The organism is Inquilinus sp. Marseille-Q2685 (assembly GCF_916619195.1).
GTDB lineage: Bacteria > Pseudomonadota > Alphaproteobacteria > DSM-16000 > Inquilinaceae > Inquilinus.
Map to the genome: position 1 here is coordinate 113,703 of NZ_CAKAKL010000013.1, position 42,826 is coordinate 156,528.

Below are 42,826 nucleotides of genomic sequence, written 5' to 3' on the forward strand. Positions count from 1 at the left end.
TGGTCGAGACCTGGACGCCGACTGTCTTGCCTTCGAGGCCCGCGGGCGAGATCTCGATCGCCTCGTCCTTGCGGCCGATGAAGATCGCCGGCGAGTCGTAGTATTTGTCGCTGAAATCGACGACCTGCTTGCGCTCGTCGGTGATCGACATCGAGGCGATGATGGCGTCGAACTTCTTCTCCTGCAGCGCCGGGATGATGCCATCCCAGCTCTGCAGCACCCATTCGCACTTCACCTGCATCTGGGCGCAGAGCGCCTCGCCGATCTCGATCTCGAAACCGTTCAGCTTGCCCTGGGCGTCGACCCAGGTGAAGGGCGGGTAGGATTCCGGCGTGGTGCCGATGCGCACCACCTCCTGCGCCGCGGCGGAGCCTGCAAAAAAGGTCACTGCGATCGCCAGACAGGCGGAAAGGATCGGACGGTCCATTGCTCTGCGCTCCCTGTTTCTTGCTTCGACGGTGACGCCCCTCAGGGTTCGAGGGGCCCGGGCCTGGCCGTCGCGCTGGGCGACCGGCAGACCAGCTTCATCAGATCGTCGCCCGGGCGGGTGCGGCGATGTGCGCGGCGGGTCATGACCACGCCCGCCTGCGGCGCCCGCACCGGCACCCCGCCCCCCTCCTCGCCCGGCCGGACCAGGATGGTCGCCAGCAGGTCCCCGGCCTCGACCCGGTCCCCCGGCTTGCGGGCGAAGGAGATCGCCCCGCCCGCCGGCGCCTTGATCATCTCGACCCAGTCGAGCGGCACGGCCGGGCCCGACCAGTCGGGCGGCGGCCCCGCATCGCCGGCGATCACGCCGCGGCCTGCCAGGAAGCGGAACAGCCCGGCCGCATCGGTCTCGGCCAGGCCGGCATCGACATCGGCCATCCCGCGCAGTTCGACCGTCGACACGGCGCGCCCGGCCAGATCGCCGGCGCGCAGCCAGGGTTCGAGGCAGGCGCTGTCGAAGGCGCCGCCGCCATCCCCGTCCCAGAGCAGCACGGTGTCCGCGCCCATCGCGGCGGCGAGATCGGACATGTCCGGCCACAGCGCCGTGGGGATGTAGAGGTAGAGCGGCGATTCATCGTCGCAATGCAGGTCGAGGACGATCTCGCAAGGCAGCGCCAGGCGCAGCAGCCGGCCCTTCAGCCGTTCGGTCGCGGTCTGCACGGTGTCGTCGCCCGGCAGCAGCGACGGGTCCGGCCGGTCCAGCAGCGGGAAGCCGCGGTTGAAATTGATCCGGCTGTCGAATTCGTAGCGCCCCTGGCCGGAGCCGTGCAGCCATTGCTGCTGCCCGATCGGGTTGGCCCAGGGCACGATGGTGATGTCGCCCCGGATGTCCCCGGCGGCCTCGGCCCGGCGCAGCCTGGCGCAGAGCGCGTCGATGGCGATGACGCCCGGCAGTTCTTCGGCATGCAGCGCCGCCTGCAGATAGGCGGAGGGACCACCGCCCCGCCCCTTGAAGCGCAGCACCGGAATGCGCCATTCGAGACCCGGCATATCGCCGGGAATCACGTCCCAGGAGCGGTCCATGCCTGTCCTGCTCTGTCTCCGGATGGGAGCATGATCATGCCGCGCGCCTCAGGCGGCGTCGCTTGAAATCGGCCAGGATCTCGCGCGCCGCGTTGTGGCCGGGCGCCCCGGTGACGCCGCCGCCCGGATGGGTCCCCGACCCGCACATGTACAGGCCGGGCACCGGCGCCCGGTAGTCGCCATGGCCCAGCACCGGCCGGGCCGAGAAGATCTGGTCCAGCGACAGCGCGCCGTGGAAGATGTCGCCGCCGATCAGGCCGAAAGTCCTTTCCAGATCCAGCGGGCTGTTGATCTGGCGACCCAGCACCGACGCCTTGAAATTCGGCGCCCAGGCATCGACCGTGTCGATGATCAGGTCGGCCACCGCCTCGCGATGGTCGTCCCAGCTGGCGCCGTCCGGCAGCTTCGGGTCGAAATGCTGGCAGAACAGGCTGGCGACGTGCCGGCCCGGCGGGGCGAGCGAGTCGTCGAGCGTCGATGGGATCAGCATCTCGACGATCGGCGCCTTCGACCAGCCGCCGGCCTTGGCGTCGAGATAGGCCTTGTCCATGTAGTCGAGGCTGGGGCCGATGATGATGCCGCTGGTATGATGGTCGGCCAGCGCCTTGCCCGGCAGGCAGGTGAAGTCCGGCAGCTCCGACAGCGCCACGTTCATGCGGAAGGTGGCGGAGCCGCATTTGAACCGCTCCATCCGCTCGCGGAAGTCCTGCGGCAGCGCCGCGGGGTCGACCAGCTTGCCGTAGAGTAGCTTGGGGTTGAGGTTGGAGACGATGCAGCCGGCGCGGACGATGTCCCCCGCCTCGGTCACCACGCCGACGGCACGGCCGCCCTCGACGATCACTTCGCGCACCGCGGCGTCGGTGCGGATCACGGCGCCGCGCGACGCCGCCGACTTGGCCATCGCCTGGGTGATCGCGCCCATGCCGCCGATGGCGTGGCCCCAGATGCCCTTCTTGCCGTTCACCTCGCCGAAGACATGGTGCAGCAGCACGTAGCCGGTGCCGGCATGGTGCGGACTGGCGTAGTTGCCGACGATGCTGTCGAAGCCGAACAGCGCCTGCACCACCGGCGTCTCGAACCAGCCCTCCAGGATGTCGGCGGCGGATTTGGTGAACAGGTCGAGCAGGTCGCGCCGCATCACCATGTCGAGCTTGCGCAGCCGGTTGCCGAGCGACCCGGCCCGGATCAGCTCTGGCAGCGCCGCCGACCAGCCGCCGGCGGCGATGTTGGGCGGGGTGCGCAGCACGATGTCGCGCAACACGTCGGCGATGGCGTCGAGCCGGTCGCCATAGGCGTCGTAGCGCTCGGCGTCGCGGGCCGAGAAGCGGGCGATCTCCGCCTTGGTCCGGCCGGGCCCGGCCAGGAGATAGCGATGGTCGTCGACCGGCAGGAAGTTGGACAGCCGCCGCTCCACCACCTTCAGCCCGTGGCCCGGCAGGTCGAGATCACGGATCACCTTCGGGTTCAGCAGGCTGACCGTGTAGGAGGCGACGGAATTGCGGAAGCCGGGATGGAACTCCTCGGTCACCGCGGCGCCGCCGACGACCTTCCGGCGCTCCAGCACCGTCACCTTCAGCCCGGCCGCCGCCAGATAGGCGGCGCAGACCAGGCCGTTGTGGCCCCCGCCGATGATCGCGACGTCGAAGACCTGTGTGTTCGCCATGAAGATCCGCCCGGCCTGTCCTGCTGAACCCTACTCCGCCGCGAAGGCGGGCGCCTGCGACGCCTCGCGCCGCAGGCTCCAGCCCGCCGGCGGCGGCCGGTGCAGCCGGCTTTCCGGGATCAGCCGGCGCATCGCCCGGGCGAAGCTGCGCAGGCAGACCTCGGTCTCGCCGAGCGGCCCCACGGCGTAGCTGGAGGAGCCCATGCCGGCCTGCACCCGGTCGATCAGCGCCTTGTCCTCGAGGCTGACCCGGCGGTTGATCCGCCAGTTCAGATAGCGCGCGGCCTTCATCTCGGGCCGGTGGTCCGGATGCACATAGGCGATCTCGCGGATCATCGTCTCGGTCGGCGAGACCGGGATGAACTGCATGAAGTCGATCTGGTCCGGATAGATGTCGAAGGCGACGTTGGGCCAGAGCTTGAAATAGGTCCACAGCCGCTGCCGCTCCGGCGGCAGATGCGGCACCTCCGGCAGGAAGTGCTGGTAGGCCCGCTCCGACAGCACGGCCGACGGCCGCTCCTGCAGATGGCCCCACATCTTGTCGACCCAGGGCCGGGCTTCGACGCCGTAGCCGCGGCCGAACAGCCGGGTCAGCCCGGGATGGGCGACGGTGATGTGCAGCCCGTCGGAATAGTTGTCGGCGACGTTCTTCCAGTTGACCGAGCGCGGCCGCATCGTCACCCGGCCCAGCGGCACCATCTCCTCGATGCGGTAGGCCGCCATCTCATGAGCATAGGGCGCCATCATCTCGGCCACGCTGGGCGTGCCGGGGGCGAGGCGGATGAAGATGAAGCCGCAGAACACCTCGTGCTCGACCGGGACGAGCCCGTGCTGGCTGAGATCGATGTCGCCGTAGCTGGCGCGCTGCGGCATGCCGACCAGGCGGCCGTCATGCTCGTAGGTCCAGGCATGGTAGGGGCAGACGATGCGGCTGCCGCACTGGCCTTTCGGCCCGTCGAGCAACCGCGCGGCGCGGTGCCGGCAGACATTGTGGAAGGCGCGCACCTGCCCGTCGCGGCCGCGCAGCACCACCACGTTCTCGCCCAGGAACTCGAAGGTGTGGAAGTCGCCCGCCTCCGGGATGTCGTTCAGGTGGCAGACCACCTGCCAGGAGGTGCGGAACAGCGCCTCCTGCTCGACCGCGAAGAATTCGGGATCGCGATAGATCCAGGCCGGCAGGCTGACATCGTCATCCGGCAGGCTCGCCTCGGCGCGGCGATGCATCGGTTCGATCATTGGCTGGCCTCCCGCGGCCTTGCCGGCCGCCTTGTTATACGACCGTATAACAGCCGGAAGGACAGGGTCAACAGCTTCCCGTCACACCTTCTTGAACCCGGTCCGCGCCATCCGCCCCCAGCCTTCGGCCTTGCGCAGCCAGCGCCACCAGCCGACCACCCGCCACCAGTTGTTGAGTTGGCGGTAGCCGAAGTTCTCCGCCACCGCGGCGAGAGTGAGTACGGCGATGTCGCGCAGCCGCGGATAGCGGCGCAGTTGGATCTCCTCCAGCACCAGCGATCCGACGCTGACGAAGACGCCGTAGATGAAGGTCAGCGCCGTGAAGGCGATCAGGTAGTCGACGCTGAGCAGACCGAGCGCGGCGAAGAGCGGGATCAGGACGTAACCCAGCACCTCGATCGGCGGGCCGATCACGTCGACCAGCAGCATCTGGCCAAAACCGATCGTGCCGACGGCGCCGTAGCGCGGCCGGAACAGCATGTCCCGGTGCTTGAAAAAGGCCTCCAACGCGCCGCGCTGCCACCGGCTGCGCTGGCGGCCCAGCGTGCCGAAGTCGCTCGGCGCCTCCGTCCAGCACACCGGCTCCGGCACGAAGACGACACGGTAGTCGCGCTTCGCGTCCCGCAGGTGTCGATGGATCTTGACGATGATCTCCAGGTCCTCGCCGACGGTGCCCAGGCTGTAGCCGCCGACCGCCACCGCCACGTTGCGCCGAAACAGGCCGAAGGCGCCGGAGACGATGGTCAGCGCCTGCATCCGGCTGAGCGCCAGCCGCGCCATCAGGAAGGCCCGTAGATACTCCACCGTCTGGAACAGCGGCAGCAGCTGGCGCGGCAGCCCCACGCGAACCACCCGGCCGGAGCGGACCTCGCAGCCATTGGCGATGCGGATCGAGCCGCCCGACACCACGGTCCGGACCGGGTCTTCGACGAAGGGCTGGACCACGCCCAGCAGGCTGTCGGCCTCGAGCAGGCTGTCCGCGTCCACGGCGCAGAACAGCGGGTTGCGCGAGACGACGATGCCCGCATTCAGCGCATCCGCCTTGCCGCCATTCTCCTTGTCCACGACCACCAGGTTGGGCTGCCGTGGCGTGCCGTAAAGGCCGCGGATCGGCTGGTGCGGGATCGTGTCCTCAAAAGCGCGGGTGACCGGCGCCAGCCCGAAAGCCTCGATCAGCCGCGCCACGGTGCCGTCCTTCGAGCCGTCGTTGATCACCACGATCTCGAAGCGCGGATACTGCAGCCCCAGCAGCGACCGCACATTCTCGACCACCGTCGCCTCTTCGTTGTAGGCGGGAACCAGCAGCGAGATCGGCGGCGCGACATCGGCATAGGCGGCCCAGAGCGACGGGCCGCTCTCGACTGGTGGAACGCGGCGCAGGGACCAGAAGGCGACGACCAGCTCGACCAGATAGATCGCCGACTGCGCCAGGCCGGTGGCGATCACCAGCCAGCCGACGACCGGGGCGACCACCAGCAGGACGGCTTCGGCACCGGCGAAGAATTCCGTCATCCCGCCCCCTGCATCAGGATCGCCTGGGCGATCCGGCCGGCCGTGCCCGGCTCCTCGGCCCGGCGGCGGAGGATGGCCAGCCCCTCCTCGCCCAGCCTCGTCAGGGCTTCGGCGGTCCTCATCCGGACCCACCACACCTCGTCGTCCAGCCGGGCCTCGAGGTCGCCGGTCAACTCGGTCAGCCCGATCGCGGCGGCGCAGCGCGCAGCCTGCGTCCGCACCTCCCACGCGGCGTCGGCCAGCCCTCGCCGCACTGCCGCAGCCGCGGCCGGATGCGCCAGCCTGGCGAGAGTGCGAAAGGCCTGCGCCCGGACGTCGACGATCGGATCGCCGGCGGCCGCCAGCACGACCGGCAGGGCGGCCAGCATGCCGGCCTCGCCCAGCGCATCGAGCGCCAGGACGCGCCGGCGCGTGTCCGGCGCCGAACCCGCAAGCCGAAGGAACAATTCCGGATGCTGCGACACCAGCCGGCGGAACACCCGCGCGGAGGTGCGGGACTCCAGCCCGCCCGCCTCGGCCAGCGACGAGACGAGACGATCGGCGTCCAGCGGAGCATCGAGGTCGACCAGCACCTCCGCCGCGGCCAGGCGCATCGCGGCGCCGGGCCCGCTCTCCACAACCTGCCGCAGCGTTCGCTCGGTCTCCGCCCCCGGGAACAGCCGCAGGCTGTGGATCGCCGCGACCGAATCCGCCCCCGCCGGCCGGGCCAGCCGGCGCCGGAGCACCGTGTCCAGGTCCAGCGATCGGGCGAGGTCGATCAGGCGGCGCAGCCCGTCGCCCCGGATCACCCGGTCGATCCGGACCAGCAGGTCGACGACGGAGCGCCGATCGGCCTCGGCCAGCGCCCGCCGCATGGCGCACTCGTCGATCTCATTGCCGAGGAAGGCGAAGATCTTGCCCTGCAGCTCCCCGACGGCGGCCCAGCTGCGCCGGGCCCGGGCCTGCAGCAACGCACGGCGCAGGATCAGTACCGCCATCACCAGCAGCGCGGCCAGGGCCAAGGCGAGGGAGAAGTACCAGATCGCGAGCAGCATGGCGTCAGAAGCGGGTGGTCAGACCGAGCGTCACGCCGTAACGCGTCGGTCCGTCGATCTGCTCCTCGCCCTCGCCGGTCAGCGTCAGCCCGACCTGGTCGTCCAGGTCGACGCCGAGCCCGCCGAAGACGGTGCGGGTCTCGATGGTGGTGCTGATCTCGGTGTCGAGTGCCCGGCTGTAGCCGGCAAAGCCCCGCAGCCGGTCCGTCGCCTGCCAGTCGCCGCGCACCAGCCAGCCGACCTGCCAGTCGCCATGCCGGTCGCGGCTGAACGGCAGCTGGAAGGTCAGCCACAGCCGCTCGGCGAAGAGGTGCTGCTGGAAGCCCGGCGTCAGGGTCAGCACGTCGAAGCCGTCATAGGCCTGGTAGCGGACATCGCCGGTCAGGGCGGTGCGACCGAGGAAGCCCTGCCGGTCGCCTGCGCGGATGCTGGCGGTGACGCCGCCGGCCAGCGACCAGCGCGGCAGGAACTCCGAACCCGGAGCCAGCGTGGCTGTCAGCGTGCCTTCGATGTCGTCGGCGAGGCGCTGGAAGATCCCGGCCTCGAACTGCTCGCTGAACTCGCCGAAGCGGCTGTGGAACGAGACTCCGCCGAAGACCGCCGTGGCCGGCGAGAAGCGGTAGCCGATGCTGACGCCGCCTTCGCGCCAGGGCGCCCGCGCGACGCCGTCATAGACGCTGTAGCCGCCGCTCAGGTCGAGCCGCCAGGGATGGTCGATCGTGCTGCCCGCGGCCAGGCGCCGGCGCCGTTCGGCGATGTCGGCATTGCCGGGCTCGCGGGCCTCGGCCAGATCGTATTCGGCGGCCGCAGAGTCGAGCTGGCCGCGTGCCGCGGCGACGTCGCCAAGCCCGACATGGGGGTCGGCCAGGTTCGGGGCCGCGTCCCGGGCGGCGCGATAGGCGCTCTCCGCCTCGTCCAGCCGGTTCTGGTAGAGGGCGAGGCGGCCCTTGAGGGCCAGCGCCTCGGCGTTGCCCGGGTCCCGGGCCAGGACGGCATCGGCCTCCGCCGCCGCCTCGGCATAGCGGCCCTGATAGCTGCGGATGCGCGCGATGGCGAGCCGGACATCGGCATAGTCCGGCGCCAGCGCCTGTGCCTGGCCCAGCGTGTCCAGCGCCAGGTCGTAGCGCTGCTGGAAGCCCTGGATCTGGCCGAGCAGCAGCAGGATGTCGGCATCCTTCGGGGCCAGAGCCCGGGCCCGGGCCAGCAGTTGGGCGGCGCGGTCGAAATCATTGACCCGGCGCGCCTCCAGTGCCGATTTGTACAGATCCTCGGCCGTGGCCGCGCGGGCGGCTGGGACCGTGCCGGCGACCAGCATAAGCGCGAGCAGCGCGGCGGCGCAGGCGCCGCGGCCCGGCTTCACGACGACCTCTTGCGGTGGTTCAGAATCCGCTGGATGCGCAGCACCAGCTCGTCGGGCAGAAACGGCTTGACCAGATAGTCATGGGCGCCAAGGGACAGGCCGGCGACCACGTCCTGTTCCTGCCGGCGCGCGGTCAGCATGATGACCGGGACCTCGCGGGTCGCGCCACTGTCGGCGAGGCGTTGCAGCACCTGGAAGCCGTCGAGGCCCGGCATCATGCCGTCGAGCACGATCAGGTCGGGCGGCGACGCCGAGGCCATGGCAAGGGCCGCCTCGCCATCCTCCGCGAGTTCGACCTCGTAGCCGCGGCTGCGCAGCTTGAATTCGAGCAGGTCGCGCAGCAGCTCGTCGTCGTCCACGACCAGGATCTTGGGCTTGGAAGGCGACGTCACGGTTCAGGGCTCCTTCCCGGCTGAAGGCCGTCGAGCAGCCCGTGGACGGCGATGCCGGCGAAAGCCGGCCAGGCGGAGAGAACCGGCCGGATGCGGCCGATCGCGGCCGTCAGTGCTGCGGCGTCGCCGAGGAAGCTGAGCCGGCCGGCGGGCAGCCGGTGGTCACCCTGGCGACGATAGGCCTGCCCCGCCGGGTTGGCGCGCGGCCGGTCGAGCAGGACGAGAATGCGGTGTCCGTCAAGCGAAATTCGCCACAGCTCGCCCTCCGCCGCCGGGCGGAAGGACTGGACGCGGTCGTCCGGCAACGGCCCCGCTTCCAGCGCGACCGTCGCCGCCCGGCCATGCGCGCCGGCCCAGGCCAGGGCGCTTTCGGCCGCGGCGACGATATCGTCCGGCTTCGTGCGATAGGTCATGACCACGAAGCGGTCCGCCGCCGCTGCGAGCCGGTCGAGGGCGCCGGCCATCTCCGGCATGTCGAGCCACCAGAAGGGCAGGACTGCCTCGATGGGGCAGTCGGCCTCCCGCTTCAGCCGCTCCATCGTATCCAGATAGGCGGCGATGCCGGCGGCCCGGTCGAGCGGCCAGCCCGTCAGCAGATACGGCTCGATATCGTACTGGATGCCGTCCAGGGCCGGCGACCCGCCGCGGTTGAAGGCGGCGATCGCTCGCGTGCGCTCCAGGAACGGCGACCGGCCCGTTTTCGTGATGGCGGCCGGATCCCCTTCAACGGCCCAGACCGCCAGGTTCCCGGCGCGGGCGGCCTGAAGGAAGGACCGCAACCGGCCGGCATCCGCCACCGCGCCGTCGCGGATGTCAAGGCCGATGAAGATCCGGTCCAGTCCATGGGCCTGTGCCGCAGCGATCAGGCCGTCGCCGTCATCCCGCCACTGCGACGGCCGCCAGATCCAGGTCGACAGCGGAACCGGCCGGTCCTCGCCTTCCCGCAAGCGGAGCGAGTGCAGCGAGATCCGTGCCGGCCCGGACGGGCAGCGGAAGGTTGCCGCGACAGCAGAGCCATGCGCCCGATCGCTTGGAAGCGGCATGATTTCCTGCCGGCCGATGCCCGGAGGCAGGCGACCGAGCAGGCTATCGTCGCCGCGACCCAGAGCCACATCGAAGGGCGCATCGGCGTCGTACTCCGTAGCAAAGGCGAGCCGGGCGCCGCGGGGAAGACGGCCGGGCAGCTCGGCGACGGCCTCGCCCGCCGCCGTCCCGGCCGGACAATCCGCCGCGAAGGCCCCGGGGCCGATCTTGTCCAGCGTCGCCCGGCCGACGGTTCGCAGCGTCGCCTGGTCCAGCAGATCCGGCCCGACCGGCAGCACGGGAACGGCGTCCTGGGTGCGCCCGTCATCGAGTTCGATTTCCGAGATCGCCATCGGTTCATCCGGGTGACCGGGCACCGGCCCGATCAGCCGGAGCACCGGGGCCTGCGGGGCCTCTGAGGCCTGCGAGGCCGGCTCGAATCCGAGCCACAGGACACGGGCATCGCCGACCGGCAGGGCCACCGCGGGGCATCGGTCCGGACGGTCCTGCGAGATCGCGAGCACAAGGCGGGCGCCCGCCACGTCTTCGGACGTCCGACTGATACCGGCCCCGGCCGGCGGCGATGCGCATACGCTCAGCCAGACGATCGAAGCAGCAGCAGCAAGCGCCATCTGGTCACCGAAATCGACGTGTCACGGGCTGATGCACGAACCCGGGCAATGTTCGGCATCGAGTATAGTTAGGAACGGCCGCCGCAGAACCCCGATCAGTGCGAAAAATATTCCATTGGATGTGACGAAAACCGGGACGCTGCAGCGTTCCTGCGATGTTTCGCATTGCCAGCTTCGCCACGGCGGGCCATAGCGGCGGCGCGACGCAACTTCCGGGGATGGGGCCGGCGATGCGCTTCATCGAGACGTTCGACCTCTATCCCTTCCTCGACACGGTGGTCAGCCTGACCGCGGCCTTTGTCCTGGGCACGCTGATCGGCGCCGAGCGGCAGTACCGCCAGCGCACCGCGGGCCTGCGGACCTGCGTCCTGGTCGCGGTCGGCGCCGCCGCCTTCGTCGACCTGGCCGCCCGCATCGCCGGCAGTGCCGAGGCGGTGCGCGTGATCTCCTACGTCGTCTCCGGCATCGGCTTTCTCGGCGCCGGCGTGATCATGAAGGAGGGGATGAATGTCCGCGGCCTGAACACGGCGGCGACGCTGTGGTGTTCCGCCGCCGTCGGCGCCTGCACCGGCGCCGACATGGTGGCCGAGGCCGCGCTGCTGACCATCTTCGTCATCGCCGGCAACACGCTGCTGCGGCCGCTGGTCAACGCCATCAACCGCATCCCCTTCGACGAGCGGGCGTCGGAGGCGACCTACGAGGTGCGCGTGACCACCACCCCGACGGCGATGCCGGCGATCCGCGAGCTGCTGCTGGACCAGTTGCAGGCGGCGCGGTATCCGGCCAGCGACGACGAGGTGATCGAGCGTGGCGAGGACGCAGTCGAGATCGTCGCCACGCTGGTCAGCACCGCGGTGAACCCGAAGGAGCTGGAGGCCGTGGTCGCCCGGCTCGGGAAGCAGCCGGGCGTCAGCCATGCCAGCTGGGAAGCCAGCACCAAGGACTGACGCCCGCCCTCACCGCTCCCGGGCCGGCCCTTCCGGCGGGCGGTCGATCAGCTTTTCGATCTCCGCCATTGCCTCGGGCCGCAGCGGCCCCTTCTCCAGCGCGCCGGCATTCTCCCGCACCTGCGCCACCGAGCGGAAGCCGGGGATCGGCAGGGTGCGCGGCGACCTGGCCCAGAGCCAGGCGAGCGCACCCTGGGCCGGGGTGCGACCGTCGGCGGTCAGCAGGTGCCGGATCCGCTCCAGCCGGTCGGCGAAACCGGGCGCAACGCGGCCGTCCTTGAAATAGTCCATCCAGGTGAAGGTGTTGGACCGGACGTCGTCCGCCGGCAGCACCTGCCCGGCCGCGAATTTGCCGGTCAGCAGACCCATGGCGAGCGGCGAGCGGTTGATCGAGATCAGTCCGTTGGCTTCGATCACGCCGAGCATGGTCGGCGCATCGAAGAACAGGTTCATGCCGTGCTGCACGGCGACGAAGCCGTCCCGCCCGGCATGGGCCGCCGCCCGCTCCGGGAAATCGGTGCTCCAGCCATAGGCGCCGATGGTGCCGGCGGCGCGCAGATCGTCCAGCACGTCGAACACCTCGCCGGCCCGCTCGATCGGCAGGTTGTTGAGGTGGAGTTGCACCAGGTCGATGCGGTCGCGGCGCAGCCGGCGCAGCGATCCCTCCACAGCGCTGCGGGCCTCGCGCTTGAGGTCGCCCTCCGCGATGCTGCCGGTAAGCTGCTTCGTCGCCGGGTCGAAGCGGTTGCCCAGCTTGGTCGCGATCACCACGTCGTCCCGGCCTTCCAGGGCCCGGCCCAGCACCTCCTCGGAATGGCCGGCGCCGTAGACGTCGGCGGTGTCGAAGAACCGGATGCCGAGATCGACGGCGCAATGGATCGCCGCGATCGATTCCGCGTCGTCGACCGCGCCGTAGCCGAGCGGCGTGTCGCCGGCGAAGAACGGGCCGCCGATCGCCCAGCAGCCGAGGCCGAGGCGCGGCACCTCGCGCCCGTCCCATAGGCGGATCAGGATCGTGGGAAGAGATCCGGCTTGATCGTTCATGGCATCCTCCTTTTCAGGATCGAAAAGAAACTGGATCAATCGAAGGGAGGCTATCGGCTATGATCCGGCCCCGAAACACGCAGCACCGAAATGAGCGTTGCAGGAATGAAAAGCCCGGTCGACTGGGAGGATATCCGCCTGTTCCTGGCCGTGGCCCGCGGCGAGGGGCTGAGCGCGGCGGCCCGCCAGTCGGGGTCGAGCCCGGCCACGCTGGGGCGTCGTATGACGGCGCTGGAGCGCAGCCTGGGCCAGCGCCTGTTCGTCCGGGAACGTCTGGGCTACCGGCTGACCGAGCCGGGGCGCCAGTTCCTGGCCCAGGCGGAGGAAATGGAGGCCGCGGCCACCGGCATCGAGCGCTGGCGCGACGGCCTGTCGCCGCGCCGCACCGTGCGGATCGCGGCGGGGACCTGGACCTCCTGGTTCCTGGCCCGGCACATCGATGCGCTGTGGTCGCCCGGCGAGCCCTGGACGATCGACTTCGTCGCCGCCAACGCCCGGGTCGACATCGCCCGTGGCCAGGCCGATATCGGCGTGCGCAACCGCCGGCCGGAGGAGCCCTGGCTGGCCGGACGGCGGACCGGCGACGTCGCCTTCGCCGTCTATGGCCGGCGTGGCGAGGCGCCGGAGGAGCGCTGGATCGGCGTCACCGGCGACGGCGCGATTACCCCCTCGGCCCGCTGGGTGGCGGAGCGGCATGCCGCCGCCACCGTGGTGCGCGGCAACGACCCCCGGCTGATCCTGGACCTGCTGCGGCGCGGCGTCGGCCGGGCGGTGCTGCCCTGTTTCGTCGGCGATGCCGATCCGGAGCTCGACCGGCTGCAGGAGGTCGAGGAGCTGCGCCACCAGCAATGGCTGGTGCTGCACCAGGACGAGCGCCGCCACCCCGCGGTACGCGCCGTGATCGAGCGCATCGTCCGGCTGATGCGCGACAACCGGGCGCTGTTCCGGGGCGACGGCTAAGTGCCCGCCGCCAGCCCCATGGCGTTGCCGGACAGGAGACCGTCGACCCAGCCATTGGCGATGCGCACGGCGTCGTCAGGCGTGAACACGGAGGGGTCGAGGCAGAGCTCGAGCCACAGCCCGTCGAGCATGGCGGTGAAGGCCAGCGCGGCGAGCGCCGTGTCGACCCGGCGCGACCGGGCGGCGGCGGCCTCGGCGATCAGCCCCTCGAGCCGCTGGCGATAGGCGGCATAGACGTCGCGGTGGATCCGGCGGATCGCCTCGTCCCGGCGCACCAGGGCCCAGAAGGACAGCCAGATCGACAGCAGGTCGGGGTCCAGCACCGGCGGCCGGAAGCTGGCGTCGATAAAGGCGCGCAGCCGCGCCTCGGGCGTCGCATCCGCCGCGTCCAGCGCGACGGCCAGGGTCTCGGCCACATGGCTGCCGATGGAACGGTAGGTCTCGGCGATCAGGGTGTCGATGCCGCCGAAGTAATGGCGCACCAGCCCGGGCGACACGCCGGCGCGGGCGCAGACCTCGCGCACAGATGTGGCCGCGTGGCCACGTTCGGCCAGGCATCGGGCCGTGGCTTCGATCAGCGCCCGGCGTCTGACCGCCGGCAATTCGCGCGTGAACTTCGCGCGCGGCCCAGGTTTATCGTCGGGCACGCTATCGGGGGCGGAGCGTGGCTCAGCCAAGAAAAGCTACGGCCCGGGGTTTCCCCCGGGCCGTGTCCGCTGTCACAGGAGCTGGACGGCTTCCGCCATCGGGCCCTTCTGGCCCATGCGGACCGTCAGGCGCACCCGCTGCTCGCTGTTCAGGCTCGGCAAACCGGCCTTCTGCAGAGCGCGCGACGCGACATAGACGTCCTTGCCGCCATCATCCGGCGTGACGAAGCCGAAGCCCTTCTCGGCGTTGAAGAACTTCACCGTGCCCTCGACCTCGGTGGCCGGGCCGCTGAAGCCGCCGCGATCGCCGCCGAAGCCGCCACCGCCGCCAAAGCCGCCACGGCCGCCGCCGTCACCGAAGCGGTTCGGGCGGAAACCGCCGCCGGCCGGCGGGGCACCGAGCTCCTCGATGCGATGGATCACCGCGACCTGCGGGCCCTTCTGACCTTCCGCGATGTCGCAGACGATCTTCGTGCCCTCATACATCTCGCGATGGCCGGACTGTTCCACGACCGAGGCGTGCAGGAACGCATCCGGCGAACCGTCCGTCACCTGGACGAAGCCGAAGCCCTTCGTCGGGTTGAACCACTTGACCACTGCCGTCACGTCACGGCGATATTCGCCGCCTCCGACGCGCGGCGGATGACGTCGGTTCATCATTGAACTGAAACTCCAAGAGAAAGTGCTGCACCAGGACCAAGGGTGCGGCTTCCGCGAGCGGAAACCAGGATCTGTCCGCTCGCAACCGGCGATGCACCGGTGCTGGACGGTCTGAACGTTTTTGTCGAGACGACCATTCGTTACCTGAGACAACCAGCCCGCGCGTGAATATCACCCGCGGGCGACGATCGTCTCTATACCCCTCAGCCGAGCCTACAGAAGACACCCGGACGAACTATAACCTCAGGCTGCGCGCCTTGACCATAGGCGTTCCGCCGGTGTGAGAGAGAATCTTTCGCAGGACGATTCGGGGCTGACTCAGCGCGAGAGCCGCACCGGAACGCCGGTCTTGACCGATTCCCAGGCCGCGTCGGCCAGCAGCAGGGCGAGCTTGCCGTCCTCGCCGCCGGCCCGGGGTGCCCGCCCCTCCAGCACCGCGTCGATGAAATCGTCGAGCTCGCGCCGATAGGCCTCGGCATAGCGCTCCAGGAAGAAATGCAGCGGCTTGTCCCGCACCACCCCGTCGGCGCCGGCATATTCCACCGTGGTCGCGGCCCGGTTCTCGGCCCGCAGCATGCCGAGCGAGCCGAAGGCCTCGACCCGCTGGTCGTAGCCGTAGACGGCGCGGCGGCTGTTGGAGATCTGGGCGATGGCGCCGCCCGCGGTCTTCAGCGTCACCACCGCGGTGTCGACGTCGCCCTCGGCGCCGATCGCCGGATCGACGAGGTTGCTGGCGGTGGCGTAGATCTCCACCGGCTCCTCGCCCAGCAGCCAGCGGGCGATGTCGAAATCGTGGATCATCATGTCCCGGAACAGCCCGCCGGAGACGCGGATATAGCTGGCCGGCGGCGGACCCGGGTCGCGGCTGGTGATCGCCACCAGCTCGACCTTGCCGATGCGGCCTTCGGCGATGCCGGCATGGACCGCCTCGAAGCTGGGGTCGAAGCGCCGGTTGAAGCCGAGCGCCAGCGGCACCCCGGCCTGGGCGACGATGTCGAGGCAGCCCTCGACCCGGGCGCTGTCGAGATCGATCGGCTTCTCGCAGAAGATCGCCTTGCCGGCCTTGGCCGCGGCCTCGATCAGGTCGGCATGGGTGTCGGTCGAGCTGGCGATCACCACGGCGTCGGCGCCGTCCAGCGCCGCCAAGCCGTCGCCGACCGCGGCGCCGTGCTGCTTGGCCAGCGCCTCGGCCGCCTCGTGATGGACGTCGACCACGGCGACGAGTTGGGTCCGCGGATTCCGGGCGATGTTGTCGGCATGGATCTTCCCGATCCGTCCGGCGCCGAACTGGCAGATCTTGAGCATCATTCCTCTCCCTCGCGACGCGCCGGATCATCGGCCCGGCGGCGGCCGGCAGCGACAGAAAAATCAGAATTCCGAGGTTGCAGTCAAATGGAATATTTGTTCTATTTGATCGAAATCGCCTTGGGGAGGACAGCCATGACCCGCCATCTGACCGGCCACCGCGGCGGCTTCGGCCCGGGGCTGACGCAGATCACCCGCTTCGACGAGCCCGAGGACGACACCGGCATCGCGGTCGCCGTGCTGAAGCTGGCGCCGGGCGAGAGCCGCGAGGTCGAGACCGCGAACGAGACCGCCTGGCTCCTGATGTCCGGCACGGCCGAGGTGACCGTCGACAACCGGTCCGTGCGCTTCTCCCGCGCCTCGCTGTTCAATGAATCGGCCAGCGCCGTGCATGTCGCGGCGGGCGCCCGGGTGCGGCTTGCGGCCGAGAGCGAGGCCGAGTTTACCGTCTACGAGACCAAGAACACCAAGCCCTTTCCCTCGCGCGTGTTCCTGCCCGAGGACGTGCCGAACGAGCATCGCGGCAAAGGCCAGGTCGACGAGGCCTGCTATCGCTACGTCCGCACCATCTTCGACCTGCGCAACAGCGACCCGAACGCCGAGCTGGTGCTGGGCGAGGTGGTGACCTTCCCCGGCCGCTGGTCGAGCTATCCGCCACATCATCATCCGCAGCCGGAGATCTACCATTACCGCTTCACCGATCCGCGCGGCTACGGCCATGCCGAGCTGGGCGAGACGGTGCTGAAGGTGCGCGCGAACGACACGATCAAGATCTTCGACGGCTTCGACCATGCGCAATGTGCGGCGCCCGGCTACGGCATGTACTACGCCTGGGTGATCCGGCACCTGCCGGGCAACCCCTACACCGTGCCGGAGTTCACCGAGGAGCACCGCTGGACCATGGACGAGAAGGCCGAGTTCTGGCGCCCCGAAGGGGTCTCGCGTCATGGCTGAGCCCACACTCGACGTGATCTGCATCGGCCGGTCCTCGGTCGACCTCTATGGCGAGCAGGTCGGCGGCCGGCTGGAGGACATGGCGTCCTTCGCCAAATATGTCGGCGGCTGCCCGACCAACATCTCGGTCGGCGCCGCCCGTCTCGGCCTGCGCTCCGCCCTGCTGACCCGGGTCGGGGACGAGCATATGGGCCGCTTCATCCGCGAGCAGCTGGCGGCGGAGGGGGTGGACACGAGCCATGTCATCACCGATCCGCAGCGGCTGACCGCGCTGGTCATTCTCGGCATCCGCGACCGCCACACCTTCCCGCTGATCTTCTACCGCGAGAACTGCGCCGACATGGCGCTGACCGAGGACGACATCGACGAGGCCTTCATCGCCTCGGCCCGCGCCGTCGTCGTCACCGGCACCCATTTCTCCACCTCCTCGGTCGCGGCGATGAGCCGGAAGGCGATGCGGCTGGCCCATGCCCATGGCCGCAAGGTGGCCCTGGACATCGACTACCGCCCGGTGCTGTGGGCCCTGACCGGCCACGGGCTGGGCGAGGAGCGCTTCGTCGAGAGCTCCGCCGTCAGCGCCCATCTGCAGGCGATCCTGCCGGAGTGCGACCTGATCGTCGGCACCGAGGAGGAGATCCACATCGCCGGCGGCGCCACCGACACGCTGGCGGCGCTGCGCCGGGTGCGCGAGCTGAGCCCCGCCACCATCGTGGTCAAGCGGGGGCCGATGGGCTGCGTCGTGTTCCCGGGCGCGATCCCGGACGATATCGAGCAGGGGGTGAAGGGCCCCGGCTTCCCGGTCGAGGTCTACAACGTCCTGGGCGCCGGCGACGGCTTCATGGCCGGCTTCCTGCGCGGCTGGCTGCGCGACGAGCCGGTCGAGGCCGCCTGCCGTTATGCCAATGCCTGCGGCGCCTTCGCCGTGTCGCGGCACGGCTGCGCGCCGTCCTATCCCAGCTGGACCGAGCTGTCGCAGTTCCTGGTCGAGGGCAGCGCCCATCACCGGCTGCGCGAGGATCCCGCCCTGAACCAGGTGCATTGGGCGACGACCCGGATCCGCGACTGGCCCGAGGTCCACGCCATGGCCTTCGACCACCGGTCGCAGCTGGAGGAGATGGCGGCGCGCCACGGCGTCGATCCGGAGCGGATCGGCGACTTCAAGCTCCTGGCCTGGCAAGCGGCCAGGCAGGCGCATGGCGACCGGCCCGGCTTCGGCGTGCTGATCGACGGGCGGCTGGGCAGCGAGGCGCTGTTCGCCGCCGCCGGCAGCGGCGCCTGGATCGGCCGGCCGATCGAGCTGCCGGGGTCGCGCCCGCTGCGCTTCGAGGGAGGACCCGATGTCGGCGTCACCCTGCGGGAATGGCCGCTGGAGCATGTGGTGAAGTGCCTGGTGCAGTATCACCCGGACGACCCGCCGGAGATCCGGGCCGAGCAGGAGCGCCAGCTGCTGGCCCTGTTCGACGCCAGCCGCGCCACCCGGCACGAGCTGCTGCTCGAAGTCATCCCGCCGAAATCCATGCCGGCCGACGACCGCACCGTGGCCCGGGCGCTGGACCAGCTCTACGCCCTCGGCATCCATCCGGACTGGTGGAAGCTGCCCCCGCCGCCCTCCGAGGCCGCTTGGGCGGCGATCCAGGAGGTGATCGCCCGGCGCGACCCGCATTGCCGCGGCGTGGTGCTGCTGGGGCTTGAGGCGCCGGAGGAGGAGCTGACGGCCGCCTTCACCCTGGCCGCGCGCCAGCCCTGGTGCCGCGGCTTCGCGGTCGGCCGCACCATCTTCGGCCGCGCCGCCGAGGACTGGATCGCCGGGCGCATCGATGATGACGAAGCGGTGAGACGGATGGCCGCCAGCTATGGCAGCCTGATCGCCGCCTGGGAGAATGCCCGCGCCGCAGCACAAGCCGCGGCCTGAAGGGAGCATAGGGATGGGAACCGTGCGTTTGACCATGGCGCAGGCCCTGGTGCGCCACCTCGCCGCGCAATGGATCGAGGAAGAGGACGGCAGCCGCGAGCACCTGTTCGCCGGCTGCTGGGCGATCTTCGGCCACGGCAACGTCGCCGGCATGGGCGAGGCGCTGTACGCCCATCGCGAGCAGCTGCCGACGCTGCGGGCGCATAACGAGCAGGCGATGGCCCTGGCCGCGGTCGCCTATGCCAAGGCCAAGTTCCGCCGCCGGATGATGGCGGTCACCACCTCGATCGGGCCCGGCGCCACCAACCTGGTGACCGCTGCCGCGCTGGCCCATGTCGACCGGCTGCCGGTGCTGCTGCTGCCCGGTGACGTCTACGCCAGCCGCCGGCCCGACCCGGTGCTGCAGCAGGTCGAGGATTTCGGCGACGGCACGGTCAGCGCCAATGACTGCTTCCGCCCGGTGTCGCGCTATTTCGACCGGATCACCCGGCCGGAGCAGATCCTGACCGCCCTGCCCCGCGCCCTGGCGGTGCTGACCGACCCGGCGGAGTGCGGGCCGGTGACTCTGGCGCTGTGCCAGGACGTGCAGGCCGAAGCCTATGACTACCCCGCCTGGTTCTTCGAGGAGCAGGTCCACCGCATCCGCCGCCCCGGCCCGGACGAGGCCGAACTGGCCCGGGCTGTCGCGGCGCTGAAGAGTGCCGAGCGGCCGCTGGTGATCGCCGGCGGCGGCGTGCTGTATTCCGGCGCCGCCAAGGCCCTGGCCGGCTTCGCCGAGCGCCACGTCCTGCCGGTGGCCGAGACCCAGGCCGGCAAGGGCAGCCTGGCCTGGAACCATCCGAACAACGTCGGCTCGATCGGCGTCACCGGATCGAGCGCCGCCAACGCCCTGGCCGTCGATGCCGATGTGGTGCTGGCGGTCGGCACCCGACTGCAGGATTTCACCACCGGCTCCCGCGCCCTTTTCCGGGCGCCGGGGCGAACGCTGATCCAGCTGAACGCCGCCGCCTTCGACGCCGGCAAGCACGGCGCCCTGCCGCTGGTCGCCGATGCGCGGCGCGGCCTGGACGAGCTGTCCGAGGCTCTCGGGTCCTGGACCGCGCCGAAGGCCCAGTCCGACCGCACCCGCGGCCTGATCGCGGACTGGACCGCCTCGGTCGACCGCGCCACCGCCGCCAGCAACGCCCCCCTGCCCTCCGACGCCCAGGTGCTGGGTGCCGTGAACCGCGCGGCCGGGCGCGGCGCCGTGGTGGTCTGCGCCGCCGGCGGCCTGCCGGGCGAGCTGCACAAGCTGTGGCGCACCGACGCGCCGGGCGGCTACCACCTGGAATACGGCTATTCCTGCATGGGCTACGAGATCGCCGGTGGCCTCGGCGTCAAGCTGGCCCGGCCGGACCGCGAGGTCTATGTCCTGGTCGGCGACGGCAGCTACATGATGATGAACTCCGAGATCGCGACCGCGGTGCAGCAGGGCGTGAAGCTGACCATCGTCGTGCTCGACAATCGCGGCTTCGGCTGCATCAACCGGCTGCAGAACGCCACCGGCGGCGCCTCCTTCAACAACCTGTTCCGCGACATCGAAGGCGCCCAGCCGATCGACTTCGCCGCCCATGCCGCCAGCATGGGCGCAGCGTCGGAGAAGGTGGCCGGCATCGCCGAGCTGGAGGGTGCGCTGCTGCGCGCCAAGGCCACCGACCAGACCAGCGTCATCGTCATCGACACCGACCCGGTGGTGACGACCGAGGCCGGCGGCGCCTGGTGGGACGTGGCCGTCCCCGAGGTCTCCGACCGCGACCAGGTGCGCCGGGCCCGCGCCGGCTACGAGGAGCAGCTGGCCGGGCATCCCGTCACCGGGCGCTCCGCCTGATCCATCAACCAACCGACCGCACGAGACCGCCGCGATGACCGTCACCCTCGGCACCAACCCGATCGCCTGGAGCAACGACGACCTGCCGGAGCTGGGCGGCGAGACGCCGCTCGAGACCTGCCTGTTCGAGGCGCGCGAGGCCGGCTTCACCGGTATCGAGCTGGGCAACAAGTTCCCGCGCCAGGCCGATGCCCTGCGGCCGATCCTGGAGGCGCACCGCCTAGCCCTGATCTCGGGCTGGTATAGCGCTAACCTGCTCGACCACTCGGTCGAGGAGGAGATCGCGGCGATGGAGCCGCATCTGACGCTGCTCGCCGCGCTCGGCTGCAAAGTCATGGTGTTCTGCGACACCTCGGGCGCGGTGCACGGGAACCGCGGCACGCCGCTGTCGCAGCGCCCGACCCTGCCGGAGGAATCCTGGCCGGAGTTCGGCCGCAAGCTGACCGCGGTCGGCGACCACATGGCCAGGCGCGGCGTCCGGCTGGCCTATCACCACCACATGGGCACGCTGGTGCAGAGTGAGGCCGAGGTCGACCTGCTGATGCAGCACACCGGCCTGTCGGTCGGGCTGCTGCTCGATTCCGGCCACATGACCGTGGCCGGCGGCGACCCGGCGGCCCTGGCCAAGCGTTATGCCAGCCGGATCAACCATGTTCATGCCAAGGATGTGCGCCGCGACGTGCTGCAGAGGGTGCGCGACGAGGATTGGAGCTTCCTCGACGGCGTCATCGGCGGGCTGTTCACAGTGCCGGGCGACGGCATGGTCGACTTCCCGCGCATCTTCGACGCGCTGCCGAAGAGCTACAGCGGCTGGATGGTGGTGGAGGCCGAGCAGGACCCGGCCAAGGCGCATCCGCTGACCTATGCCCGGCTGGGCTACCGCAACCTGTGGAAGTTCGCGACCGGCGCCGGCTTCGAGGTGAAGAGCTGACGGCCGGATCGGTCAACACACTGTCTATGAAGATTTCCCCAACGGGGCGAGGCGGTTGGTGTCATAGTGAGGCATCGATTCACTCGCCCGGATGGTGAAATGTCGGCCTTTTCTTCCTTTTTCGCCTTCTTCGCGCGGATTTTCCTCGCCGCCATCTTCGTCGTGTCCGGCTGGGGCAAGCTGACCGGCTTTGAAGGGGCCGTCGGCTATATCGCCTCCAACGGTCTGCCGGCCCCACAGGTCTTCGCGGCGCTGACCATCCTGGTCGAGCTCGGCGGCGGCATCCTGCTGATTCTCGGCCTGTTCTCGCGCCTGGCCGCCTTCGTCATGGCCGGCTTCACTCTGCTGACCATCGTGGTCGTCCACCATTTCTGGACCTTCGAGGGGGCGGACGCGATGATGCAGCAGATCCACGCGATGAAGAATCTCGCCATCGCCGGCGGCCTGTTGATGGTCACCGCCTTCGGTCCCGGCGCCTGGGCGATCGGCCCCGGCCGCGACTGAGAGCGGCCTCCGGGACGGATCGGAAACGGCGGGCCCGGGGCCCGCCGTTTTCGTTCGGGTCAGCGATGCTTGAACGCTGGCGGCCGCTTCTCGGCGAAGGCGGCCATGCCCTCGCGCCGGGCCTCGGTGGCGAAGGGGGCGGGGAACAGCCGCCGCTCGAACAGGATGCCCTCGGCCAGCGGCGTCTCGTCGGCGCGGTGCACCGCCTCCTTCGCCATCATCGTGACCGGCAGCGAGTAGCCGGCGATCGTCTCCGCCGCCTTAACCGCCTCGGCCAGCAGCTCGGCCGCCGGAACGACCCGGGCGACCAGGCCCGATCGCTCGGCTTCCGCCGCATCCATCATCCGGCCGGTCAGCACCAGGTCCATCGCCTTGGACCGGCCGATCAGCTTGGTCAGCCGCTGGGTGCCGCCGGAGCCCGGGATGGTGCCCAGCTTGATCTCCGGCTGCCCGAACTTCGCCGTGTCGGCGGCGATGATGAAATCGCACATCATTGCGATCTCGCAGCCGCCGCCGAGCGCATAGCCGGCCACTGCGGCGATGATCGGCTTGCGCAGCTTGGTGATGCAGGTCCAGTTCTCGATCAGGTTGCCGCGATAGGCGGCGATGAAGTCCTTCGACGCCATCTCCTTGATGTCGGCCCCGGCGGCGAAGGCCTTCTCCGAGCCGGTCAGGACGACGGCGCCGACGCCGTCATCGGCATCGAAGGCCGCGAGCGCCTGGGCGAGGTCCCGAAAGATCGCATCGTTCAGGGCGTTCAGCGCCTGCGGCCGGTTCAGGGTGATCAGGCCGACCCGGCCCCGGGTCTCGACCAGGATCGTTTCGTAGCTCGCGGTCATGAAGCGTTCCTCCGCATCGGATTGATCGAACGCCCGGTCAGCGCTGGCAGACCGGGCAGAAGAAGGTGCTGCGGCCGGACTGGACCAGGCGCCGGACCGTGCCGCGGCATCCCGGCGTCCGGCACGGCTCTCCCTCCCGGTCGTAGACCGACCAGGAGTGCTGGAAATAACCGAGCTCGCCGTCGACCTGCACATAATCGCGCAGGGACGACCCGCCGGCCTCGATGGCGCGCTGCAGCACGGCCTTGATCTCCGGCACCAGCCGCGCCGCCCGGACGCCGGCGACCGAGGCGGCGACGCGGCGGGGCGAGATCCGCGCCGCCCACAGCGCCTCGCAGACATAGATGTTGCCGAGGCCGGCGACGACGCGCTGGTCCAGAAGGGCCGCCTTGATCGGCGTGATCTTCCGGGCCAGCGCCTGGTCCAGATAGGCGGCGTCGAACTCGTCCGACAGCGGTTCCGGCCCCAGCGCCTCCAGCGCCTTGTGGGCGTGCAGCGCGTTCTGGCTGACCAGGTCCATCATGCCGAAGCGGCGGGTGTCGTTGAAGGTGACGACCGACCCGGATTCGGTCTCGAACACCACATGGTCATGCGGGCTGACGATCTGCGGCCGGCCCTGGCTGACCATCATCCGGCCCGACATGCCGAGATGGACCAGAAGCACCATGCCGTCGTCGAGATGGATCAGAAGGTATTTCGCGCGGCGGTCCAGCCGGACGATCCGCCGGCCGGTCAGCCGTTCGGCCATCCGCTCGGGCAGCGGGAATCGCAGGTCAGGGCGGCGCTGTTCGACGCGGGCCAGGCGCTGGCCTTCCAGGACGGGCACCAGGCCGCGGCGAACGGTCTCGACTTCGGGAAGCTCGGGCATGGCCGGCACACTGGCACGGCGCGGCGCCGGACGCTATGGTCCCGGCCATGAGCGACGCGCCCCGCAATCCTGAATCCCGCTGGTTCGGCGACACCGAGGTCGACCCGACCGAGAAGACCCACCGCGTCCACGGCGTCTTCACCAGCGTGGCCCGACGCTACGACCTGATGAACGACCTGATGAGCGGCGGCGTCCACCGGCTGTGGAAGGCCCAGTTCATCAGCGCCATCCGGCCCCGGCCCGGCGAGGTCCTGCTGGACGTGGCCGGCGGCACCGGCGACATCGCTTTCCGCTTCCTCGACCGCGCCGGACCGACTGCACGCGCCATCATCTGCGACCTGACCGAGGGCATGGTCGCGGTCGGCCGCGACCGGGCGATCGATAGCGGCCGCGTCGGCCCGATCCTGCACATGGTCGGCAACGCCGAATCGCTGCCGGTCGCCGACCGGTCGGTCGACGTCTACACCATCTCCTTCGGCCTCAGGAACGTGACCCGGATCGACGACGCTCTGCGCGAGGCGCGGCGGGTGCTGAAGCCAGGCGGCCGCTTCTTCTGCCTGGAGTTCAGCAAGGTCGTGCTGCCGGGCCTCGACCGCGCCTACGACCTGTATTCCCGCGCCGTGATCCCGCGCATGGGCAAGGCGGTGGCCAAGGACGAGGACAGCTACCGCTACCTGGTCGAGAGCATCCGCCGCTTCCCCGACCAGCCGACCCTGGCCGAGCGAATCGAGGTCGCCGGGCTGGAACGGGTGCGCTGGACCAACCTGTCGGCCGGCATCGCCGCGATCCATACGGGCTGGCGGATCTGACGATCCGGATCGGGCATCGCCCGCACCGATTGAACGAGCTCTCGATTGCGCATAGACTGGGCGCTTCTATGCGCATCATATGGTTGAAGAAATGCTCATCCGCTATCGGGAAGACGCCCCGAAGAAGCCCGTCAACTGCAGCATGAACAGCGAGCTCGTGGCTCGAGCGAAAGCCATGGGCATCAACGTCTCTGCGGCCGCAGAAGCCGGCCTCCTCACCGCCATCGAACAGGCCGAGCGCCGGCGGATCCAAGAGGAAACCGATGCCTTGATGAGGTTCTGGAACGACCACGAGGCTCGATTCGGGTCGCCTGCCGACGAGTATTGCGAGATCTGAAGCCGCCGATGGCGCAGTTCGATGTGCATCGGAATCTCGGAACGACGAAGGCTGAATTCCCTTACTTTGTCGTGCTGCAGTCGAGCCTGTTCCAGGAATCTCGGCGGCGCGTGGTCATTCCGCTGACCCGGACCACCGCCAGGCTTCCCCAAGCCGAGCGGCTGAATCCGGTGTTCGAGATCGAGGGCGAGCTCTTCTCCCTGATGACCTTAGCCACTCTCAGCCTTCCGAAGGATCGTCTGGGACCGTTGGTCACAAACCTATCCGGTGAGAGCGACGCTATCATCGCCGCTGTGGACTGGATGATGAACCGGGGCTTCGACTAGGATTTCACGGCCACCGTCGCGCATTTCGTCGCAAGCAACGAATGGAGGGCTTGCCGAATCCGGCTGAGGGCCCTAAAGAACATTCATGCGATGTAGTTCGCCCTCCGCCGCCCTGGGGACCTGTCGTGACGCTGACGCTGCGTGACCGCCGCATCCTGCTGGTCATCGCGGGCGGCATCGCCGCCTACAAGTCGCTGGACCTGATCCGGCGCCTGCGTGAGCGCGGCGCCCGGGTACGCTGCATTCTGACTCAAGCCGCGACCGAGTTCGTCACTCCCCTCGCCGTCGCCGCCCTGACCGAGGACAAGGTCTATCGCGAGTTGTTCTCGCTGACCGACGAATCGGAGATGGGCCACATCCGGCTGTCGCGCGACGCCGACCTTCTGGTGGTGGCCCCGGCCACCGCCAACATCCTGGCGCGGATGGCGGCCGGTCTGGCCGACGACCTGGCCACCACCGCCCTCCTGGCCACCGACAAGCCGGTGCTGGTGGCGCCGGCGATGAATGTCCGCATGTGGGACCACCCGGCGACCCGCGACAACCTGGCGCTGCTGCAGCGCCGCGGGGTACGCGTGGTCGGACCCAATCCGGGCGAGATGGCCTGCGGCGAGTACGGCCCCGGCCGCATGTCCGAGCCGCTGGAGATCATCGCCGCAATCGAGGCTTACTTCGCCGAATTCGACCGCTTCGGCACCGGCGGGCCGCTGCAGGACCGCCACATCATCGTCACCAGCGGCCCGACCCACGAGCCGATCGACCCGGTGCGCTACATCGCCAACCGCTCCTCCGGCAAGCAGGGCCACGCTATCGCCGCGGCGCTGCGCCAAGCCGGGGCGCGGGTGACGCTGGTGACCGGCCCGACCCATGAGCCGCCGCCGCACGGCGTTACTGTCGTGCCGATCGAAACGGCGGACGAGATGATGGCCGCCTGCCGGGCCGCCCTGCCGGCCGATGCTGCGGTCTGCGCCGCGGCCGTGGCCGACTGGCGCGTCGCCGCGCCCTCCGGCCGGAAGATCAAGAAGGGCGCCGGTGGGCCTCCGGCCCTGGCCCTGGCCGAGAACCCCGACATCCTGGCGACGCTGAGCGCCCCCGGCCCCGACCGGCCGGCCCTGGTGGTGGGCTTTGCCGCCGAGACCGAGGACGTGATCTCCCATGCCCAGGCCAAGCGCGCCCGCAAGGGCTGCGACTGGATCCTGGCCAACGACGTGTCGCCCGGCACCCAGGCCTTCGGCGGCGATTCGAACATCCTGCACCTGATCACGGCCGAGGGTGCCCAGACCTGGCCGCGGCTGAGCAAGGCCGATATCGGCACCCGCCTGGCCGGCGCGATCGCCCGGCATTTCGAGAAAGGCTGATCCCGACCCGATGACCGAAGCCGTCTCCATCGCCGTCACCCGCCTGCCGCACGGCGCCGACCTGCCCCTGCCCGCCGCCGCCACCGCGCAGTCGGCCGGGCTGGACCTGCTCGCGGCCGTGGCGGAGCCGGTGACGGTGGCGCCCGGGCGCCGGGTGCTGATCCCGACCGGTATCGCCATCGCCCTGCCCGCCGGCTGGGAGGCGCAGGTGCGCCCGCGCTCCGGCCTCGCCCTCAAGCACGGCATCACCATCGTCAACGCGCCGGGCACGATCGACTCCGACTACCGCGGCGAGATCGGCGTGGTGCTGATCAACCATGGCGACGAGCCGGTCGCCATCACCCGGGGGATGCGCATCGCCCAGATGGTCGTGGCCCGCCACGCGACCGTCGCCTGGGACGAGCGGCAGAGCCTCGCCACCACCGCCCGGGGCACGGGCGGCTACGGATCCACCGGAACGGGAGCCTGACGGATGTTCCGACTGCCCAAGAAGATGCTGTTCGCGATCGAGGCGGTTCTCGACATCGCCTACAACGCCGTCGACACGCCGGTGCAGAGCGCCGAGATCACCAAGCGCCAGGGCATCCCGCGCCGGTATCTGGAGCAGGTGCTGCAGCAGCTGGTCAGGGTCGACATCCTGAGCGGGGTGCGCGGGCCGCGCGGCGGCTACCGCCTGGCACGGGAGCGCCGTCGGATCACGGTCGGCGAGATCGTCCGCGCCATCCGGTCGCTGGAGACGGCGGCGGACGACGAGGAGGCGCTGCCGCCGGGGTCCCGCCTGGGCCAGGAGATCGTCCGCCCGCTGTGGCAGGAGCTGCAGGAGGAGGCGGTCAGGAAGCTCGACGCCCTGACCATCGAGGATCTGGCAAACCAGGCGCGCGACAGGGGCATCCCGCGCGAGCGGGCCGCCCCCGTGGACTTCTCGATCTAGCCTGTCCGGGTTGATCCGAGCGGCTGGCCTTCCCCAGGGCCGACGCGTATATATGTTGATCAACCGATTTGACGCCCCTGGAGAGTAATATGTCCTCTTCCACCGCCGGGAAGACCGAGTTCCGAGGCAGGATCTACGACTCGATCCTCGACACCATCGGCGCGACCCCACTGGTGCGGGTGAAGAAGCTGGCCGAGGCCCATGACGCCAGGGCCGATATCCTGGCGAAGCTGGAATTCTACAACCCGCTGTCGAGCGTGAAGGACCGCATCGGCCTGGCGATGATCGAGGCGCTGGAGGCATCGGGCAAGATCAAGCCGGGCGTCAGCACGCTGATCGAGCCGACCTCGGGCAACACCGGCATCGCGCTGGCCTTCGTCGCCGCGGCCAAGGGCTATCGCCTGATCCTGACCATGCCCGAGACCATGTCGGTCGAGCGGCGCAAGATGCTGAAGCTCCTGGGCGCCGAGCTGCACCTGACCGAAGGCCCGAAAGGCATGAAGGGGGCGATCGCCAAGGCCGAGGAGCTGGTCCAGAGCATCCCGAACGCGATCATCCCGCAGCAGTTCGAGAACCCGGCCAACCCGGAGATCCACCGCCGCACCACGGCCGAGGAGATCTGGAACGACACCGATGGCGGCGTCGACATCCTGATCTCCGGCGTCGGCACCGGCGGCACCATCACCGGGGTGTCCGAGGTGATCAAGCAGCGCAAGCCGAGCTTCAAGGCGATCGCGGTGGAGCCGGAGGACAGCCCTGTGCTGTCCGGCGGCAATCCGGGCCCGCACAAGATCCAGGGCATCGGCGCCGGCTTCGTGCCCGGCGTGCTGAACACCAAGATCATCGACGAGGTCGTGCGGATCTCGAACGAACGCGCCTTCCAGATCGCCCGCCAGGCGGCGAAACTGGAGGGACTGCCGGCCGGCATCTCCTCCGGCGCCGCCCTGGCCGCGGCGCTCGAGGTCGGCGCCCGGCCGGAGAACGAGGGCAAGAAGATCGTCGTGATCGTGCCTTCGATCGCCGAGCGCTACCTGTCGACCGCGCTGTTCGAAGGGCTGGATTAAGCTCCGCCTTCTCAGTGCGTGCGGGGGAAGCGGGCCTTCGGGCCCGCTTTTCATTTGTCCAAGGCGATGACCCGGTCGATGCCGACGGCCTCGAGGAAGTCCGGATCGTGGCTGGCCACCAGCAGGGCGCCGTCATAGGCGGCCACCGCCCGCTCGATCGCCGCGATCGAGTCGAGGTCGAGATGGTTGGTCGGCTCGTCCAGGATCAGCAGCCGCGGCGGCCGCGGCCCGCCCAGCACGCAGGCCAGTGCCGCCCGCAGCGTCTCGCCGCCGCTGAGCTCGCCGGCCGGGCGCAGCGCCGCATCGGCCCGGAACAGGAAGCGCGCCAGCGCCGCCCGGCAGGCGTTGTCGGTCGCCTCCGGATGCATCGCCCGAAAGTTCTCCAGGATGGTCCGGTCCAGCCGCAGCCCACCCGCCCGCTGGTCGAGCATGGCCACGCCGCCGCCGAAGCGGCGGATCCGGCCCTGATCCGGCTGCAGCTCCCCGGCCGCGAGGCGCAGCAGCGTCGACTTGCCGGCGCCGTTCGGCCCGGTCACCGCCACCCGCTCCGGCCCGGTCACGGCGAAGGACAGGTCGCGCAGCACCGGCCGCTCAGCGCCCAGGGGACCCCAGGACACATGCTCGAAGGCCAGGACGGTGGTGCCGGCGGCCAGACCGGTCGACGGCACCGAGGCCGCCAGGGTGTCAGTGCGCTCGACCGCGGCCCGCGCCTCGGCCAGCGCCGCCTCGGCCCCCTCCTCCCGCCGGTCGCGCAGGCCGGTCTGGCGGGACTGGCTCTGCCCGGCCTTCTCCTTCTTGAAGTCCAGCAGGATCCTGGCCTGGCCGCCGCCGGCGCGGGATTTGTGGGCGCGGGAATCGCTGCGGGCCTTGCGCTCCAGCGCCGCCTGCCGCTCCCGCGCCAGCCGTGCCGCCTCCTGCTCAGCATGGGCCAGGTCGTGCCGCGCCGCCTCGGCATCGGCCTCGCGCCGGGCCCGGTAGTCGTCCCAGTTGCCGCCATAGACGCGGGCGCCGAGGCTGGAGAGCTCGACGATCCGGTCCATCCGGCGCAGCACCTCGCGGTCGTGGCTGACCACCAGGGCGCCGCCGCGCCAGCCCTCCAGCAGGGCGCAGACGGCGTCGCGGCCGCCGGCATCGAGGTTGTTGGTCGGCTCGTCCAGCACCAGCATGTCCGGCGGGTCGACCAGCAGCCCGGCCAGGGCCAAGCGCGTGGCCTCGCCGCCGCTCAGCGTACCGAGCGGGCGGCGCAGGTCGAGATCGGCGGGCAGGCCCCTCTTGGGCCGCGCCGCGGCCGCCCGTTCCTCCCCCGTCCAGTCGGCGGCGGCGAGGTCCTCCTCGTCCCCCTCCCCCGCCAGCAACCGGTCGAGCCGGGCCAGGGCCGGGGCGATGCCGAGCGCGTCGGCGGCGGTCATGCCGGCCGAAACCTGCACGGCCTGGGGCAGCAGGCCGATCCGGCCCTGCCTCAGGACCCGGCCGGATTGCGGCGCGATCTCGCCCAGCAGCAGGCGCAGCAGCGTCGACTTGCCGACGCCGTTGCGGCCGACGAGGCCGGTCCTCTCGGCCCCGAAAGCGAGCGTCAGATCCTCGAAGAGCGGGCGGTGGTCAGGGGTGTGGTGGGACAGCGACTCGGCGGCAAGGAGAGGCATGGCGGCTCGACGGAGGCAGCGTGACGGGACGGATGAAATGCCGGTCCGTGCTGCGATCCATCAGGGCCTCTCCTGCGCTGTGAGGGCGGCAGCATAGCCGCAAACATTCTCCAGGCAAACCGGGGCATAGGCGCGCATGCTTCCCATGGGAGGAGAAGGAGACCTGAGATGGCGGATGAGGAGACGGTCCGGCGGGCCGCGCTGGCCCTGCCGGAGGTGACGGAGGAGGCGCATTGGGAGCGGCCATCCTTCCGGGTCGGCGGCAGGATCTTCGCCGTGCTGCGCCCGGCGGAGCGCCGGACGGTGCTGAAGCTGCCGCACGACCACCAGGAGATGCTGTTCGCGGTTCGCCCGGAGGCCTTCGCCCCGGCGCGCTGGGGCCGGCTGGTCTGGACCTTCGTCGCGCTGCCGCAGGTCGACGACGAACAGATGGCGGCGCTGATGGCCGAAGCTTGGCGCGAGGTGGCGCCGAAACGGCTGGTCCGGCTGACCGGCATGGACAGCCCACCGCCGCCGCGCTAGCCCCGACGGATGATGCAGCCGAGGAGCCGACGATGACCAAGCCGCGTGCCCGAGACCTGGGCATTCCCTTCGACGGCGAGCCCGGACCGCTCAACGCCGTCACCGATGTCGCGGGGGTCGAGGTCGGCGCCGCCACCATCATCGCCGGCGACGGCAGGCTGGAGGTCGGGCGCGGGCCGGCGCGCACCGGCGTCACCGCCATCCTGCCGCGCGGTCGCGTCTTCGACCCGGTCTTCGCCGGCACCGCCGTGCTGAACGGCAATGGCGAGATGACCGGGACGATCTGGATCGAGGAGTCGGGCTTCCTCGAAGGGCCGGTGATGATCACCAACAGCCACAGCGTCGGCACCGTGCGCGACGCCGTGATCGGCTGGCAGGGCCGCCGCGGGCTGGTGGCGCCGCTGGCCCACGACCTCTACTGGTGCCTGCCGCTGGTGGCCGAGACCTGGGACGGCATCCTGAACGACATCAACGGCTTCCACGTCACGGCGCAGCATGCGGTCGAAGCGCTGGACGGCGCCCGGCCGGGCCCGGTGGCGGAGGGCAATGTCGGCGGCGGCACCGGCATGTCGCTGTTCGGATTCAAGGGCGGCACGGGCACGGCCTCACGCCGGCTCTCACCCGAAGAGGGCGGCCACATCGTCGGCGTGCTGGTGCAGGGCAATTTCGGCCGCCGCAAGAACCTGATGATCGCCGGCGTGCCGGTCGGGCGCGAGATCCCCGACCTGCTGCCCAACCTGGCCTGGGACCGCGACGCCGGCTCGATCATCGTGGTGGTCGCCACCGATGCGCCGCTGCTGCCGCACCAGCTGAAGCGCCTGGCGCGGCGGGCGACGATCGGCATCGCCCGCACCGGCGGCTATGGCGCCAACAGCAGCGGTGACATCTTCCTGGCCTTCTCCACCGCCAATCCCGGCGCCTTCAGCCGCAGGGACAGCCGCCTGGTGCAGGTGCTGCCGAACGATGCCATGGAAGGGCTGATCGAGGCCACGGCCCAGGCGACCGAAGAGGCGATCGTCAACGCGCTCGTCGCGGCCGAGACCATGACCGGCCGCGACGGCAACACGCTGCATGCGATCCCGCATGAGCGGCTGCGGGAGATCCTGAGGAAATACAACCGCTTGTCGGAATGAACTGAGGCGGCAGCCGCCGCCTCAATGCACCGCCATCTCGGCCCGGATCTTCTGGCGCAGCAGGTCGATCGGGGCCAGCCGGTCGCGCTGGGCCTCGTAATGCCAGAAGGTCCAGCCGTTGCAGGAGGGCGCGCCCTGCAGCGCCGCGCCGACCCGGTGGATCGACCCGGCATGGTCGCCCTGGCCGTTGCTGGCGATCAGCGTGCCGTCGGCCCGCACCTTGGCGACATAGCGGCGCTGGGTGTCGAACAGCCGGTCGCCCGGCCGCAGCATGCCGCGCTCCACCACCCAGCCGAAGGGCACGCGCGGCGCCTGGCGCTTCGACAGGGTGTCGAGCACGGTCGGGTCGGCCGGCGACTCGATCGCGGCGATGCGCTGGGCGGCGACCCGCGCATAGGTCTCCTCGCGCTCGACGCCGATGAACTTACGGCCGAGGCGCTTGGCCACGGCGCCGGTGGTGCCGCTGCCGAAGAACGGGTCGAGGATCGTCTCCCCCGCCCGGGTCGAGGACAGCAGCACGCGCCACAGGAGGGCCTCGGGCTTCTGCGTCGGATGCGCCTTGCGGCCGTCGATCTTCAACCGCTCGCCGCCGCTGCAGATCGGCAGCGTCCAGTCGCTGCGCATCTGCAGTTCCTCGTTCAGCGCCTTCATGGCGTCGTAGTTGAAGGTGTAGCGGCTGCCCGGCGACTTGGCGGCCCAGATCAGCGTCTCATGCGCGTTGGTGAAGCGGGTGCCGCGGAAGTTCGGCATCGGGTTCGACTTGCGCCAGACGATGTCGTTCAGGATCCAGAAGCCGAGATCCTGCAGGATGGCGCCGACCCGGAAGATGTTGTGGTAGGTGCCGATCACCCACAGCGTGCCGTCGTCCTTCAGCGCATGGCGCGCCGCCGCCAGCCAGTCGCGGGTGAAGCGGTCATAGGTGGCAAGGTCGCTGAACTTGTCCCATTCCGCATCGACGCCGTCGACCCGGCTCTCGTCCGGCCGGCGCAGCTCTCCCCCCAACTGCAAATTGTAGGGCGGGTCGGCGAACACGCAATCGACCGAGCCGACGGGCAACGACCGCATCGCCGAGATGCAGTCGCCGAGGACGATTCGGCAGCCCGGCGGCAACCGGTCGGTGATGGAGGGTGATTCGCTCATGCGCCGACGATGATTCGCCGCAGAGTCGCCGTCAATACCTCGCTTGAATCAGCCGGTTATGGCGAGTCGCTGCGACACCGGCGCAAACGACCGGCGATGGTGCTCGCAGACCCCGATCCGGTCGAGCGCGGCGATGTGCTCGGGCGTGCCGTAGCCGACATTGCGTTCCCACCCATAGCCGGGATGGAGGGTGGAGAGACGCAACATCTCGTGGTCGCGCACAACTTTTGCGAGGATCGAGGCGGCCGCGATCGACAGCGACAAGGCGTCGCCGCCGACCACCGCCCGACCGTCGCAGGGCAGCCCGTCGGGCACCTTGTTGCCGTCGACGAGCGCCATGTCCGGACGCTCCGGCAGGGCGTCGAGCGCCCGCCGCATCGCCAGCATGCTGGCCTGGAGGATGTTGATTCGGTCGATCTCCTCGACCGACGCCCAGCCGATCCCGACCTGCGCCACCGCCCGGATGCGCGGCACCAGCGCCTCGCGCCGCTGCGCCGTCAGCACCTTGCTGTCATCGATAAGAGACGCGAGATCGGGGTCGAGCGGCCGGGTCAGCACCACGGCCGCGGCCAGCACCGGTCCGGCCAGCGGGCCGCGGCCCACCTCGTCCAGCCCGGCGACGCTCCGCACCGGCGCGCCGCATTCGATCTCCAGACTCCAATCCGGCATCCCACCCCTCCTGCCCCCCAGGGCATAACGCCGGCAGGCGGAAGAGCCAAGTCCGGATGGTCGGTGAGAGGGTGGTTGGTGCCCGATACCCTACCCGTCATTGCCGGGCTTGACCCGGCAATCCAGAAGGCGTCGACGCTCTCTGGATGCCCGGGTCAAGCCCGGGCATGACAGATAGGAGAGGCTTGCGCCCTCACCGATGGCCTCTTCAGAACAGCCTCAACTGGTCGCCCGGCCGCGACGGCGGGGAGAACTGGGTGGTGTCGAGGGTCCAGCGCTTGCGGTCGAGGCCGAGCCGGCGGACGGCGTGGTTGAAGCGGGCGCGGATCAGATCCGCCACCGGCCCCTCGCCGCGATGCCGCTCGCCCCAGCCGGACTTGTAAAGCCGGCCGCCGCGGGTCTGGCGGATCAGCGACATCACCCGACCCGCCCGGTCCGGCGCATGCGCCTGGAGCCACTCCTCGAACAGCCCGGCGATCTCCAGCGGCAGCCGCAGCAGGGTCCAGCCCGCCGCCGTGGCGCCCGCCTTCACCGCGGCCTCCAGCACCTGCTCCAGCGAATGGTCGTTGAGGCCCGGGATCATCGGCGAGGTCAGCACGATGACCGGGATGCCGGCCTGGGTCAGCTGGCGCATCGTCTCCAGCCGCCGCGGCGGAGTCGCGGCCCGCGGCTCCAGCGTCCGCGCCAGCTCGCGATCGAGCGTCGACAGCGAGATGCAGACGGCCGCCAGCCCTTTGGCCGCCATCGGCGCCAGGAGATCGATGTCGCGGGCGATCAGCGCCGATTTGGTGACGATGCCGAGAGGATGGTTGAAGCGCGACAGCACCTCGATCACCCGGCGGGTCAGCTTCAGCTCGCGCTCGACCGGCTGGTAGGGGTCGGTGTTGGTGCCCATCGCCATCACCGCCGGGACATAGCCGGGCCGCCGCAATTCGGCCTCCAGCAGTTCCGGCGCGTCCGGCTTGTAGAAGAGCTGGGTCTCGAAATCGAGGCCGGGCGACAGGCCCAGCCAGGCATGGGTCGGCCGGGCGAAGCAGTAGATGCAGCCGTGCTCGCAGCCACGGTAGGGATTGATCGACCGGTCGAACATGATGTCCGGCGAATCGTTGCGGGTGATGATGGTGCGGGCGGTGTCGACATGCAGCTGCGTGCGCAGCGGCGGCTCCACGTCCTCATCCCCCGGCGCGGGGCCCGCCCAGCCGTCGTCGACCCGGTGCCGGGTCGCGGCCTCGAAGCGGCCGGTGCGGTTGCTGACCGCGCCGCGCCCCTTGCGCGGCCGGTCGGCCAGCTCGTCGAGTTCGGGTGGCTTGATCGGCATGAGAACAAATATAGAACAAAAGCGCTGACTTGCCAATCCCCGTCATGCGGCCTACCTCTGGCGGCATGCGGCGCCGAGACTCGTCTTGACGCCCGGGCGCGAAGGGACTATCAAGCGCCCTCGTTTTTTCTTGGGGCCGTCGTTGGCCCAAACTGGGACTGACAATGGCCAACCACAAGTCCGCCGAGAAGCGCATCCGCCAGACCGAGCGCCGCACGCTGGTCAACCGCAATCGCGTCAGCCGCATCCGCACCTTCGTCAAGAAGGTCGAGGCGGCGATCGAGTCCGGCGACAAGGCCGCCGCGGCAGAGGCGTTCAAGGCGGCGCAGCCGGAGCTGCATCGCGGCGTCACCAAGGGCGTGCTGCAGAAGAACACGGTCGCGCGCAAGCTGTCGCGCCTGTCCGGCCGCATCAAGGCCCTCTGAGACCGAACACCGACAAGCCGTTCCGCGACGGCGGTCGCGGGACGGCTTTCTCATGTCCGGGGAAACGGTGGATGCGGCAGAACCTGCCGCCGTCCGGGACCGTTTTTTGCGTTTTGGGATGGTCCGGATTTGTTCCGTTGCCAGCCCGCGCCCACCCTGCATATGATCGTCTTTCGCCTGCGCATCGGCAGGTGAAGATGGCTTCAGGACACAACTTGCCCGGCTACCAGCCTTCCTCACGAAGATTGGCAGAAGTCTGCGAGCGTCCCTGAAAAGCACTGATTCAACTTCTATTAAGCAGCCTTTCGGCCTCACAAGTAGCCGCGAGGAATTGTTCCTGCACGTCGGCCGTGATACTATAATTATTACAGTTTGAGTTCTGGAGCATGGCAGCCGCGCATCCGATATCGGGTGCCGCTGGTGGTGGGAACGGGTAAAGTCCGGGTCGTGGACGGGCAGCGCGTCGCGGCCGCGGAATCGAGAGGGGTCGGAAGGCAGCATGTCGTCGATGGGGGGAGTCATCGCATCGATCGAGCAGCAATGGGCCCGGGTTTGCGGCCGCTTGCGCGAGGAGGTGGGCGAGGGCGCCTTCAAGAGTTGGCTGCGCCCTGTCGTCGTCGTCGATCTCGACGGCGGGGAGGTCCGCATCGCCGCCCCCACCCGCTTCATGCGCGACTGGGTCGCCGCCCATTATGCCGACCACATCCGCCGCCTGTGGCATTCCGAGAACCCGGACATCCACAGCGTCGACGTGATCGTTGTGCCGGACCGGCTGGCCATGAAGCCAGCCGCCGCGGACACGCCGGCGGCGACCGCCCCGGCCTCGCGCGCCGAGTCGCGGCCGACCGCGGCGGCGGAACGCCCGCCCGAGTCGGCGACCGAGTTCGGCGCCGTGCTCGACCAGCGCTTCACCTTCGACAACTTCGTCGTCGGCAAGCCGAACGAGCTGGCCCATGCCGCCGCCCGCCGGGTGGCGGAGGCCAACAGCGTCACCTTCAACCCGCTGTTCCTCTATGGCGGGGTGGGCCTGGGCAAGACCCACCTGATGCACGCCATCGCCTGGCATATCCGGCAGAAGCACCCCGAGCGGCGCGTGCTGTACATGTCCGCCGAGAAGTTCATGTACCAGTTCATCCGTGCCCTGCGGTTCAGGGACACGATGACGTTCAAGGAGATGTTCCGGTCGGTCGACGTGCTGATGATCGACGACGTGCAGTTCATCTCCGGCAAGGACTCCACCCAGGAGGAGTTCTTCCACACCTTCAACGCCCTGGTGGACCAGAACCGCCAGGTGGTGATCTCGGCCGACAAGTCGCCCTCCGACCTCGAGGGGATGGAGGAACGGCTGCGCTCCCGCCTCGGCTGGGGCCTGGTCGCCGACATCCACCCCACCACCTACGAGCTGCGGCTGGGCATCCTGCAGGCCAAGGCGGAGACGGCGCGGGTCGAGATCCCGGCCAAGGTGATGGAGTTCCTGGCCCACAAGATCACCTCCAACGTGCGCGAGCTGGAGGGGGCGCTGAACCGCATCATGGCCCATGCCGAGCTGGTGCACCGGCCGATCACCCTGGAATCGACCCAGGAGCTGCTGCACGACCTGCTGCGCGCCTCCGACCGCCGGGTCACCATCGACGAGATCCAGAAGCGCGTCGCCGAGCACTACAACATCAAGGTCGCGGATATGCATTCGGCCCGCCGCGCCCGCACCGTGGCCCGGCCGCGCCAGGTGGCGATGTACCTGTCGAAGCAGCTGACCCCCCGCTCGCTGCCGGAGATCGGCCGCAAGTTCGGCGGGCGGGATCACACGACCGTCATGCATGCCGTGCGCAAGGTCGAGGAGCTGTGCAGCGAGGACCGCTCCTTCGCCGAGGATGTGGAACTGCTGCGCCGCATGCTGCAGGTCTGAGCGACCGCCTGCAAATGCTACTGGCGCGGCCGTCTGGCGGCGAACTCGAAGCTTCCGGTGCTCACGGACTCGAACGTCCGCTGCGCTCCGGTTCTCGAAACCATCGCCAGCCGACTCACGCCAGCGCATTTCCAGACGATCTCTGAGCCCTTCCTGGACGGGGGGGCCGGAAAATCTGTCCGGCGCCGTGTCCGGCCCTGCGCCTGCCTCTCGCCACCGCCGCCGGCTTTCGGCTATAGTGCGCCCCCGCCGCGTCGGCCGGGCCCCTGCCCGCCCCGATGAACTGTCCGGCGGCCGGCATCGTCGAAGTGGAATCGGGATGAAGCTGATCATCGAGCGTGCCGCCCTTCTCAAGGGCCTGAGCCATGTGCAGAGCGTCGTGGAGCGGCGCAACACCATCCCGATCCTGTCCAATATCCTGCTGCGCGCCGAAGGCGGCACGCTGCGCCTGACGGCCACCGACATGGATCTCGAGATCGTCGAATCCGTGCCGGCGGAGATCCAGGCGCCGGGCGGCACCACCGCCCCGGCCCACACCCTCTACGACATCGTCCGCAAGCTGCCCGACGGCAGCCAGGTCGAGATCGAGACCAACCCCGACGGCGGGTCGCTGACGCTGCGCGCCGGCCGGTCGAACTTCCGGCTCGGCTGCCTGCCGGTCGAGGACTTCCCGAGCATGGCGGGCGGCGATCTGAGCCACCGCTTCACCATCGCCGCCGGCGACCTGCGGGTGATGATCGACCGGACCAAGTTCGCGATCTCGACCGAGGAGACGCGCTACTACCTGAACGGCATCTACCTGCACGCCGCCACGGCCGACACGGTGCCGGTGCTGCGCGCCGTCGCCACCGACGGCCATCGCCTGGCCCGGGTCGAGATGCCGCTGCCGGACGGGGCCGACGGCATCCCCGGCGTGATCGTGCCGCGCAAGACGGTGATGGAGCTGCGCAAGCTGCTGGACGAGAGCGGCGAGACGGTCGAGGTGCAGCTGTCCGAGACCAAGACCCGCTTCACCCTGCCCGGCGCCGCAGGCGACGGCGTGGTCCTGACCTCGAAGCTGATCGACGGCACCTTCCCGGAATACGAGCGGGTGATCCCGAGCGGCAACGACAAGATCCTCGAGGTCGACGCCAAGGAGTTCGCCAAGGCGGTCGACCGCGTCTCCACCATCTCGACCGAGAAGAGCCGGGCGGTGAAGCTGACGATCGAGAACGGCTCGCTGACACTCTCCGCCAACTCGGCCGAGCAGGGCAGCGCGACCGAGGAGATCGAGGTCAGCTACGAGGCGTCCAGGATCGAGATCGGCTTCAACAGCCGCTATCTTCTCGACATCACCCAGCAGATCGAGGGCGACGGCGCCCGCTTCGCCATGGCCGATGCCGGGTCGCCGACCATCGTCCGCGACACCGCCGATTCCAGCGCGCTGTACGTGCTGATGCCGATGCGGGTGTGACGGCTTGAACCGAGCGCAGCGGCCATGTGAGGCGAAGCATCCGCTTCGGATGCCTTGAGCCATATGTCCCAGGACCCCATGCCGGAGCAGGCGGCCGCCTCGTCCGGGCGCCCCTCTCCTTCGGGAACTGGGGCCCGGATCGCGGTGACGCGCCTGGTGCTGACCGAGTTCCGCTGTTACGGCCAGCTGCGGATCGACCTCGACCCGCGCCCGGTCGTACTGACCGGACCGAACGGCGCCGGCAAGACCAACCTGCTGGAGGCCGTGTCCTTCCTGTCGCCGGGCCGCGGCCTGCGCCGCGCGCCTCTGCCGGAGGTGACGCGCCGCCAGGCCACGGGGACCGCCGGCTGGGCTGTCGCGGCGCATCTGCTGACCCCGACCGGCGAGATCCGGCTGGGCACGCAGCTTGAGCCCGGCGAGGGTCGCCGCAACGTGGTCATCGACGGCCGGCCGGCACAGAGCCAGACGGCGCTGGGCGCCCGGGCGCCGATGGTCTGGCTGACGCCGCAGATGGACCGGCTGTTCGGCGACGCCGCCAGCCAGCGCCGCCGCTTCCTGGACCGGCTGGTGTTCGGCTTCCATCCGGACCATGCCGGGCAGCTGGGCGCCTATGAGCGGGCGATGCGCGAGCGCAACCGGCTGCTGAAGGAACCCCGCGCCGACCCGGCCTGGCTGGCGGCGCTCGAGGACACGATGGCCACATCCGGCACCGCCGTCGCCGCCGCCCGGCGCGAGCTGGTGGCGCGGCTGCGCGGCGCCGAGTCGCTGATGACGGAGGGGCCGTTCCCCCGCGCCGAGCTGGCGGTGGACGGCCGGATCGAGGCGTGGCTTGAGGATCGGCCGGCGGTCGATGCGGGAGAGGCTTTTCGCTGCCTTCTGTGCGATAATCGCCGGATCGACGCCGCGGCGGGGGCCGCGACGGGAGGGCCGCACCGCAGCGACCCGGCCGTCCACCACCGGGCCAAGGCGATGCCGGCGGCGCAGTGCTCGACCGGCGAGCAGAAGGCGCTCCTGATCGGCATCGTTCTTGCCAATGCCCGCCTGCTCGCCGGGGAACGCGGCGCCCCGCCCCTGCTCCTCCTCGACGAGGTGGCAGCGCATCTCGACGAGGCCCGTCGGGCGGCGCTGTACGAGGAGATCCTGGCGCTCGGCGCCCAGGCCTGGATGACCGGCACTGATCCGGCGCTGTTCGCGCCGCTCGGGGACCGGGCACGTCACCTCGGCGTCGACGACGCCCGGGTGGCGGAACGAAATGGATGACGAAGATTATGTCGGATTCTGCGATCCCGAACGATCAAGCCGCCTATGATGCCGGCTCCATCACCGTGCTGCGCGGCCTCGAGGCCGTCCGCAAGCGGCCGGGCATGTATATCGGCGACACCGATGACGGGTCCGGCCTGCACCACATGGTGTACGAGGTCGTCGACAACGCCATCGACGAGGCGCTGGCCGGCTATTGCGACACCGTCACGGTGACGCTGAACGCCGACGGCTCGGTGTCGGTGACCGACAACGGCCGCGGCATCCCCGTCGCGATCCATGAGGAGGAGGGCATCAGCGCCGCCGAGGTGGTGATGACCCAGCTGCACGCCGGCGGCAAGTTCAACCAGAACTCCTACAAGGTGTCGGGCGGCCTGCACGGCGTCGGCGTCTCGGTGGTCAACGCGCTGTCGGAGACGCTGGACCTGCGCATCTTCCGCGACGGCCACGAATGGTACATGCGCTTCCGCGACGGCGAGAGCGAGGCGCCGCTGGCGGCGGTCGGCCCGCAGGGCGAGAACCGCGGCACCCATGTCACCTTCCTGCCGTCGAAGCAGACCTTCTCGAAGACCGAGTTCGACTTCGGCACGCTGGAGCACCGGCTGCGCGAGCTGGCCTTCCTGAACTCCGGCGTCAAGCTGACCCTGACCGACGCGCGCGGGCCGGAGCCGAAGGTCGTCGAGATGCATTACGAAGGCGGGCTGAAGGCCTTCGTCAGCTATCTCGACAAGGCCAAGCAGCCGCTGCACGGCGAGCCGATCACGATCACGTCGGAGCGCGACGGCATCACGGTCGAAGTGGCGATGCAGTGGAACGACAGCTACCACGAGACCATGCTGTGCTTCACCAACAACATCCCGCAGCGTGACGGCGGCACCCATCTGGCCGGGTTCCGCGGCGCGCTGACGCGGCAGGTGAACGCCTATGCCACCGACAGCGGCATCCTGAAGAAGGAGAAGGTGGCGCTGACCGGCGACGACGCCCGCGAGGGGCTGACCTGCGTCCTGTCGGTGAAGGTGCCGGACCCGAAATTCTCCAGCCAGACCAAGGACAAGCTGGTCTCCTCCGAGGTCCGGCCGGTGGTCGAGGCGGTGGTCAACGAGATGCTCGCGACCTGGTTCGAGGAGCATCCGAACGACGCCAAGCGGGTGATCCAGAAGGCGGTCGAGGCGGCGTCGGCCCGCGAGGCGGCGCGCAAGGCGCGCGAGCTGACCCGGCGCAAGGGCGCGCTCGACCTCGCCTCCCTGCCCGGCAAGCTGGCCGACTGCCAGAACCGCGACCCGGCCGAATCCGAGCTGTTCATCGTCGAGGGCGACAGCGCCGGCGGCTCGGCCAAGCAGGGCCGCGACCGCAAGTTCCAGGCCATCCTGCCGCTGCGTGGCAAGATCCTGAACGTCGAGCGGGCGCGGATCGACAAGATGCTGTCCTCGGCCGAGCTCGGCACGCTGATCACGGCCCTGGGCACCAGCATCCGCGACGAGTTCGACGCCGACAAGGCGCGCTACCACCGCATCATCATCATGACCGACGCGGATGTGGACGGCAGCCATATCCGCACCCTGCTGCTGACCTTCTTCTACCGGCAGATGCCGCAGCTGATCGAGCGCGGCTACCTCTACATCGCCCAGCCGCCGCTGTACCGCGCCGCCCGCGGCAAGGAGGCGGTGTATCTGAAGGACGATCCGGCGCTCGAGGCCTATCTGATCGACAGCGGCATGCGCGACCTGGTGTTCACCCCCTTCGACGGGGCCCAGGTGGCCGGGAACGACCTGCGCGCCCAGGTCGAGCGGGCGCTGGAGGCGAAGCACCAGCTGGGGCCGCTGATCCGCAAGGTCGGCGACCGCATGACGGTGGAACAGGTGGCGATCGCCGGCGCGCTGTCGCCGCAGGTGGTGCACAACCCGGCCCAGGCCGCCGAGGCCGCGAGCTATGTCGCCCAGCGCCTGAACGCGCTGGCCACGGAGTTCGAGCGCGGCTGGCAAGGCGAGGCGCTGCCGCCGCAGGGCAACCAGCCCGGCGGGCTGGTGTTCCGCCGCACCCTGCGCGGCGTGACCGAGGCCCGGGTGATCGACTCCGACATCATCCGGTCGGTCGAGGCGCACAAGCTCGACCGCATGACCGCGGACCTGCAGGCGCTGTACCGCCGGCCGGGCGTGCTGACCTGGATGAACCCGAAGGGCCCGGCCCAGGAATGGCCGGTCACCGGCCCGATCGACCTGATCGACCGGGTGCTGGAGCAGGGCCGCAAGGGCCTGGCGGTGCAGCGCTACAAGGGGCTGGGCGAGATGAACCCGGACCAGCTGTGGGAGACCACGCTGGACCCGAACGCCCGGGTGCTGCTGCGGGTCGAGGTCAAGCACGCCGACGATGCCGAGGACGTGTTCTCGACCCTGATGGGCGACGTGGTCGAGCCGCGCCGCGACTTCATCCAGGAGAACGCGCTGAAGGTGACGAACCTGGACGTGTGATCCGGCGCGGCGGTCATCCGGCAGTCGCGCGGCCGTTCGAGCCAACTCGTCCCGTCTACCCTCCCCCTCCCCTTGCGGGAGGGGCCAGGGGGAGGGGTTTTCGCCGCCGAGCCGGCCGGCCGCTTCGGCCATGACCACGCGGCTCTGCGCATTCGCGCGCGGACGCGCGCAGCCCCTCCCCCTCGCCCCCTCCCGCAAGGGGAGGGGGAGCGTGGAAGGCTGCGTTCGTTGGTGCTGAAGATGGGCGCAGGGGGGGTGACCTGCGACG

At 70.1% G+C, this 42,826-nt stretch carries 40 protein-coding genes (1 of these 40 running past the window's edge); 21 read left to right on the top strand and 19 right to left on the bottom strand.

What is annotated here, in order from left to right; all coding sequences use genetic code 11:
- The 9 genes from LG391_RS32995 to LG391_RS33035 form a co-directional block, all read right to left on the bottom strand.
- On the bottom strand, positions 1–427 hold the 5' portion of the coding sequence (locus LG391_RS32995; protein ID WP_225773137.1) for an ABC transporter substrate-binding protein. It extends 344 nt beyond the left edge of the window; only the first 427 of its 771 coding nucleotides appear in the window; it begins with the start codon at positions 425–427; the stop codon falls past the left edge of the window.
- A 41-nt stretch (positions 428–468) separates the two neighbouring features.
- Positions 469–1,509, bottom strand: coding sequence for a succinylglutamate desuccinylase/aspartoacylase family protein (locus LG391_RS33000; protein ID WP_225773139.1), 1,041 nt, complete (start codon positions 1,507–1,509; stop codon positions 469–471).
- A 34-nt stretch (positions 1,510–1,543) separates the two neighbouring features.
- Complete coding sequence (locus LG391_RS33005; protein WP_225773141.1) at positions 1,544–3,172, bottom strand: NAD(P)/FAD-dependent oxidoreductase; 1,629 nt, start codon at positions 3,170–3,172, stop codon at positions 1,544–1,546.
- A gap of 30 nt (positions 3,173–3,202) precedes the next feature.
- Positions 3,203–4,408 (bottom strand): aromatic ring-hydroxylating dioxygenase subunit alpha, encoded by a 1,206-nt coding sequence (locus LG391_RS33010; RefSeq protein WP_225773143.1) that lies wholly within the window; start codon positions 4,406–4,408, stop codon positions 3,203–3,205.
- A gap of 81 nt (positions 4,409–4,489) precedes the next feature.
- Entirely contained in the window at positions 4,490–5,920 is a 1,431-nt protein-coding gene (locus LG391_RS33015; protein ID WP_225773145.1) for a glycosyltransferase family 2 protein, read from the bottom strand.
- Positions 5,917–6,954 carry a HEAT repeat domain-containing protein gene (locus LG391_RS33020; protein WP_225773147.1) on the bottom strand — a complete coding sequence of 346 codons (1,038 nt, stop codon included), beginning with the start codon at positions 6,952–6,954 and terminating at the stop codon, positions 5,917–5,919. Before LG391_RS33020 ends, LG391_RS33015 begins: the two co-directional genes overlap by 4 nt.
- 4 nt (positions 6,955–6,958) lie before the next feature.
- The gene (locus LG391_RS33025; RefSeq protein WP_225773149.1) at positions 6,959–8,314 is read right to left on the bottom strand and encodes a YaiO family outer membrane beta-barrel protein; all 1,356 of its coding nucleotides are present in this window, start codon (positions 8,312–8,314) and stop codon (positions 6,959–6,961) included.
- Positions 8,311–8,706 carry a response regulator transcription factor gene (locus tag LG391_RS33030; RefSeq protein ID WP_225773150.1) on the bottom strand — a complete coding sequence of 132 codons (396 nt, stop codon included), beginning with the start codon at positions 8,704–8,706 and terminating at the stop codon, positions 8,311–8,313. The genes LG391_RS33025 and LG391_RS33030 overlap by 4 nt, the downstream gene beginning before the upstream one ends.
- Complete coding sequence (locus LG391_RS33035; RefSeq protein ID WP_225773152.1) at positions 8,703–10,361, bottom strand: hypothetical protein; 1,659 nt, start codon at positions 10,359–10,361, stop codon at positions 8,703–8,705. The genes LG391_RS33030 and LG391_RS33035 overlap by 4 nt, the downstream gene beginning before the upstream one ends.
- 230 nt (positions 10,362–10,591) lie before the next feature.
- Here LG391_RS33035 and LG391_RS33040 point away from each other — a divergent pair, with 230 nt between their 5' ends.
- Positions 10,592–11,308 (top strand): MgtC/SapB family protein, encoded by a 717-nt coding sequence (locus LG391_RS33040; protein WP_374200832.1) that lies wholly within the window; start codon positions 10,592–10,594, stop codon positions 11,306–11,308.
- Positions 11,309–11,317: 9 nt separating this feature from the next.
- Here LG391_RS33040 and LG391_RS33045 read toward each other — a convergent pair whose 3' ends face one another.
- Positions 11,318–12,352, bottom strand: a complete 1,035-nt coding sequence (locus tag LG391_RS33045; RefSeq protein ID WP_225773156.1) for an aldo/keto reductase — start codon at positions 12,350–12,352, stop codon at positions 11,318–11,320.
- Between the two features lie 105 nt (positions 12,353–12,457).
- Between LG391_RS33045 and LG391_RS33050 the strand changes: the two genes are divergently transcribed.
- The gene (locus tag LG391_RS33050) at positions 12,458–13,312 is read left to right on the top strand and encodes a LysR family transcriptional regulator (RefSeq protein ID WP_225773157.1); all 855 of its coding nucleotides are present in this window, start codon (positions 12,458–12,460) and stop codon (positions 13,310–13,312) included.
- Here LG391_RS33050 and betI read toward each other — a convergent pair.
- The 3 genes from betI to iolG all read right to left on the bottom strand — a co-directional run bounded on the left by betI (position 13,309) and on the right by iolG (position 15,927).
- Complete coding sequence (betI, locus tag LG391_RS33055) at positions 13,309–13,959, bottom strand: transcriptional regulator BetI (RefSeq protein WP_225773159.1); 651 nt, start codon at positions 13,957–13,959, stop codon at positions 13,309–13,311. The genes LG391_RS33050 and betI overlap by 4 nt on opposite strands.
- Before the next feature lie 72 nt (positions 13,960–14,031).
- Positions 14,032–14,565: a cold-shock protein gene (locus LG391_RS33060; RefSeq protein WP_308013083.1), complete on the bottom strand. Its 534-nt coding sequence runs from the start codon at positions 14,563–14,565 to the stop codon at positions 14,032–14,034.
- A 372-nt stretch (positions 14,566–14,937) separates the two neighbouring features.
- Positions 14,938–15,927 carry an inositol 2-dehydrogenase gene (gene iolG, locus LG391_RS33065; RefSeq protein WP_308013084.1) on the bottom strand — a complete coding sequence of 330 codons (990 nt, stop codon included), beginning with the start codon at positions 15,925–15,927 and terminating at the stop codon, positions 14,938–14,940.
- A 132-nt stretch (positions 15,928–16,059) separates the two neighbouring features.
- Here iolG and LG391_RS33070 point away from each other — a divergent pair, with 132 nt between their 5' ends.
- The 5 genes from LG391_RS33070 (at position 16,060) to LG391_RS33090 (ending at position 22,092) form a co-directional block, all read left to right on the top strand.
- Positions 16,060–16,878, top strand: a complete 819-nt coding sequence (locus tag LG391_RS33070; protein ID WP_225773163.1) for a 5-deoxy-glucuronate isomerase — start codon at positions 16,060–16,062, stop codon at positions 16,876–16,878.
- Positions 16,871–18,790 (top strand): 5-dehydro-2-deoxygluconokinase, encoded by a 1,920-nt coding sequence (gene iolC / locus LG391_RS33075; RefSeq protein ID WP_225773165.1) that lies wholly within the window; start codon positions 16,871–16,873, stop codon positions 18,788–18,790. The genes LG391_RS33070 and iolC overlap by 8 nt, the downstream gene beginning before the upstream one ends.
- A 13-nt stretch (positions 18,791–18,803) precedes the next feature.
- Positions 18,804–20,657 carry a 3D-(3,5/4)-trihydroxycyclohexane-1,2-dione acylhydrolase (decyclizing) gene (gene iolD, locus LG391_RS33080; protein ID WP_225773167.1) on the top strand — a complete coding sequence of 618 codons (1,854 nt, stop codon included), beginning with the start codon at positions 18,804–18,806 and terminating at the stop codon, positions 20,655–20,657.
- A 34-nt stretch (positions 20,658–20,691) separates the two neighbouring features.
- Positions 20,692–21,588: a myo-inosose-2 dehydratase gene (gene iolE, locus LG391_RS33085; RefSeq protein ID WP_225773169.1), complete on the top strand. Its 897-nt coding sequence runs from the start codon at positions 20,692–20,694 to the stop codon at positions 21,586–21,588.
- Between the two features lie 99 nt (positions 21,589–21,687).
- Positions 21,688–22,092, top strand: a complete 405-nt coding sequence (locus LG391_RS33090) for a DoxX family protein (protein ID WP_225773171.1) — start codon at positions 21,688–21,690, stop codon at positions 22,090–22,092.
- Positions 22,093–22,151: 59 nt separating this feature from the next.
- Here LG391_RS33090 and LG391_RS33095 read toward each other — a convergent pair whose 3' ends face one another.
- Both LG391_RS33095 and mutM read right to left on the bottom strand, forming a co-directional pair.
- Complete coding sequence (locus LG391_RS33095; RefSeq protein WP_225773172.1) at positions 22,152–22,931, bottom strand: enoyl-CoA hydratase; 780 nt, start codon at positions 22,929–22,931, stop codon at positions 22,152–22,154.
- A 37-nt stretch (positions 22,932–22,968) separates the two neighbouring features.
- Positions 22,969–23,799, bottom strand: coding sequence for a bifunctional DNA-formamidopyrimidine glycosylase/DNA-(apurinic or apyrimidinic site) lyase (gene mutM, locus LG391_RS33100; protein ID WP_225773175.1), 831 nt, complete (start codon positions 23,797–23,799; stop codon positions 22,969–22,971).
- A gap of 47 nt (positions 23,800–23,846) precedes the next feature.
- Between mutM and LG391_RS33105 the strand changes: the two genes are divergently transcribed.
- The 7 genes from LG391_RS33105 (at position 23,847) to cysK (ending at position 28,621) form a co-directional block, all read left to right on the top strand.
- Complete coding sequence (locus LG391_RS33105) at positions 23,847–24,608, top strand: class I SAM-dependent methyltransferase (RefSeq protein WP_225773177.1); 762 nt, start codon at positions 23,847–23,849, stop codon at positions 24,606–24,608.
- A gap of 91 nt (positions 24,609–24,699) precedes the next feature.
- The gene (locus tag LG391_RS33110; protein WP_225773178.1) at positions 24,700–24,945 is read left to right on the top strand and encodes a type II toxin-antitoxin system CcdA family antitoxin; all 246 of its coding nucleotides are present in this window, start codon (positions 24,700–24,702) and stop codon (positions 24,943–24,945) included.
- An 8-nt stretch (positions 24,946–24,953) separates the two neighbouring features.
- Positions 24,954–25,271: a CcdB family protein gene (locus LG391_RS33115; protein WP_225773180.1), complete on the top strand. Its 318-nt coding sequence runs from the start codon at positions 24,954–24,956 to the stop codon at positions 25,269–25,271.
- A 125-nt stretch (positions 25,272–25,396) separates the two neighbouring features.
- On the top strand, positions 25,397–26,626 hold the full coding sequence (gene coaBC / locus LG391_RS33120) for a bifunctional phosphopantothenoylcysteine decarboxylase/phosphopantothenate--cysteine ligase CoaBC (protein ID WP_225773182.1): 1,230 nt from the start codon (positions 25,397–25,399) through the stop codon (positions 26,624–26,626).
- Positions 26,627–26,636: 10 nt separating this feature from the next.
- Positions 26,637–27,095 (top strand): dUTP diphosphatase, encoded by a 459-nt coding sequence (dut, locus tag LG391_RS33125; protein ID WP_225773184.1) that lies wholly within the window; start codon positions 26,637–26,639, stop codon positions 27,093–27,095.
- A 3-nt stretch (positions 27,096–27,098) separates the two neighbouring features.
- Complete coding sequence (locus LG391_RS33130) at positions 27,099–27,557, top strand: Rrf2 family transcriptional regulator (RefSeq protein ID WP_225773186.1); 459 nt, start codon at positions 27,099–27,101, stop codon at positions 27,555–27,557.
- Positions 27,558–27,646: 89 nt separating this feature from the next.
- The gene (gene cysK, locus LG391_RS33135) at positions 27,647–28,621 is read left to right on the top strand and encodes a cysteine synthase A (RefSeq protein ID WP_225773188.1); all 975 of its coding nucleotides are present in this window, start codon (positions 27,647–27,649) and stop codon (positions 28,619–28,621) included.
- Between the two features lie 50 nt (positions 28,622–28,671).
- Here cysK and LG391_RS33140 read toward each other — a convergent pair whose 3' ends face one another.
- Positions 28,672–30,264, bottom strand: coding sequence for an ABC-F family ATP-binding cassette domain-containing protein (locus LG391_RS33140; RefSeq protein WP_225773190.1), 1,593 nt, complete (start codon positions 30,262–30,264; stop codon positions 28,672–28,674).
- A 168-nt stretch (positions 30,265–30,432) separates the two neighbouring features.
- On the opposite strand from LG391_RS33140, the gene LG391_RS33145 reads away from it, so the two are divergent.
- Complete coding sequence (locus LG391_RS33145; protein WP_225773192.1) at positions 30,433–30,786, top strand: MmcQ/YjbR family DNA-binding protein; 354 nt, start codon at positions 30,433–30,435, stop codon at positions 30,784–30,786.
- A 32-nt stretch (positions 30,787–30,818) separates the two neighbouring features.
- Positions 30,819–31,919: a P1 family peptidase gene (locus LG391_RS33150; protein WP_225773194.1), complete on the top strand. Its 1,101-nt coding sequence runs from the start codon at positions 30,819–30,821 to the stop codon at positions 31,917–31,919.
- Positions 31,920–31,940: 21 nt separating this feature from the next.
- On the opposite strand, the gene LG391_RS33155 is transcribed toward LG391_RS33150, so the two are convergent.
- The 3 genes from LG391_RS33155 to LG391_RS33165 all read right to left on the bottom strand — a co-directional run bounded on the left by LG391_RS33155 (position 31,941) and on the right by LG391_RS33165 (position 35,046).
- On the bottom strand, positions 31,941–33,059 hold the full coding sequence (locus tag LG391_RS33155; RefSeq protein ID WP_225773196.1) for a site-specific DNA-methyltransferase: 1,119 nt from the start codon (positions 33,057–33,059) through the stop codon (positions 31,941–31,943).
- Between the two features lie 48 nt (positions 33,060–33,107).
- A complete protein-coding gene (locus LG391_RS33160; RefSeq protein ID WP_225773199.1) occupies positions 33,108–33,728 on the bottom strand; it encodes a ribonuclease HII in 621 nt (206 codons plus the stop codon).
- A 208-nt stretch (positions 33,729–33,936) separates the two neighbouring features.
- Complete coding sequence (locus LG391_RS33165) at positions 33,937–35,046, bottom strand: PA0069 family radical SAM protein (RefSeq protein WP_225773202.1); 1,110 nt, start codon at positions 35,044–35,046, stop codon at positions 33,937–33,939.
- A 164-nt stretch (positions 35,047–35,210) separates the two neighbouring features.
- Between LG391_RS33165 and rpsT the strand changes: the two genes are divergently transcribed.
- The 5 genes from rpsT to gyrB all read left to right on the top strand — a co-directional run bounded on the left by rpsT (position 35,211) and on the right by gyrB (position 42,558).
- Positions 35,211–35,471, top strand: coding sequence for a 30S ribosomal protein S20 (gene rpsT / locus LG391_RS33170; protein ID WP_225773204.1), 261 nt, complete (start codon positions 35,211–35,213; stop codon positions 35,469–35,471).
- Positions 35,472–35,979: 508 nt separating this feature from the next.
- Positions 35,980–37,377 carry a chromosomal replication initiator protein DnaA gene (gene dnaA / locus LG391_RS33175; protein ID WP_225773206.1) on the top strand — a complete coding sequence of 466 codons (1,398 nt, stop codon included), beginning with the start codon at positions 35,980–35,982 and terminating at the stop codon, positions 37,375–37,377.
- A 319-nt stretch (positions 37,378–37,696) separates the two neighbouring features.
- Complete coding sequence (gene dnaN, locus LG391_RS33180; protein WP_225773207.1) at positions 37,697–38,830, top strand: DNA polymerase III subunit beta; 1,134 nt, start codon at positions 37,697–37,699, stop codon at positions 38,828–38,830.
- A 63-nt stretch (positions 38,831–38,893) separates the two neighbouring features.
- The gene (gene recF / locus LG391_RS33185) at positions 38,894–40,090 is read left to right on the top strand and encodes a DNA replication/repair protein RecF (protein WP_308013085.1); all 1,197 of its coding nucleotides are present in this window, start codon (positions 38,894–38,896) and stop codon (positions 40,088–40,090) included.
- Positions 40,091–40,098: 8 nt separating this feature from the next.
- On the top strand, positions 40,099–42,558 hold the full coding sequence (gene gyrB, locus LG391_RS33190; RefSeq protein WP_225773209.1) for a DNA topoisomerase (ATP-hydrolyzing) subunit B: 2,460 nt from the start codon (positions 40,099–40,101) through the stop codon (positions 42,556–42,558).
- The last annotated feature ends 268 nt before the right edge of the window (positions 42,559–42,826 follow it).

Coding starts and splice junctions, on each gene's coding strand:
- LG391_RS33000 (WP_225773139.1), bottom strand. CDS start 1,509: ATGGACCGCTCCTGGGACGTGATTCCCGGCGATATGCCGGGTCTCGAA.
- LG391_RS33005 (WP_225773141.1), bottom strand. CDS start 3,172: ATGGCGAACACACAGGTCTTCGACGTCGCGATCATCGGCGGGGGCCAC.
- LG391_RS33010 (WP_225773143.1), bottom strand. CDS start 4,408: ATGATCGAACCGATGCATCGCCGCGCCGAGGCGAGCCTGCCGGATGAC.
- LG391_RS33015 (WP_225773145.1), bottom strand. CDS start 5,920: ATGACGGAATTCTTCGCCGGTGCCGAAGCCGTCCTGCTGGTGGTCGCC.
- LG391_RS33020 (WP_225773147.1), bottom strand. CDS start 6,954: ATGCTGCTCGCGATCTGGTACTTCTCCCTCGCCTTGGCCCTGGCCGCG.
- LG391_RS33035 (WP_225773152.1), bottom strand. CDS start 10,361: ATGGCGCTTGCTGCTGCTGCTTCGATCGTCTGGCTGAGCGTATGCGCA.
- LG391_RS33040 (WP_374200832.1), top strand. CDS start 10,592: ATGCGCTTCATCGAGACGTTCGACCTCTATCCCTTCCTCGACACGGTG.
- LG391_RS33045 (WP_225773156.1), bottom strand. CDS start 12,352: ATGAACGATCAAGCCGGATCTCTTCCCACGATCCTGATCCGCCTATGG.
- LG391_RS33050 (WP_225773157.1), top strand. CDS start 12,458: ATGAAAAGCCCGGTCGACTGGGAGGATATCCGCCTGTTCCTGGCCGTG.
- iolG (WP_308013084.1), bottom strand. CDS start 15,927: ATGATGCTCAAGATCTGCCAGTTCGGCGCCGGACGGATCGGGAAGATC.
- LG391_RS33070 (WP_225773163.1), top strand. CDS start 16,060: ATGACCCGCCATCTGACCGGCCACCGCGGCGGCTTCGGCCCGGGGCTG.
- iolC (WP_225773165.1), top strand. CDS start 16,871: ATGGCTGAGCCCACACTCGACGTGATCTGCATCGGCCGGTCCTCGGTC.
- iolD (WP_225773167.1), top strand. CDS start 18,804: ATGGGAACCGTGCGTTTGACCATGGCGCAGGCCCTGGTGCGCCACCTC.
- iolE (WP_225773169.1), top strand. CDS start 20,692: ATGACCGTCACCCTCGGCACCAACCCGATCGCCTGGAGCAACGACGAC.
- LG391_RS33090 (WP_225773171.1), top strand. CDS start 21,688: ATGTCGGCCTTTTCTTCCTTTTTCGCCTTCTTCGCGCGGATTTTCCTC.
- LG391_RS33095 (WP_225773172.1), bottom strand. CDS start 22,931: ATGACCGCGAGCTACGAAACGATCCTGGTCGAGACCCGGGGCCGGGTC.
- mutM (WP_225773175.1), bottom strand. CDS start 23,799: ATGCCCGAGCTTCCCGAAGTCGAGACCGTTCGCCGCGGCCTGGTGCCC.
- LG391_RS33105 (WP_225773177.1), top strand. CDS start 23,847: ATGAGCGACGCGCCCCGCAATCCTGAATCCCGCTGGTTCGGCGACACC.
- LG391_RS33110 (WP_225773178.1), top strand. CDS start 24,700: ATGCTCATCCGCTATCGGGAAGACGCCCCGAAGAAGCCCGTCAACTGC.
- LG391_RS33115 (WP_225773180.1), top strand. CDS start 24,954: ATGGCGCAGTTCGATGTGCATCGGAATCTCGGAACGACGAAGGCTGAA.
- dut (WP_225773184.1), top strand. CDS start 26,637: ATGACCGAAGCCGTCTCCATCGCCGTCACCCGCCTGCCGCACGGCGCC.
- LG391_RS33130 (WP_225773186.1), top strand. CDS start 27,099: ATGTTCCGACTGCCCAAGAAGATGCTGTTCGCGATCGAGGCGGTTCTC.
- cysK (WP_225773188.1), top strand. CDS start 27,647: ATGTCCTCTTCCACCGCCGGGAAGACCGAGTTCCGAGGCAGGATCTAC.
- LG391_RS33140 (WP_225773190.1), bottom strand. CDS start 30,264: ATGCCTCTCCTTGCCGCCGAGTCGCTGTCCCACCACACCCCTGACCAC.
- LG391_RS33145 (WP_225773192.1), top strand. CDS start 30,433: ATGGCGGATGAGGAGACGGTCCGGCGGGCCGCGCTGGCCCTGCCGGAG.
- LG391_RS33150 (WP_225773194.1), top strand. CDS start 30,819: ATGACCAAGCCGCGTGCCCGAGACCTGGGCATTCCCTTCGACGGCGAG.
- LG391_RS33155 (WP_225773196.1), bottom strand. CDS start 33,059: ATGAGCGAATCACCCTCCATCACCGACCGGTTGCCGCCGGGCTGCCGA.
- LG391_RS33160 (WP_225773199.1), bottom strand. CDS start 33,728: ATGCCGGATTGGAGTCTGGAGATCGAATGCGGCGCGCCGGTGCGGAGC.
- LG391_RS33165 (WP_225773202.1), bottom strand. CDS start 35,046: ATGCCGATCAAGCCACCCGAACTCGACGAGCTGGCCGACCGGCCGCGC.
- rpsT (WP_225773204.1), top strand. CDS start 35,211: ATGGCCAACCACAAGTCCGCCGAGAAGCGCATCCGCCAGACCGAGCGC.
- dnaA (WP_225773206.1), top strand. CDS start 35,980: ATGGGGGGAGTCATCGCATCGATCGAGCAGCAATGGGCCCGGGTTTGC.
- dnaN (WP_225773207.1), top strand. CDS start 37,697: ATGAAGCTGATCATCGAGCGTGCCGCCCTTCTCAAGGGCCTGAGCCAT.
- recF (WP_308013085.1), top strand. CDS start 38,894: ATGTCCCAGGACCCCATGCCGGAGCAGGCGGCCGCCTCGTCCGGGCGC.
- gyrB (WP_225773209.1), top strand. CDS start 40,099: ATGTCGGATTCTGCGATCCCGAACGATCAAGCCGCCTATGATGCCGGC.